General features: G+C 64.9%; 49 protein-coding genes (1 of these 49 only partly in view). 29 read left to right on the top strand and 20 right to left on the bottom strand.

What is annotated here, in order from left to right; translation table 11 throughout:
• A protein-coding gene (locus ABH922_RS03245; protein ID WP_424805559.1) for an ROK family transcriptional regulator crosses the window boundary here: on the bottom strand, window positions 1-649 show its 5' portion. 539 nt of this gene lie to the left of the window's left edge; the window shows 649 of its 1,188 coding nt (coding positions 1-649); the start codon lies at window positions 647-649; its stop codon lies off the left edge, out of view.
• 233 nt (window positions 650-882) lie between these two features.
• Between ABH922_RS03245 and ABH922_RS03250 the strand changes: the two genes are divergently transcribed.
• The 3 genes from ABH922_RS03250 (at window position 883) to xylB (ending at window position 2,924) form a co-directional block, all read left to right on the top strand.
• The gene (locus ABH922_RS03250; RefSeq protein WP_424805560.1) at window positions 883-1,113 is read left to right on the top strand and encodes a DUF3263 domain-containing protein; all 231 of its coding nucleotides are present in this window, start codon (window positions 883-885) and stop codon (window positions 1,111-1,113) included.
• 72 nt (window positions 1,114-1,185) lie between these two features.
• Window positions 1,186-1,503, top strand: a complete 318-nt coding sequence (locus tag ABH922_RS03255; RefSeq protein WP_424805561.1) for a WhiB family transcriptional regulator — start codon at window positions 1,186-1,188, stop codon at window positions 1,501-1,503.
• Window positions 1,504-1,526: 23 nt separating this feature from the next.
• Window positions 1,527-2,924, top strand: a complete 1,398-nt coding sequence (gene xylB, locus ABH922_RS03260) for a xylulokinase (protein ID WP_424805562.1) — start codon at window positions 1,527-1,529, stop codon at window positions 2,922-2,924.
• A 6-nt stretch (window positions 2,925-2,930) separates the two neighbouring features.
• Here xylB and ABH922_RS03265 read toward each other — a convergent pair whose 3' ends face one another.
• Window positions 2,931-3,599, bottom strand: coding sequence for an HAD family hydrolase (locus ABH922_RS03265; protein WP_424809543.1), 669 nt, complete (start codon window positions 3,597-3,599; stop codon window positions 2,931-2,933).
• 191 nt (window positions 3,600-3,790) lie between these two features.
• Here ABH922_RS03265 and cycA point away from each other — a divergent pair, with 191 nt between their 5' ends.
• The 7 genes from cycA to ABH922_RS03300 all read left to right on the top strand — a co-directional run bounded on the left by cycA (window position 3,791) and on the right by ABH922_RS03300 (window position 11,875).
• On the top strand, window positions 3,791-5,254 hold the full coding sequence (gene cycA, locus ABH922_RS03270; RefSeq protein WP_424809544.1) for a D-serine/D-alanine/glycine transporter: 1,464 nt from the start codon (window positions 3,791-3,793) through the stop codon (window positions 5,252-5,254).
• A gap of 128 nt (window positions 5,255-5,382) precedes the next feature.
• Window positions 5,383-6,135: a M23 family metallopeptidase gene (locus ABH922_RS03275; RefSeq protein ID WP_424805563.1), complete on the top strand. Its 753-nt coding sequence runs from the start codon at window positions 5,383-5,385 to the stop codon at window positions 6,133-6,135.
• A gap of 131 nt (window positions 6,136-6,266) precedes the next feature.
• Window positions 6,267-7,772, top strand: coding sequence for a glutamate-cysteine ligase family protein (locus tag ABH922_RS03280; protein ID WP_424805564.1), 1,506 nt, complete (start codon window positions 6,267-6,269; stop codon window positions 7,770-7,772).
• Window positions 7,773-7,913: 141 nt separating this feature from the next.
• Entirely contained in the window at window positions 7,914-8,807 is an 894-nt protein-coding gene (locus tag ABH922_RS03285; protein WP_424805565.1) for a universal stress protein, read from the top strand.
• Between the two features lie 156 nt (window positions 8,808-8,963).
• Window positions 8,964-10,004: an LLM class F420-dependent oxidoreductase gene (locus tag ABH922_RS03290; protein ID WP_424809545.1), complete on the top strand. Its 1,041-nt coding sequence runs from the start codon at window positions 8,964-8,966 to the stop codon at window positions 10,002-10,004.
• A gap of 289 nt (window positions 10,005-10,293) precedes the next feature.
• Window positions 10,294-11,172: a universal stress protein gene (locus ABH922_RS03295; RefSeq protein WP_424805566.1), complete on the top strand. Its 879-nt coding sequence runs from the start codon at window positions 10,294-10,296 to the stop codon at window positions 11,170-11,172.
• Between the two features lie 67 nt (window positions 11,173-11,239).
• Window positions 11,240-11,875: a response regulator transcription factor gene (locus tag ABH922_RS03300; RefSeq protein WP_424805567.1), complete on the top strand. Its 636-nt coding sequence runs from the start codon at window positions 11,240-11,242 to the stop codon at window positions 11,873-11,875.
• Between the two features lie 34 nt (window positions 11,876-11,909).
• On the opposite strand, the gene ABH922_RS03305 is transcribed toward ABH922_RS03300, so the two are convergent.
• The 3 genes from ABH922_RS03305 to ABH922_RS03315 all read right to left on the bottom strand — a co-directional run bounded on the left by ABH922_RS03305 (window position 11,910) and on the right by ABH922_RS03315 (window position 14,945).
• Window positions 11,910-13,571, bottom strand: a complete 1,662-nt coding sequence (locus ABH922_RS03305) for a GAF domain-containing protein (RefSeq protein ID WP_424805568.1) — start codon at window positions 13,569-13,571, stop codon at window positions 11,910-11,912.
• 80 nt (window positions 13,572-13,651) lie between these two features.
• Window positions 13,652-14,143, bottom strand: a complete 492-nt coding sequence (locus ABH922_RS03310) for a dihydrofolate reductase (protein WP_424805569.1) — start codon at window positions 14,141-14,143, stop codon at window positions 13,652-13,654.
• 1 nt (window position 14,144) lies between these two features.
• The gene (locus ABH922_RS03315; protein ID WP_424805570.1) at window positions 14,145-14,945 is read right to left on the bottom strand and encodes a thymidylate synthase; all 801 of its coding nucleotides are present in this window, start codon (window positions 14,943-14,945) and stop codon (window positions 14,145-14,147) included.
• An 86-nt stretch (window positions 14,946-15,031) separates the two neighbouring features.
• On the opposite strand from ABH922_RS03315, the gene cobF reads away from it, so the two are divergent.
• Both cobF and ABH922_RS03325 read left to right on the top strand, forming a co-directional pair.
• Window positions 15,032-15,772 (top strand): precorrin-6A synthase (deacetylating), encoded by a 741-nt coding sequence (gene cobF, locus ABH922_RS03320; protein WP_424805571.1) that lies wholly within the window; start codon window positions 15,032-15,034, stop codon window positions 15,770-15,772.
• A gap of 47 nt (window positions 15,773-15,819) precedes the next feature.
• On the top strand, window positions 15,820-16,686 hold the full coding sequence (locus tag ABH922_RS03325) for an Fpg/Nei family DNA glycosylase (protein WP_424805572.1): 867 nt from the start codon (window positions 15,820-15,822) through the stop codon (window positions 16,684-16,686).
• Here the strand turns inward: ABH922_RS03325 and ABH922_RS03330 are convergent.
• Entirely contained in the window at window positions 16,679-17,554 is an 876-nt protein-coding gene (locus ABH922_RS03330; protein WP_424805573.1) for a LysR family transcriptional regulator, read from the bottom strand. The genes ABH922_RS03325 and ABH922_RS03330 overlap by 8 nt on opposite strands.
• Before the next feature lie 83 nt (window positions 17,555-17,637).
• Here ABH922_RS03330 and ABH922_RS03335 point away from each other — a divergent pair, with 83 nt between their 5' ends.
• On the top strand, window positions 17,638-18,876 hold the full coding sequence (locus ABH922_RS03335; RefSeq protein WP_424805574.1) for an MFS transporter: 1,239 nt from the start codon (window positions 17,638-17,640) through the stop codon (window positions 18,874-18,876).
• On the opposite strand, the gene ABH922_RS03340 is transcribed toward ABH922_RS03335, so the two are convergent.
• Genes ABH922_RS03340 through ABH922_RS03355 form a run of 4 tightly spaced genes read right to left on the bottom strand, consistent with a single transcriptional unit; the run spans window position 18,826 to window position 25,041 of the window.
• Complete coding sequence (locus ABH922_RS03340; protein WP_424805575.1) at window positions 18,826-20,556, bottom strand: DEAD/DEAH box helicase family protein; 1,731 nt, start codon at window positions 20,554-20,556, stop codon at window positions 18,826-18,828. The two genes, ABH922_RS03335 and ABH922_RS03340, sit on opposite strands and share 51 nt — an antisense overlap.
• Window positions 20,557-20,583: 27 nt before the next feature.
• Entirely contained in the window at window positions 20,584-22,056 is a 1,473-nt protein-coding gene (locus tag ABH922_RS03345) for a carboxylesterase/lipase family protein (protein WP_424809546.1), read from the bottom strand.
• Between the two features lie 14 nt (window positions 22,057-22,070).
• Window positions 22,071-23,600, bottom strand: a complete 1,530-nt coding sequence (locus ABH922_RS03350; RefSeq protein WP_424805576.1) for a carboxylesterase/lipase family protein — start codon at window positions 23,598-23,600, stop codon at window positions 22,071-22,073.
• 31 nt (window positions 23,601-23,631) lie between these two features.
• Window positions 23,632-25,041, bottom strand: a complete 1,410-nt coding sequence (locus tag ABH922_RS03355) for a dihydrolipoyl dehydrogenase family protein (RefSeq protein WP_424805577.1) — start codon at window positions 25,039-25,041, stop codon at window positions 23,632-23,634.
• 82 nt (window positions 25,042-25,123) lie between these two features.
• On the opposite strand from ABH922_RS03355, the gene ABH922_RS03360 reads away from it, so the two are divergent.
• From ABH922_RS03360 to ABH922_RS03370, 3 genes are all read left to right on the top strand, one after another.
• Window positions 25,124-25,876, top strand: a complete 753-nt coding sequence (locus ABH922_RS03360) for an SDR family oxidoreductase (RefSeq protein ID WP_424805578.1) — start codon at window positions 25,124-25,126, stop codon at window positions 25,874-25,876.
• Window positions 25,876-27,198, top strand: coding sequence for an NAD(P)/FAD-dependent oxidoreductase (locus tag ABH922_RS03365; protein ID WP_424805580.1), 1,323 nt, complete (start codon window positions 25,876-25,878; stop codon window positions 27,196-27,198). Before ABH922_RS03360 ends, ABH922_RS03365 begins: the two co-directional genes overlap by 1 nt.
• A gap of 122 nt (window positions 27,199-27,320) precedes the next feature.
• Window positions 27,321-29,357, top strand: coding sequence for an ArnT family glycosyltransferase (locus ABH922_RS03370; protein ID WP_424805581.1), 2,037 nt, complete (start codon window positions 27,321-27,323; stop codon window positions 29,355-29,357).
• 49 nt (window positions 29,358-29,406) lie between these two features.
• Here the strand turns inward: ABH922_RS03370 and ABH922_RS03375 are convergent, their stop codons facing one another.
• Together ABH922_RS03375 and ABH922_RS03380 are read right to left on the bottom strand one after the other, a co-directional pair.
• Window positions 29,407-29,850: a helix-turn-helix domain-containing protein gene (locus ABH922_RS03375; RefSeq protein ID WP_424805582.1), complete on the bottom strand. Its 444-nt coding sequence runs from the start codon at window positions 29,848-29,850 to the stop codon at window positions 29,407-29,409.
• A 545-nt stretch (window positions 29,851-30,395) separates the two neighbouring features.
• Window positions 30,396-31,658, bottom strand: a complete 1,263-nt coding sequence (locus ABH922_RS03380) for a hypothetical protein (RefSeq protein ID WP_424805583.1) — start codon at window positions 31,656-31,658, stop codon at window positions 30,396-30,398.
• A gap of 85 nt (window positions 31,659-31,743) precedes the next feature.
• Between ABH922_RS03380 and ABH922_RS03385 the strand changes: the two genes are divergently transcribed.
• Complete coding sequence (locus ABH922_RS03385; RefSeq protein ID WP_424805584.1) at window positions 31,744-32,574, top strand: FAD:protein FMN transferase; 831 nt, start codon at window positions 31,744-31,746, stop codon at window positions 32,572-32,574.
• Window positions 32,575-32,576: 2 nt separating this feature from the next.
• On the opposite strand, the gene pgi is transcribed toward ABH922_RS03385, so the two are convergent.
• On the bottom strand, window positions 32,577-34,232 hold the full coding sequence (gene pgi / locus ABH922_RS03390; RefSeq protein WP_424805585.1) for a glucose-6-phosphate isomerase: 1,656 nt from the start codon (window positions 34,230-34,232) through the stop codon (window positions 32,577-32,579).
• A 75-nt stretch (window positions 34,233-34,307) separates the two neighbouring features.
• Complete coding sequence (locus ABH922_RS03395; protein ID WP_424805586.1) at window positions 34,308-34,619, bottom strand: chorismate mutase; 312 nt, start codon at window positions 34,617-34,619, stop codon at window positions 34,308-34,310.
• A 354-nt stretch (window positions 34,620-34,973) separates the two neighbouring features.
• Between ABH922_RS03395 and pcrA the strand changes: the two genes are divergently transcribed.
• Window positions 34,974-37,445, top strand: coding sequence for a DNA helicase PcrA (pcrA, locus tag ABH922_RS03400; RefSeq protein ID WP_424805587.1), 2,472 nt, complete (start codon window positions 34,974-34,976; stop codon window positions 37,443-37,445).
• A 76-nt stretch (window positions 37,446-37,521) separates the two neighbouring features.
• On the opposite strand, the gene ABH922_RS03405 is transcribed toward pcrA, so the two are convergent.
• The gene (locus tag ABH922_RS03405; RefSeq protein ID WP_424805588.1) at window positions 37,522-38,520 is read right to left on the bottom strand and encodes a M23 family metallopeptidase; all 999 of its coding nucleotides are present in this window, start codon (window positions 38,518-38,520) and stop codon (window positions 37,522-37,524) included.
• 391 nt (window positions 38,521-38,911) lie between these two features.
• Between ABH922_RS03405 and ABH922_RS03410 the strand changes: the two genes are divergently transcribed.
• From ABH922_RS03410 to sucD, 3 genes are all read left to right on the top strand, one after another.
• Complete coding sequence (locus ABH922_RS03410; protein WP_424805589.1) at window positions 38,912-40,762, top strand: hypothetical protein; 1,851 nt, start codon at window positions 38,912-38,914, stop codon at window positions 40,760-40,762.
• A 178-nt stretch (window positions 40,763-40,940) separates the two neighbouring features.
• Window positions 40,941-42,110 (top strand): ADP-forming succinate--CoA ligase subunit beta, encoded by a 1,170-nt coding sequence (gene sucC, locus ABH922_RS03415; RefSeq protein WP_424805590.1) that lies wholly within the window; start codon window positions 40,941-40,943, stop codon window positions 42,108-42,110.
• A gap of 15 nt (window positions 42,111-42,125) precedes the next feature.
• Complete coding sequence (gene sucD / locus ABH922_RS03420; protein ID WP_424805591.1) at window positions 42,126-43,028, top strand: succinate--CoA ligase subunit alpha; 903 nt, start codon at window positions 42,126-42,128, stop codon at window positions 43,026-43,028.
• A 36-nt stretch (window positions 43,029-43,064) separates the two neighbouring features.
• Here the strand turns inward: sucD and ABH922_RS03425 are convergent, their stop codons facing one another.
• On the bottom strand, window positions 43,065-43,706 hold the full coding sequence (locus ABH922_RS03425) for a YigZ family protein (protein ID WP_424805592.1): 642 nt from the start codon (window positions 43,704-43,706) through the stop codon (window positions 43,065-43,067).
• Window positions 43,707-43,792: 86 nt separating this feature from the next.
• On the opposite strand from ABH922_RS03425, the gene ABH922_RS03430 reads away from it, so the two are divergent.
• The 4 genes from ABH922_RS03430 (at window position 43,793) to purH (ending at window position 49,037) form a co-directional block, all read left to right on the top strand.
• Complete coding sequence (locus ABH922_RS03430) at window positions 43,793-45,151, top strand: DUF5336 domain-containing protein (RefSeq protein WP_424805593.1); 1,359 nt, start codon at window positions 43,793-43,795, stop codon at window positions 45,149-45,151.
• A gap of 239 nt (window positions 45,152-45,390) precedes the next feature.
• Window positions 45,391-46,758 (top strand): DUF6350 family protein, encoded by a 1,368-nt coding sequence (locus tag ABH922_RS03435; RefSeq protein WP_424805594.1) that lies wholly within the window; start codon window positions 45,391-45,393, stop codon window positions 46,756-46,758.
• A gap of 79 nt (window positions 46,759-46,837) precedes the next feature.
• Window positions 46,838-47,485 (top strand): phosphoribosylglycinamide formyltransferase, encoded by a 648-nt coding sequence (gene purN, locus ABH922_RS03440; RefSeq protein ID WP_424805595.1) that lies wholly within the window; start codon window positions 46,838-46,840, stop codon window positions 47,483-47,485.
• Window positions 47,478-49,037, top strand: a complete 1,560-nt coding sequence (gene purH / locus ABH922_RS03445; RefSeq protein WP_424805597.1) for a bifunctional phosphoribosylaminoimidazolecarboxamide formyltransferase/IMP cyclohydrolase — start codon at window positions 47,478-47,480, stop codon at window positions 49,035-49,037. Before purN ends, purH begins: the two co-directional genes overlap by 8 nt.
• Before the next feature lie 86 nt (window positions 49,038-49,123).
• Here the strand turns inward: purH and ABH922_RS03450 are convergent, their stop codons facing one another.
• Both ABH922_RS03450 and ABH922_RS03455 read right to left on the bottom strand, forming a co-directional pair.
• The gene (locus tag ABH922_RS03450) at window positions 49,124-49,345 is read right to left on the bottom strand and encodes a hypothetical protein (protein WP_424805598.1); all 222 of its coding nucleotides are present in this window, start codon (window positions 49,343-49,345) and stop codon (window positions 49,124-49,126) included.
• Window positions 49,346-49,795: 450 nt separating this feature from the next.
• A complete protein-coding gene (locus ABH922_RS03455) occupies window positions 49,796-50,764 on the bottom strand; it encodes an alpha/beta fold hydrolase (RefSeq protein ID WP_424805599.1) in 969 nt (322 codons plus the stop codon).
• Between the two features lie 195 nt (window positions 50,765-50,959).
• Between ABH922_RS03455 and ABH922_RS03460 the strand changes: the two genes are divergently transcribed.
• The 4 genes from ABH922_RS03460 to ABH922_RS03475 are packed head-to-tail and all read left to right on the top strand — an operon-like array spanning window position 50,960 to window position 55,577.
• Complete coding sequence (locus ABH922_RS03460) at window positions 50,960-51,364, top strand: VOC family protein (protein WP_424805600.1); 405 nt, start codon at window positions 50,960-50,962, stop codon at window positions 51,362-51,364.
• Window positions 51,365-51,418: 54 nt separating this feature from the next.
• Window positions 51,419-52,795, top strand: coding sequence for an ATP-binding protein (locus ABH922_RS03465; RefSeq protein ID WP_424805601.1), 1,377 nt, complete (start codon window positions 51,419-51,421; stop codon window positions 52,793-52,795).
• Between the two features lie 9 nt (window positions 52,796-52,804).
• Window positions 52,805-54,742: a VWA domain-containing protein gene (locus ABH922_RS03470; RefSeq protein WP_424805602.1), complete on the top strand. Its 1,938-nt coding sequence runs from the start codon at window positions 52,805-52,807 to the stop codon at window positions 54,740-54,742.
• Between the two features lie 37 nt (window positions 54,743-54,779).
• The gene (locus tag ABH922_RS03475; protein WP_424805603.1) at window positions 54,780-55,577 is read left to right on the top strand and encodes an SGNH/GDSL hydrolase family protein; all 798 of its coding nucleotides are present in this window, start codon (window positions 54,780-54,782) and stop codon (window positions 55,575-55,577) included.
• A gap of 4 nt (window positions 55,578-55,581) precedes the next feature.
• Here ABH922_RS03475 and ABH922_RS03480 read toward each other — a convergent pair whose 3' ends face one another.
• Both ABH922_RS03480 and ABH922_RS03485 read right to left on the bottom strand, forming a co-directional pair.
• A complete protein-coding gene (locus ABH922_RS03480; protein WP_424805604.1) occupies window positions 55,582-56,607 on the bottom strand; it encodes an agmatine deiminase family protein in 1,026 nt (341 codons plus the stop codon).
• The gene (locus tag ABH922_RS03485; protein WP_424805605.1) at window positions 56,604-57,560 is read right to left on the bottom strand and encodes a nitrilase-related carbon-nitrogen hydrolase; all 957 of its coding nucleotides are present in this window, start codon (window positions 57,558-57,560) and stop codon (window positions 56,604-56,606) included. Before ABH922_RS03485 ends, ABH922_RS03480 begins: the two co-directional genes overlap by 4 nt.
• Window positions 57,561-57,671 lie beyond the last annotated feature (111 nt).

The following is a 57,671-nucleotide window of genomic DNA, read 5'->3' on the forward strand; positions in this document are numbered from 1 at the left end:
CGAGTCCGGTGGACGCCTTGATCATCAGTAGATTGGGTGCGCTTTCCCGGCGTTCACTCAACTCGGCCAACGCCATGACGTTGGCATCGTTGTCGACGAACAGCGGCGCGTCGGTGACCGAGGTGAGATACGGCGCGAGAGCCACGCCGTCCCAGCCGGCCATCATCGGTGAATCCAGACTTGCGCCGGCGGTCATGTCGACGGTTCCGGGAATGCTCAGCCCGACGCCGATGACGTCGTCGCCCTTGCGGTCGACGCGGTCGAGCAGCGAAGTCAGATGGGTGGCGATGTCCGGCATGAGATCGTCTGGACCGACGTTGACCGGCTTGTCGACATCCTCGGCGGCCAGGATCGCCCCGGCAAGATCGGTGACGGCCAACTGGGCCCGAGAACGTCCGATGGCCACTACCAGCACCACGCCGGCCGAATCGGCGAACGCCAGCGTCGCAGGCGGGCGACCGCCGGTGGAGGGGCCCTCTTCGTCGTCGGCGATCAGACCGAGCGATTGCAGAGCGGCGACGCGGGCGGACACTGCTGTGCGGGACAGTCCGGTGAGTTTGCCGATCTCACTGCGGGTGGTGGCCGCGCCGCCTCGAATCAGCGTGAATACCTCTCCCGCTGTGGCCGGAGTCATGGACGGTCGAGTCATTGCTCTATTCAAGCATCCCAATGGGTGATCTTCAGTGTGCGAAAGATCCCTCACTTAAGTCTTAGAAAAGCATAAGTACGTATTGTCAAAATGCAGAAGTGCGTTTATGCTGTGTCTTGACTCACTCCTACGGCGTCCCGGGTCCGAGTCGAATACCAGTCCGCTGAAGCGTCGTCGGTTCGATCACGGTTTCAGCGGCTACCCGCCAGCGGGCGCGCAGACAGGAGAACCTGATGAGCCGCACCGACACACAAGAGATCGTGGAGTTCGCCAGGAAGTGGCGGCAATTCGACGGTGGACCGGACGAGGAGATCTTCGTGACCTTCGGTTTGGCTCCAGCCGAGTATTTCCGCAGGTTGCAGTCGATCCTCGAGGCTGACGTCGCGCCGTTGACGCCGCCGGACAAGTCCGAGCTGTCCTCGATCTGCGCTCACCGTTTGAATCGGGGCGTCCGGACACGTTGATCGGGCCGCATTGCACGACCGGCCTTCCGCCCGCCGATCGTGCACCATTTGTCAGGAATTGAGGTAATCAGCATGCACAAGCATCTTCCGATGCCCTACCCGACGACCGAAGTGTGGGACTGGCAGCTGCAGGGAGCGTGCCGTGGGCACGATTCCGCGGTGTACTTCCACCCGGACGGCGAACGCGGACACGCCCGCGAGAACCGCGAATCGAATGCCAAGAAGGTATGCGCGAGCTGCCCCGTCCTTCAGCAGTGCCGAGAGCACGCGCTGTCCGTGCACGAACCGTACGGTATCTGGGGTGGAATGACCGAGACCGAACGGGCAGAATACGTACGATCGCTGCGTAAGCGCAGTAACCGGATACGGGCAGTCGCAACCGCCAGCTGACGACGCGCCGGAGAGGACACCGAGTGGCGCTCGTAGCAGGAATCGACTCGTCCACGCAGTCGTGCAAGGTCATTGTCCGAGACGCGGATACGGGGCAGCTGATTCGTCAGGGTCGGGCGCCGCATCCGGCCGGCACGGAGATCGACCCCGAATTCTGGCTCGAAGCCATGGACATCGCGGTCGCGTCGGCCGGTGGTCTCGACGACGTCGATGCCGTCTCGGTCGGAGCTCAACAGCACGGCATGGTCTGTCTGGACGGTGACGGCGCGGTGGTCCGGCCCGCACTGCTCTGGAACGACACCCGCTCGGCGCGCGCCGCATCGGACCTGGTCGCCGAACTCGGCGGCGCGCAGGCCTGGGCGGAAGCGGTGGGGGTGGTACCGCTGGCCGCAGTGACGGCCGCGAAGGTGCGCTGGCTCGCCGACCACGAACCCGAGAACGCCGATCGAACTGCCGCAGTGTGCCTTCCGCACGATTGGCTGTCCTGGAAATTGGGCGGCAGCGGATCACTCGATCAGTTGGCCACCGACGCCGGCGACGCCAGTGGAACCGGATATTTTTCGGCGGCGACGCGCGAGTACCGCCTCGATCTGCTGGAGTTGGCTTTTCGCGGCAGAGTTCCACTGGTTCCACGGCTCGCGGCACCGAACGAGAAAACCGGCATCACGTCCTTCGGTGGATTGATCGGACCGGGTACCGGCGACAATGCCGCTGCTGCACTGGGATTGGACGCCGCACCCGGCGACGTCGTGATCTCGATCGGAACTTCGGGCGTGGTGTCGGCCGTCTCGGTTTCGCCGACCCATGATCCCAGCGGGAACGTGGCTGGTTTCGCCGACGCCACCGGACTGCACCTACCGCTGGTGTGCACCCTCAACGGCGCGCGCATTCTCGATGCGACCGCCGCAATTCTCGGTGTCGATCACGACGAACTGTCCCAGCTCGCACTCTCCGCTCCGATGGGCAACGACGGCCTGGTGATGATTCCCTACTTCGAGGGGGAACGAACTCCCAACCGCCCCGACGCCACCGGTGCGATGCACGGATTCCGCTTGCAGAACTCCACTCCCGCGCACTTCGCCCGTGCCGCCGTCGAAGGACTGCTGTGCGGGTTGGCGGACGGTGTCGACGATCTGGTGCGTCAAGGTGTCGAGGTCAAGCGGGTGCTGCTGGTGGGAGGCGGCGCGAAATCACGTGCTCTCTGCGAGATCGCGCCCGCGATTCTCGGTGTCCCCGTCGTGATTCCGAGTCCGGGGGAGTACGTCGCGGAGGGCGCATGCCGGCAGGCTGCCTGGACGCTCTCCGGCGATGCGCGTCCCCCGAGCTGGGCGAAACCTGCAGAACAACGGTTCGAGGCGGAACCTGCGCCGCACGTTCGCGAGCGCTACGCCTCGCTGCGGGACCTCACCGAAGGGCTCTGACGCCGATCAGAGCAGATCGAACTTCCGCACCGCGTCCAGGAGTGCGTGCGGGCGTTCGGTGGTCGGAAGCGGCTGCACGAGTGCGAACGCGCAACCGACGTCGCGTGCTGCGCCGTCGGCGACGTCGCTGTCGCCCACCATCAGTGTTCGGTCGGCATCGACGTCCAACTGGGCCAGGGCGTACTCGAAGATCGCGGCCTCCGGCTTGACCGCGCCGACCTCGAACGAGAGCACGAATTCGTCCACCCAGGTGTCCCAGCCGCGGTCGGCGAACGCCGGACGGATGTCGAAGGCGATGTTGCTGAGTACCGCAGTGCGGATTCCGTTCTCCGACAATGTCTTCAGTACCTCACCTGTGTCCGGGTACGGAACCCACTGATTCGGGTCGATCAGCAAGTCGTAGAGCGCGGTGGCACGCACCGGATCCGGGACACCGGACTTGCTCAGTACGTCCAGGTACGCGCGACGGTGCAGTGCGGGGTCGCGATCACGGTTTTCCCAGGCATGGATTCCGGCTTCGTCCATCTCCACGGTTCGACCGACCGGTGCCGTCATGCGGCGCATCAACTCTGCTTGCGCGTGTACGTCCAACGGCGCTCCGGTGTGATCGACGAGGTGCTCGCTCCAGCTGTCGTTCTCCTCGAGCCGGAACAAGGTGCCGGAGAAGTCGAACATCGTGGCGGAAATACGTCCGTCGTTACGTGCAGCGCTGGGAGTGTTCACCCCGCAACATTATCGGTGCGACGATTCCGGCGCGCGATGCGCTCGTGGGCGCGCGTACCTTGATACAACATATTTCCACCGGCACGGCGGTGGTCGCCGTCGTGGCGGCCGTCGACGAACCGAACGAACGAGGGGGATCCACCGTGTCAGACGACGTGAACGCCACCGACCGGACCGTAGTGTCCGGCGCCGACCCCCACCTGTCCCGCCAGCTCTCCAATCGCCACATCCAGCTGATCGCCATCGGCGGAGCGATCGGTACCGGACTGTTCATGGGATCGGGCAAGACGATTTCCCTGGCCGGTCCGTCCGTGCTGTTCGTGTACATGATCATCGGCTTCATGCTGTTCTTCGTCATGCGTGCCATGGGAGAACTGCTGCTCTCCAACAGCACGTACAAGTCGTTCTCCGACTTCGCCGCTGATCTCCTCGGTCCCTGGGCGGGTTTCTTCACCGGCTGGACGTACTGGTTCTGTTGGATCGTGACCGGTATTGCCGACGTGATCGCGATATCCGGCTATTTCAAGTACTGGTGGCCGGGGCTGGCCGCGTGGATTCCCGCACTCCTGACCATCGCGGCGCTGCTGCTGCTGAACCTGCCGACAGTCAGGGCGTTCGGTGAGACCGAGTTCTGGTTCGCACTCATCAAGATCATCGCCATCGTCGCCCTGATCATCGTCGGCATCGTCATGGTGGTCGCCGGATTCACCGCGCCGAACGGCTCCACCGCCGGCGTGTCGAACCTCTGGAACGACGGCGGCATGTTCCCCACCGGATTCATGGGCTTCGTCGCCGGCTTCCAGATCGCGGTCTTCGCGTTCGTCGGGATCGAATTGGTGGGAACCACGGCGGCCGAGGCGAAGGACCCGGAGAAGAACCTGCCGAAGGCGATCAACTCCATCCCGATTCGTATCCTGCTCTTCTACGTCGTCGCACTCGCGGTGATCATCATGGTGACCCCGTGGCGTGAGATCAGCGCGGAGAACAGCCCGTTCGTGGCGATGTTCACCCTCGCCGGGCTGGGGATCGCGGCCTCGGTGATCAACTTCGTGGTTCTCACCTCGGCGGCGTCGTCGGCGAACTCGGGAATCTACTCCACTTCTCGGATGGTGTTCGGCCTCGCTCAGGAAGGTGATGCGCCCAAGAAGCTGGGCCGGCTGAACTCTCGCAAGGTACCCGCAAACGCGCTGATGTTCTCGTGCATCTTCCTGCTCGCGTCGCTGATTCTGCTGGCGTCCGGGGATTCGGTGATCAACGCGTTCACCGTGGTGACCACCATCTCGGCGCTGTGCTTCATGTTCGTGTGGACGATCATTCTGGCCAGCTACCTGGTGTACCGGAAGCGTCGCCCGCACCTGCACGAGGCGTCGAAGTTCAAGATGCCGGGTGGCGTCGTGATGTGCTGGGTGGTGCTGGCGTTCTTCGTGTTCATCGTGTGGGCGTTGACAACCAAGGACGACACTCGGCAGGCACTTCTCGTCACGCCGATCTGGTTCCTCGTGCTCGCGGTCGCGTGGGCTGTGATTCGTCGACGACCCGCGCACCGGGCCCGCTACGAGGCCTTCAAGGCGGATCTCGACGCCAGTCGGTCGACCGAGGAGAAATAGATTCGGTCAACATTTGGTAACGGTAGCGGCGGCCTTGACCAAACTGTTACATTCTTCGTCAGACAGATACAGAGGGGCGAGCTTCACCGGAAGCACGCTGCAGGCCGACGACTGACGGAGTGAACACTGTGGGAGACCACCACCGCACGGGCAATACGACTGCCGCATTCGAGATCGATCCCGAAGCGGCAACCGGTCGCCACCGCGTTCCGTCCACCGGCCCGGGAGCCGGGGTGAAGGCGGGCGTCGTGGCCGCCGCTACCGGTGCACTCCTGGTCGGCGCAGGCCAGATGGGTGCAGGCACTGCCGCTGCTGCACCCGCGACTCAGACGATTGCCGGATTCGAGATCCCACAAGGCTTGTTGCCCGAGGGAGTGGTCGTTCCCACCGAACTGGCAGTACTGCCGGAGCTGTCCAATATCGCCGGCCTGAATACCCAGGTGCAACAGTTCTTGGGAAGTTTTGCACCCAACTCGGCGGCGCCGACCGTTCAACCCGTCGCCGGGACCTTGACGTCCACGTTCGGTGCTCGATGGGGAGCGCATCACGGTGGGTTGGACATCGCCGCACCGATCGGTACCCCGATCCTTGCCGCAGCCGCCGGCCAGGTCATCGATGCCGGACCCGCTTCGGGTTTCGGACTCTGGGTTCGAGTGCAGCACGACGACGGCGCCGTGACCACCTACGGCCACGTCAACGACTATCAGGTGGCAGTCGGGCAGCGGGTTGCGGCCGGTCAACAGATCGCCACCGTCGGCAATCGCGGCCAGTCCACCGGCCCGCACCTGCACTTCGAGGTCGCGGAGAACGGCGCCAAGGTCGACCCGGCCGCGTGGCTGAAGTCGCGCGGTGTCGCCGTCACGTGGGTCGACAACAGCTAGTCCTTCGAGGAACATCCCGCCGATCGCGGCGCTCTCCGGCTTCATCGCCGGCGAGCGCCGCGTTTGTCGTTGCGGTCCGCGTCTCGCCCGATAGCCTCGATGTGACCGGTAGATCGGCGAAGGGAGTATCGATGGGTGCGCAGGTTCGATCCCGAGAGTTCACCCGAGCAGACCGTCGTAGATTTCGGGACAAGGTTCACGCGAGCATCACCGCGTTGAATCGCATGCTCGCCGACGGACATTTCCACGATGCGTCGGTCGAGCCGGAACCCTTGATCGGGATGGAAATCGAGTTCAACCTCGTGGCAGCCGACATGTCACCGGCGATGAGCAGCCGGGAGGTGCTGGAGTCCATCGACGATTCGGCGGTGTTCCAGACGGAACTGGGGCAGTTCAACGTCGAGATGAACGTCGAGCCATCGCCGCTGCGCGGTGACGCCATGGTCGATCTGGAGAACACGGTGCGCTGTTCACTCGACATCGCCGACGCGCGCATTCGCACGCACGACGCAGACCTGGTGATGATCGGCATGCTCCCGACGCTGCAGCTCGAACATCTGGATCGGAAGTGGCTCACCGAGAACCCGCGCTACCGATTGCTCAACGATCAGATATTCGCAGCCAGGGGTGAAGACATCGAACTCGACGTCGTCGGGCAGGCGTTATTAGGGGGCGAACAGGAGGCACTTCGAGCCGACACCGACTCGGTGGTGCCCGAAGCCGCGTGCACGTCGCTCCAACTTCACCTCAGGGTGGCTCCGGAAGCATTTGCCGCACACTGGAATGCGGCGCAGGCGATAGCGGGAGTGCAGGTGGCGCTCGCTGCGAACTCGCCCTTCTTCGCGGGCCGAGCGCTGTGGCACGAGACTCGGGTGCCGATTTTCGAACAGGCCACCGACACCCGCACCGTCGAACTGAAGAATCAGGGAGTACGCCCGCGCGTCTGGTTCGGTGAGCGGTGGATCGATTCGGCGCTCGATCTCTTCGAAGAGAACTCGCGATATTTCCCGCCGTTGCTGCCGGAACTGGACGACGCCGATCCACTCGCCGTCCTCGAAGCGGGCGGTGTACCGGAGTTGGCGGAACTGCGGATGCACAACGGAACCGTCTACCGATGGAACCGGCCGGTGTACGACTGCGTCGACGGCACACCGCATTTGCGCATCGAGAATCGAGTGCTGCCGGCCGGTCCGACCGTCGTGGACATGCTGGCGAATTCCGCGTTCTACTACGGAGTGGTGCGGGCTCTGGTCGACGCGGACCGGCCGCTGTGGTCGCAGATGTCCTTCGATACGGCGCGCGAGAACCTGCGTCTGGGTGCCAGGTGTGGACTCGACGCCACGCTGCACTGGCCGGAAACGGGGCGTGTGGATGCGGCCGACTTGATTCTGCACACGCTGCTACCACTGGCCGACCAAGGATTGACGGCGCTCGGGGTCTCGGCTGCGGCACGCGGACGGTACCTGACTGTCGTCGAGGAACGGTGTGCGAACCGTCGGACCGGGGCGCATTGGCAGCGCCGCAGGGTAGCGGACCTCGAAGCGAGGGGCCGCGACCGGCCGACGGCCCTCGCCGACATGTTGCGTGACTACGTGGAGAACATGCGCGAAGGTAACCCCGTCCATACCTGGGTGTGAAATTTGTCGTAGTTCCTTTGCCCGTCAACAGCTCTCGTCGCCCGGCTGGTGTTCGTGCAGAGGGTAGCCGACCACCGGAAACGGACAAGTGCCATGATGTCAGTGGTAGTGGCTCGATAACTTCTTCAGGAAGGTGAGCACGTGAGTACACGCGAGAACAACAATGTCGTTGTCGGAGTCGAAGGCTCGGATGCTGCGTCCACGGCGCTGCGAGAGGCCGCCCGCATCGCCGGGCAGCGCGGACTGAGACTGGACATCCTGCACGCCCTGGATTTCGCACCGTACGGCTTCGGTGGCCCGTACATCGATGTCGGCGGCGTCTACGAAGGTGTCGAGGACGCAGGCAAGGCGATCATCGACGAGGCGAGGCGGTTCGCCCTCGGAATCGACCCGAATCTCGACATCCACACCGAGATCTCCATCGGCTCTGCCACGCAATGGCTGATCGACAGTTCCGAACACGCCCGGCTTGTGGTGGTCGGTGCCTCGGCATCGGGGAAGGCCGCAACCGCAGTGCTCGGCAACACCGCAGTGGGCGTGGCGAGCCACGGTAGATGCCCGGTCGTGGTCGTGCGCGAGCGTGACGGTGCCGTCCCGACCGACGGCCCCGTCGTCGTCGGGGTGGACGGCAGTGAGCTGAGCGCGGCAGCGGTGGGAGTGGCGTTCGAGGAGGCCTCGCTGCGCGGTGCGGAACTGGTAGCGGTGCACGTGTGGAGCGACCTGGGCAGCGCGGTGTTCGAGGACGTCAGGACAGCGGCACTGGTACCGCAGTCACTCGAGGACAGCGAACACGCTGTGCTCGGCGAGAGTCTGGCGGGCTGGTCCGAGCAGTATCCCGACGTGACCGTCACTCGCGAGGTGTACCTGGACAATCCGCGTGGACGGTTACTCGAATGGTCGGCGAAAGCGCAGCTGGTGGTCGTCGGTACCCGAGGCCGCGGTGGGTTCCGCGGAATGCTGCTCGGATCGACGAGCAATTCGCTGATCGCCGCCGCCGCATGCCCGGTCATGGTCGTTCGACCGGATCAGGCCTGACTCCAAGCCGGTACGTACCCCCTCGCTCGTTTCGGTCATCGAACTCGAGCGGGGCAGTCACTTGAATGTGATCTCATGTTCCGTAGTGTTCGATGAGATACCAGGACTCGTGTGCGCGGAGCATGCGGGCACGATCGTGAGGATTGGGGTAACTACGTGCGTATCGGTATGAGTTTGAACTACAGCGGTGGATTCGCGGAAACCGTTGCGGAGGTCGGCGATCTCGAGAAGGCGGGCCTGGACATCGCGTTCGTTCCCGAGGCGTACTCGTTCGACGCGGTCAGTCAACTGGGTTACCTCGCCGCCAAGACGACCACCATCGAGTTGGCGTCGGGAATCTTCCAGATCTACACCCGCACCCCGTCACTGACGGCCATGACGGCCGCCGGACTGGACTTCGTCTCGAACGGGCGTTTCGTGATGGGTATCGGTGCGTCCGGCCCGCAGGTGATCGAGGGGTTTCACGGCGTCAAGTACGACGCCCCGCTCGGACGCACCCGCGAAGTAGTCGAGATCTGTCGTCAGGTGTGGCGCCGCGAGAAGGTCGAGCACCAGGGAAAGTACTACCAGGTTCCGCTGCCCGCCGAGAAGGGAACCGGGCTGGGCAAACCGCTCAAGCTGATCAATCATCCTGTGCGTGAGCGCATCCCGATTCTCATCGCCTCACTCGGCCCCAAGAACGTCGAATTGACGGCGGAGATCGCCGAAGGCTGGGAGCCGATCTTCTTCCACCCGGAAAAGGCAGCGAGTGTCTGGGGCGAGCCGATTGCCAAAGGCAAGGCGAAGCGTGATCCGAGCCTCGGTGAACTTCAGGTGTACGCGTCCCCGGCTCTGGCCATCGGTGACGACGTCGACCAACTACTCGACTGGGTACGGCCCACTCTCGCCCTGTACATCGGCGGTATGGGCGCCAAGGGCAAGAACTTCTACAACGACCTCGCGGTGCGCTACGGCTACGAGGAAGCTGCCGAAAAGATCCAGGATCTGTACCTGGAAGGAAAGAAGGCCGAAGCCGCTGCAGCGGTGCCCGACGAATTGGTCCGTGCCGTCTCGCTGATCGGGCCCGAGAGTTACGTGCGCGAGCGCGTTGCCGCGTTCGCCGAAGCGGGTGTCACCACTCTCAACGTCATGCCGCTGGCCGCTGACCGGGCCGGCCGCGTTGCCTTGATCGAGAAGTTCCGCGCGATCTGCGACTGAGTGATCGCGTGATCCGACGCGCCACGTCTTGTGGTCTCTGGTCGGAGAGAATGGGGACCTAACGCACTTATGAGCGGCAGAGGCGCCCCCTATCGTGTGAGTAGGTTACCGAGCTTCGAGTAAGTATTCGGTGCCGACGGCCTCGTTGACGCCCGAGAGGGATGTTGGCGGGGCCGTACTCCGTATGTTGTCCGATTCGGGACTCGCCGTGGCGGTACACACATTGCCGCGACCGGTGGGCAATAGTAAGGAGGCTCGAACATCACCGGCAAGGAGTGAAGGGACGAACATGAGTGCAGGCAAGCCCGTCGTCGTGGCTGTGGACGGATCGGAATCTGCATCCACTGCAGTGCAGTGGGCGGCGCGCACCGCGGCCGCACTGGGGCGGTCGCTGCTCATCGTCACCGTCGTTCACGTACCACCGGTGTATTTCGCGGAACCGTTCATCGCGTCCGGCTTCGAGGACGAATTGCGGAGCACGGCGAACTCGCGGCTCGAGAGCGCTCGCCTTCTCGCCCTCGAGAGTGTGGACCACGAGCTCGAGATCGCCACCGAAGTCCACAGCGGCACCGTCGCCGAGCAGCTGATCGGCATCTCCGCTCGCGCCCACATTCTCGTGGTGGGGCCACGCGGTCACGGCGAACTCGCCGGATTGATCGTCGGGTCGGTGACGGTGGCAACCGTCTCGCACGCTCTGGCACCGGTTGCGGTTGTTCGTGGGCGAGAGCTGCCGGACGGGCCGGTCGTGGTGGGTGTCGACGGATCGGAAACCAGTATCGAAGCCGTGGAGCTGGCCTTCGAGCAGGCATCGGCGCGTGGCGCCGAGCTGGTCGCCGTCAACGTGTGGAGCGATGCCGATGTCCAACCGTCCCTCGGAGTCACTGCCGACGATCCACAATGGAACAGCATTCACACCGGCGAGGAAATAGTTCTGGCCGAGCGCCTGGCCGGATTCGCCGAGCGTTATCCCGACGTACCGGTGCGGCGCGTCGTCGCTCGGGACCGGCCGGTCCGGGTGCTGGGCACCTACTCGGAAACCGCCCAGCTGATCGTCGTCGGAAGTCGCGGACGCGGCGGCTTCACCGGAATGCTCTTGGGTTCGACCAGTCGCGCGTTGTTGCACACCGCCGATTGCCCGGTCCTGGTAGTTCGCCACAACGCCGACTGACAGGAAACCTACGACCGACAGTTCTTGGCGGTACCGTTTCGGAACGAAAACTTTTTTGGAGGGTTCGATGACTACGCGAATTTTTTTGGTCGATGATCACGAGATCGTCCGACGTGGCCTGTTCGATCTCCTCGGCGGTGTGGAAGATTTCGCCGTCGTCGGCGAGGCCGCATCTGTCGGTGAGGCCTTGGCAGCGGTACCGCAGAGCAATGCCGATGTGGCGGTGCTCGATGTGCGACTACCGGACGGAAACGGTGTCGAGTTGTGTCGTGAACTCAGGTCCATGCTTCCGGACCTGCGGTGCCTGATGTTGACGTCCTTCGCCGACGACGAAGCGCTTCTCGACGCGATCATGGCCGGTGCGTCCGGGTTCGTTCTCAAACAGATCCTCGGCACCGATCTCGTCGCGGCGGTACGCACTGTCGGCAACGGTGGATCGCTGCTCGACAGCCGGGCCACCGCGGCCTTGATGCAGCGGATTCGTAGCGATCGCACCGCGGACCCGCTGGCCGAGCTGTCCGATCAGGAACGAGCGGTCTTCGACCTCATCGGTGAGGGACTGACGAACCGAGAAATCGGTGCGCGCCTGTTCCTGGCGGAGAAGACCGTGAAGAACTACGTGACTCGGCTGCTCTCCAAGTTGGGGATGCAGCGGCGGACGCAGGCTGCGGTGTTGGCGACCGAATTGCGTAGTAGCCGCTAAGGCGCGTCCACTGCGACGCGGTGGACGCGGCAGGCTACATGCCGAGCGGTACCCGCCACAGAAGTCGGGTGCCGGTGGGCGTTCGGGGGCTGACCGAGCACACGCCACCACAGTGTTCAGCGCGTCGCTCGAGGTTGTGCAGGCCGCTCTTGTCGATGTTGTCCGGAACGCCGACTCCGTCGTCGTCGATGGTGATGGTGAATGCGGAATCGGCCGTGATCGAGATGGTGATCGATTCGGCTTGTGCGTGCCGAAGCACATTGCTCAGACCTTCGCGCAGAACGGCCTGAGCGTGTTTGTGGATGCGAGGATTCACGAGAACATCTATGGCGCCGGAGAATTGAACGCTCGGAGTGACCTCGGACTGCGCGGTACTCTCACCTATCACGTCGAGCAACCGTCGGCGCAGGCTCGTCGATTCGGTTGCAGTTGGTGACTGCAAGTCGAAAATCGTCGTGCGAATTTCGCGAATCGTCTTGTCCAACTGCTCGAGAGCTCGCGTGACGATCGTCTGCGCCGACTCGGAGAGGGCGCCGTCGGGCAACGTGCTCTGTAGACTCATACCGCTGGCGAACAATCGCTGGATGACGTTGTCGTGGAGGTCGCGGGCGATCCGGTCGCGGTCGGCCAGGACCGAGATGAGCCGCTGAGCTTTCTGCTTCTCGTCGAATTCGATTGCAACGGAACCTAGTTCGGCCATCGATTCGATACGCGTCAACTCGTCGAGATCCCAGTGCGTATTGGTCGAGTTCGATGCCACCACCACAGCGCCCGCCACGCCGGACGCGATGCTCATCGGTGCGACTACCGCGCTGCCTGCGTGCGGAACCAGTTCGGCCAGAGCGCCGAGTTCGGTGAAGACCTGCAGTCGTCTGGTGTTGCGGACCACGCTGAACGGGTAGGCGGTTTCCGGGATTCGAACCCCTCGAGACGTCGGCCGAGAGCTTGCCGCGGCGTGGACCTGGGCAAAACCGTCCTCACAGATCGCCACGATGACGTCGTCGGCCCCGGTGAGATCTCGCAACCCCCCGGCGAGAAGCTGCAGGCCGTCCTCGAGTGAGTCGCCGGCCAAGAGCCTGGACCGAATGGCGGACGTGGCCGTGAGCCATTTTTCGCGGGTGAGGGACTGCTCGAACAAGCGGGCGTTCTCCACCGCGATGCCCGCAGCCATGGCCAACGCCTCCAGGATGACTTCGTCCTCCGCGGTGAACTCTGCCGTGTGCCGCTTCTCGGTGAGATAGATGCTGCCGAAAACCTTCCCCCGCATCATGATCGGAGCCCCAAGAAAGCTCTCCATCGGCGGGTGGTTCGCCGGGAAGCCGACGGACTCCGGGTGGTCTCCCAGATGTGGCACCCGCAGGGTCTTAGGATGGTTCATGAGGACGCCGAGGACGCCGTGACCTTCGGGGAAGTGCCCCATCGTCGCGACCTGTTCGCTACCGATGCCCTCGTAGACGAACTCCGCCAGCCCACCTCCGGGGGCGGCCACTCCGAGCGCGCCGTACCGGCAGTCCAAAACTGTTGTGGCAGAAGTGATGATTCGTTGCAGCGTGAGGTCGAGATCGAGTCCGGATCCGACCACCAGAACAGCTTCGAGCAGTCGATTCAACGTGGGAACGTCGGCATTGGCGCTACTGAGTCGATCGAGCACCTCGCTGAAGTTGTCTGTCGGATTGTTCCCCGCTGAATCGACCATGCCGGCAAGCATATCGCCTGCACGTCGGACTGCTCCGACGGTGACGGCAATTCGCTCGCATTGTCAGCGCGGTGAGGCGGTCAGCGTGTGTACTCGAGCCAACGGAATCGAAGTCCGTTGTTCTCCGAGGTCTGCCACGGCTCGTCGACGGCCAGGTTCCAACCGGGCCCGATGGTGGGTGCGACCGCGTCGCCGTCCACGTCGAGGTCGATCTCGGTCACCAGCAATCGCGTCGCAACATCCATCGTGGCGGAGTAGATCTGGGCGCCGCCGACGACGACCGTATCGCCGTCCGGCAGTGCCAGGGCGGCGTCGACGGTGTGGACTACCTCGGCCCCATCCGCCGTCCAGGCCGGATCCCGGGTGATCACTATGTTGCGTCGACCGCTGAAAGGCCGGAATTTGGGCGGAATGGAATCCCACGTCCGTCGGCCCATGATCACCGGATACCCCATGGTGACGCGCTTGAAGTACGCCATGTCCTCGGGCACCCGCCACGGAATCGTGTTGTCCGCGCCGATGACCCCGCCGTGCGCCTGCGCCCAGACGAGAGTGATCGATCTGTCTCTCATGTCAGACTGCCACCGGGGCCTTGATGGCCGGGTGGTGCTGGTAGCCGATGATCTCGACGTCCTCGAAGGTGTACGCGAAGATGGAGTCACGGTGTGCGAGTTTCAATGTCGGCAAGGCGAAAGGTTCGCGGCCAAGCTGCTCGGTGACTTGATCGACGTGGTTGTCGTAGATGTGGCAGTCGCCGCCGGTCCAGACGAATTCACCGACCTCGAGGCCCGTCTGCTGAGCCATCATGTGGGTGAGGAGCGCATAGCTGGCGATGTTGAACGGAACGCCCAAGAACATGTCCGCACTGCGCTGATACAGCTGGCAGGACAGCTTGCCGTCGGCGACGTAGAACTGGAAGAAGGCATGACACGGAGCCAGAGCCATCTGCGGGATCTCGGCCACGTTCCAGGCCGAGACGATGATCCGCCGCGAATCGGGGTTGGAGCGCAGAGTCTGCACCGTCTGCGTGATCTGGTCGATATGCTCGCCCGACGGGGTGGGCCAGCTACGCCACTGGACGCCGTAGACGGGGCCGAGTTCACCGTTCTCGTCAGCCCACTCGTCCCAGATGGAGACGCCGTGCTCGTGCAACCAGGCCACGTTCGAATCGCCCCGCAGGAACCACAGCAGCTCGTTCACGATCGATCTGAGATGCACCTTCTTGGTGGTGATCAACGGAAATCCCTCGGCCAGGTCGAAGCGCATCTGATGACCGAAGATGCTCCGGGTTCCGGTGCCGGTGCGATCGGATTTGGCGGTACCCGTCTCCATGACGAGGCGGAGGAGGTCTTCGTACGCGGTGGAGACAGTCACGGCAACCAGTCTAGGGCCTCCTTCGCTGTGCGCCTTTATCAACCTCCGGCGGTTGATAAAGGCGCACAGCGAGATAGCCTCGGCGCATGCGCGAACTCTTGGTGATCGGTATCGGTGCGGGTGATCCCGACCAGGTGACCGTTCAGGCGATCAAGGCCATGAACAGGGCCGATACGTTCTTCGTCATCGGGAAAGGTGACGAGAAGCAGTCTCTGGTGGACTTACGCACCGGTATCCTCGCCGAGCACGTGCGCGGCGAATACACGGTGGTCGACATCACCGATCCGCCGCGCGACCGCACGCCCGACGACTACGAGGGCGTGGTCGAGGACTGGCACGAGCGCCGGGCGGCGAAGTTCGAGGCGGAGTTCGCGTCGGAACCCGGGGTGGGCGCAATTCTCGTGTGGGGCGACCCGTCGCTCTACGACAGCACACTGCGGATCGTCGAACGTGTACTGGCGCGCGGAAACGTCTCGTTCGACTATTCGGTGATCCCCGGAATCACGAGTGTGCAGTCGTTGGCGGCGCAGCATCGGATGGTTCTCAACCGGATCGGCGAACCGATTCACATCACCACCGGTCGCCGACTCGCCGACGGGCTGCCGGACGGCGTCGACAACGCCGTGGTGATGCTCGACGCACACTGCACGTTCACTCAGGTGACCGAGGACGACGCGGAAATCTGGTGGGGCGCCTACCTCGGGACACCGGACGAGGTGTTGATCTCGGGGCGCCTGCGCGAGGTGGAGGACCGGATCGTCACCGAGCGCGCCGAACTTCGGACGCGGCACGGTTGGATCATGGACACCTATCTGATCAGGCGCTGAATCGACCGGCCCTTCTCGGGCGTCGTTCCCGGCGTTAGGCTGGCCCGGTGCCTGAACTACCCGAGGTGGAAGCGCTGGCAGGATTCCTTCGCACGCATGCGACGGGGGCGGTGGTCGGCCGTGTCGACGTGGCTGCGCTCAGTGCGGTCAAGACGTTCGATCCGCCCGTCACCGCCCTGTCCGGGCGGGAGGTCACGGGCGCTGCACGGTTCGGCAAACACCTCGGACTCGACTGCTCCGGGTTGTGGTTGATCACCCACCTGTCGCTGGGCGGCTGGATGCGGTGGATCGACAAACCTGCCGCGACACCACCGAAACCGGGCAAGGGGCCGTTGGCATTACGCGTGCACTTCTTCACTCCGCAGGCGCTGACGCCGGCCTTCGATCTCACCGAAGCCGGCACCAAGAAGCGCCTCGCGGTGTGGGTGGTTCACGATCCGGTGAACGTGCCGGCAATAGCGCGGCTCGGCCCGGACGCGTCGGCCGTCACCGAACCGGAGTTCGCGCAGATCCTCGCCGGCAGCACGGCGCGGATCAAGAATGCGATGGTGGACCAGTCGCTCCTGGCCGGGATCGGGAACGCGTACTCCGACGAGATACTGCACACCGCGAAGCTTTCGCCGTTCGCCACGTCCGCCCGGCTGACAGCGGAGCAGACATCGGATCTGTACGCGGTGATGCGATCGGTATTGACCGACGCCGTCGAACGGTCCGCCGGTCAGGACGCTGCCCGACTCAAAGGCGAGAAACGATCCGGACTTCGGGTGCACGGACGCACTGGACTACCGTGCCCGGTGTGCGGTGACGTGGTACGCGAGGTGTCGTTCGCGGAGCGGTCCTTCCAATACTGCGCGACCTGCCAGACCGGGGGTAAACCGTTGGCGGACAGGCGGATGTCCAAACTGCTCAAGTAGCGAACTGGCCTGCGAGTACGGCCACGAACTCGCGGGCCAGTGCCGACGAGTGCGCCGGGTCCGTCACCGCGTGTACGACGCGGTAGGGCGCGTCGGCTATCGGAACGCAGATCAGCTCCGGGTGATCCTCGCGCACCGATCGTGGGAGCAGCCCGACACCGAGTCCGTGAGTGACCAGCGAACAGATGAGCTCCACGGAGTTCGCCTCGAAGGTCCGTCCGCGTGGGATCGCGGATTCGGTGAACGCCTGATCGGTTTGGATTCGGGCTTCGCTGCCGGTGGAGAAGTCGACGAGGTCGAGTCCGCGCAGATCCTCGAGCCTGATCGACGACGCTTCACGCAGCGGATGCCCCGGCGGGACGAAGGCGGCGGTGGGTTCGGTCCACAATCTGGTGGCCGCGAACGTTCGGGGCAGCCGACCCGGGGCGAGCCCGACGATCCCGACATCGACGGCGCCGGAGCGCACACCGTCGACGATCACTTCGCTCCCGTACGGCCGAACCGTGGCGTTGACGGCCGGGTGACGACGCGTCAGCTCGGCGAGCGCCTGCCCGATATCCGCGCGGCCGGTGGAGGTGATAGTCGCCACGGTCAGCCGCACCTGCTCGCCTGCGCCATCGGATACGTCACTGACCAGACGCGAGACCGATCCGAGTACGTCCTGGGCCCGTCCGACGAAGATCTCGCCTGCGGCAGTCAGGGTGACGTTGCGGCTGTTCCGGCTGAACAACTCGACGCCCAGTTCCCGCTCCAGATCCTTGATCTGGGCGCTCAGGGCGGACTGGGAGACGTGAACTCTCGCGGCGGCGCGCGAGAAGTGGCGCTCTTCGGCCACGGCCAGCGCGTAGCGGATGTGACGCAGCTCCATGAGATCAATCTATCTGTTTCAACGATCGATAGTGCGGAACGATCTATTGGACATATAGGGGCGTTTCGGTCCAGGCTTGGCGGATGACCGGCGATACGCGCCCGACACTTCGACTTCCGATCGTGCTGCTCATGGCAGCGGCGACCGGACTTTGTGCAGGCGGAAACTACTTCAATCAACCGCTCTTGGATTCGATCTCCCAGCACCTCGGCGTGTCCGCGCCCACGGCCGCGGCGACGGTGACCATCGCACAGGTCGCGTACGCCGTGGGGCTGGTGTTCCTGGTGCCGGTCGGAGACATGGTCGATCGCCGTAAACTGGCCGTCGGTCTGCTGCTGCTCGCGGCTGCCGGTCAGGCCGTCAGCGGGTTCGCCGTCAACTTCGCCATGCTGGCCGCCGGTATCGCGGTGGCGGGAGTGTTCTCGGTGGCCGCGCAAATCCTCATTCCGTTTGCGGCGTCACTCGCCGACCCGGAACGCTCGGGTCGGGTGGTGGGAACGATCATGAGCGGGCTGCTGCTCGGAATCCTGTTGGCACGCAGCGTTGCCGGACTGCTTTCCGGTATCGGCGGCTGGTCGACGGTGTACAAGGTGGCAGCAGCCCTGATGCTGCTGATGGCGCTTGCGCTGTGGCGATCGCTACCGGCAGATGCGGGCAACCGGTCGACGGTCGGTTACCGCGCCACTCTCGCATCCGCGGGGAAGCTGGCGGCGACCATTCCCCGCCTGCGTACCCGTTCGGCGATAGGCGGACTCTCTTTCGCTGCGGTCAGTACCGTCTTCACGACCATGGCCTTCCTGCTCTCGTCCGAGTTCGGGTACGACGACGTACAGATCGGACTCGTGGGCCTGCTCGGTGTTGCCGGCGCGTTGGCGGCGACGGTCGCCGGACGCCTCGCCGATCGTGGTCTCGGTCAGATGGCGACGGGCGGCGCTCTGCTGGTCCTGTTGGCGTGCTGGCTGCCGTTCGTGATCGGCGGCACCCACATCCTGTGGTTTCTTCTCGCCTTCGTGCTCGCCGACCTGGCACTGCAAGGGGTGCACGTCAGCAACCAGAACGTCATCTACGGACTCGCACCCGAAGCCCGGTCGCGGGTCACATCGGTGTACATGACCACGTATTTCGTCGGCGCCGCTGTCGGTTCAGCGGTGGGGTCGGTGATGTGGGACCGCTACGGCTGGACCGGGGTGTGCATCGCGGGAGCCACGTTCTCGCTGGCGACTGCTGCCGTGTGGTGGCTCGATCTGCGCGCCGACGACACGGTACGGGTGTCAGGACGAGGACGTGAGGACGTCGGGGTCGAGCCATTGGGCGCCGAGTAGCTCGGCGAGTGAGCGCAGACCCGACAGATCACCGCCCTTCAGTTCGGTGACCGAGTTCAGATTGCGGAGCATCGTCTCCGCCACCTGCTCCTCCGTGGTGCCGACACCGTAGGGGACGAGCCACGGGCAGACCTGGTAGTCACGGTGCGAGCGGCCGAACGTCTGGACCGCTGCGATTCCCGAATACCTTGGTTGGTGCAGGATTCCGACGCGGGGAGTCGGGCTGGCATGGGAGCCGTCCGGTAGCGCCTCGTTCGCGTGCAGTGAGATCGACGTCGTGACGTTGAAGACGATCACCGGTGCGTGCCCGCGCTGAAACCTCAACCGCTGTGCTGCTTTGTCGGTGCTCGCACCGAAGATGCCGGCCACGGAAATGCCGTAGCCCTCGATCATCTCGACCAGCGGGGTGCCTGCCGTCCCGACGAACTCGACGGCGATCAACACCTGCTCACCGGCCTCGACGCGAGCACGCGCCCACTGCGCGGTGGATTCGGCCCGGATCATGCCCGCCTTCTGGCGGTAGCGCAACACCAGTGCCCGACCGCGCGCGATGTTGCGGCTCTTGCGAGCGAGACCCATTTCGTAGGCGTACTCCGCCCATTCGGTCTCGTACTGCCTGCGCTGCTGCGCCGTGAGATCGATCGGCATCGCGTCCAGCGGAACCGGTCCCCACGGCATCGGCCGGTGAATCATCACCGGCGGATCGACGTCCGTAAGCCACCCCCGCACCGTCGCCGCGGCGTCACGGCGCAACTCCGGGGAATCCTTCGCCTCGGCGCTCCACGTCCACTTGCCGTAGGACCGCTCGAGTGGCAGCCCTGAATCAGCCAGGCGTGCACCCAGATTCGACCAGGTGGCGGGCGATTCGCCGTGAAGTTGAGCGAAGAGCGGAGCCAGATAACGCTGATCCGCCGGGGTGTGACCGGGGGTCGCGGTGAGGGCGAGGACGAACGGTGCGCGCTCGTGTGGGGCACTGAACCGGGCGACTTTCTCGAACGCCGCGGTGCGCTGCGTGTCGTTACTGTACAGCTGGGCTTCGTCGGCGATCACGATCGAGAACGTGTACGTGGGTCGACCGTTGCGGGAGACGAGCTTCTTGACCTGATCGGGGGAGATGATCAGCCAACGAAGACCACCGTCACCGACCGAGGCGATCGAGTACCGCCAGTGTGCCGTCGTGATCTGTGCCGGGCGGTCGACCAGGACGAGAACGGTGTTCACGCCGCGCTCCCCGGCAATCGATTTTGCCGCCACTATCGCCGTGAGGGTCTTGCCCAGGCCCGCGTCGTCGGCGAGAAGGAAACCACGACGACCGGCCAGCGCCGCGTCCACGATCGCCTGTGCTCCCGACAGCTGTTCTGGACGAGGGATTTTCGGTGCCGACATCGCGCCGTCTCCCGGGATGTCGTTGACCTCGTCTTCGAGCCATCGCTGATAGGAATAGGGTAGTGCCTGAAACGGGGCGAGCTCCGCAGGTAGTGCAGTGCCGACCCATGCGTAGCACTTCCACTTCTTCACGTATCGTGCGCCGGGAGCCGACGTGCGAAACGGGACATCGAGCACCCAGACTCGTTCTCCGGCCGCAGCACACGGTATCTCGTCCGTCACCGAGCGTGTGATGTTGCGTGCTGGGGTCTTGCGTGTTGAGGTGGTGCGGATGCTGCGTTTACGTGGTGGCATGTGGTGCAACTCGTCTCGGGCGATGTTTCAGCGGCGGTGCTCGTAGCCGAGCCAGGCCCGTCGACGATCCCCCAGCGGGTCGCTTGCCACCTTACTGTCGCTGTCGAAGATCATGGTCCGGCGCTCCGGAACCGTGTACAGGGGCCAGTCCCGGCCCGGGGTCCCGCCGTGAGCGAATTCTATCCAGTGGCCCTGCATCGACGCGGTGACGTCCGCCAGGCCACGACGTCCACCGAGGGCTGTCAGCACGGAGGTGAACACGTCCGATCGCCCGAACACCGCGTACAGTTCGGTGGCATGGGTGGCGCCGACTCCGGCCAACTTCAGTAGCCGAGGTGCAAAATCGTATCGGTACGAGTAGGTGGGCGCGATCTGTGAATGCCCTTGCGCGCACAGGATCGACGGTTCCCAGAAGGTGACGTCGCCGCCCAGGTCGGCCGCGGCACGTCGATGTGGGTACCTGGGATACGCCGCGAGCACGCGTGCTTTCACCGACGGCGGCGTGCGGTCGAACATCTTCTCGATCCGCCGATGCTCGGTGGGCAGGATGTCCAGGAGACGGGGAAAGATCCTGCCCTCGTGCAGGTTCGATCCGACGATCAACGGCACCGGGTGGCTTCGTCCGGCGGCGAATACGTCCAGTGGATGCTCGGGCAGGATGTCGTCGCCGACAACGGGGGCGAAGATGCGTGTCCCCGGTTCGTCCTCGACGCCCCTCTTCGCGACCTCGTCGGCTGTGGTCACCAGAGTGTGTGCGTCCACCGATCGTAGCCAGTGTCCCGCCTGATCGTCGGTGATCCCCGCCGCCTGCACAACGTCGCGGGCCCAGCCCTGTGCCCGCGGAGCCCCGTATGCCGATGCGGCAGGAGGGCTCTGGGCGATTGCGCGGGCGAAAAGACCCTCGGCTGCGGGGGAGGCCATCAGCGTGGTGACCGCGTTGGCCCCCGACGATTCCCCGAACAGAGTGACGTTGTCCGGATCGCCACCGAAAGCCTCGATGTTGCGTTTGATCCAATTCAGCGCTGCGATCTGGTCGCGAAGGCCGAGATTGGATTCGAAAGAACTGTCAGGGGTGGAGAACTCGCGAAAATCGAGGTAACCGAGGGCGCCCAGACGATACTGGATCGACACGTACACCACCTCGCCGCGTTCGACCAGGGAAGTCCCGTGGTATTTCGGGGCTGACGGGCTGCCGCCGTTGTACGCGCCGCCGTGGACGAAGACCATTACCGGGCGTAGCTGATCCGCATTATTCTTCGGTGCAACGATGTTGACGAACAGCGCGTCTTCGTCACCCTTGCCATTCCCCTGCGGAGCTACGGCACCGAACGTCTCGGCGGGGCGGGTTCCGATCCACGGCGTCACCGGAGTGGGAGCGCGCAACCGCAGCGGCCCCACCGGCGGCGCCGCATACGGAACACCGCGCCAGACCCGCACATCGCCGTCGTGGCGGCCGCGAATGAGACCTGACTCGATCTCGATCTCGAGTGGACGCTTCAGCACTCTGCCGTCGGTCACGGCGCCACGACATCGTCCTGGCGGGTGCGGTATCCCGCATATCCCGCCCACGCCTGTCGTTGAAGGCGCCGCGGATCGTCCTCGACGCGGATCACCTCGTCGAAGATCATGGTGCTGCGCTCGTCCACGTCGTAACTCGGCCAGGAACCACGTGGCACACCGTTTTTCGCGAAGTGCAGCCAATGGCCCTGCATGGATTCGGTGACGGCGCGCAGTCCCGACCGGCCGCCGGGAAGGGTGAGGCCACGACCGATCAGGGTGTCGCCGACGCCGAAGACGGCGAGCATCTCGAGTCCGTGCGTGGCGTCGAGGCCGAGCCAACGCAGCAGAGTCGGCGCAAAATCGAAGCGGTAGGCGTACGTGGGGGCACGTCGTGAATGACCCTCGGTGATCTCGACCGCCGGATGCCAGAACGTCACGTCGCCGCCGACGTCGACAGCCGCGTCCGCTCCCGGATATCCCGGATAGGTTGCCAGAATACGTTTCCCGGCTTCCGGGTCGGTGAGGGCGAACATGGTCTCGATGCGTGCCGGATTGGTGGGCAGACCGTCGAGAATCTTGGGAAAGAGCGTGCCCTCGCGTCGGTTGGTTCCGATGATCAACGGCACCGGATGTGCGAGACCGTCCGCGAAGACGTCCAGCGGATTCCGGGGTAGGAAGTTACCGTCGATCACCGGTCCGAACGGATGCAGACCCGGAGTGTTCTGGAGAACCTCGGAGCCGAGTCTGCTGCCTGCGCGACCGAGTTCGACGGCAGAAACGTCGGTGAGCGCCTGTGCCGGTGGTGCATCGGAATGGAGAATCTCCATGAATCGAGCACCCCAGGCGTGGGAGAGGGTCGAGGTGGACACCAGATCCGGTGCCGGACTTTCCGCGATCGCACCGGCGAAAAGGCCGGCTGCCGAAGGCGTTGCCATCAAAGTCGTCACTGCGGTGGCACCGGCCGATTCGCCGAAGACGGTGACACGATCGGGATCTCCGCCGAAAGCCGCGATGTTCCGCTGTACCCATTCGAGGGCGGCCACCTGGTCTCGAAGCCCGAGATTGGAATCGAAAGACCGTTCAGGTGTGGAGAACTGGGTGAAATCGAGAAATCCCAGAGCTCCCAGGCGGTAGTTGACCGAGACGTAGACGACGTTGCCGCGCCGCACCAATGACGACCCCGCGTACAGGCCGGTGGCCGAGGTGCCGATGGTGTTGGCCCCGCCGTGGATGAACACCATGACTGGCAGCGGTTCTCGGGCGGATTCGGCCGGGGCGAGGACATTGAGTGTCAGGCAGTTTTCACTACTCGGCTGATATTTGCCGGGGGCGAGTATCAAACCCTTCTTGTGCTGGACCGAGGCATCACCGAAACGGCCGGCGTCACGTTCCCCGGTCCACGAGGTCACCGGTTGCGGAGCACGTAGGCGCAGATCGCCGGTCGGCGGCTGAGCGTACGGGATACCGCGCCACGCCCGAAGTGACCCCACTCGGCGCCCGCGCAGAGTCCCCTCCGCCGTACTCACCACAATGTCGGATGCCATGGTCGCGACTATACGTAATCTCCGGGCACGGTCATCGGCGTGCTTCCAGGAGTCGAAGCCACACTTCGCCGACCGTCGGATACGACGGCACCGCATGCCAGAGCGTCTCGAGTGGTACCGCGCCCACAACCGCGACGGTGGCCGCGTGCACCAGTTCGGAGACGTCGGGACCGACGAACGTGGCGCCCAGAACGACGTCGGCGCTGCGGTCGATCACGAGCTTCGCGCGGCCCGAATAGTCCTCACGCAGCAGCGACGACCCGGCGACGGCGAGTTCGATGTCCACGACTTCGACGTCGTAGCCGTCGGTGCGCGCCTGCTTCTCGGTCCGTCCCACCCACGCGACCTCGGGTGTGGTGAACACGACCTGCGGCACTGCGCCGTGATCCGACGACGCGGTGAACCTGGTCCCGTTCAGCAGGCGGTGTTCGGCACGAGCGGCAATGACGTCCCCGCACACCCTGGCCTGATACTTACCCATGTGGGTGAGCGGGGCACGGCCGTTGGCGTCACCGACGACGTACAGCCAGTCGCCGAGTGCACACAGATGATCGTCGGTGCCTACGTACTCCCCGTCCGTCAGACCCACCGACGACAGTCCGAGGTCGGTCGAGGACGGCCTGCGTCCGGCCGCGACCACCACTTCGTCCACCTCGAGGACGCCCGCCGAGGTGGACAGTGTCACCGGGCCGCCGTGCACGTTACCCTCGCCGGTTGCGCGCGCATCCGGCCGCGACACGGACGTGACGGCGGTGTCGAACCTGACGTCGATGCCGCGAGCGCGCAATGATTCGGCCACCATGACGCCGGCGAACGGTTCGGCCGTCGTCAACAGCGCGGGCCCACGCACCAACAGCGTCACCGCGGAGCCGAGCGAGGACAACCACGTTGCCGATTCCGTGGCCACCACACCGCCGCCCACGACGGCGACCCGGGCAGGTACCTCGTGCAGGTTGGTCACATCTCGCGACGTCCAGGGCAGCGCTTCGCGAAGACCAGGCGTTGCAGGCACGGCGGCGCTGGTTCCGGTGGCGATCACCACCGCATGCCTCGCCCGAAGCCTGCGCTTGCCGTCGACGACGACAGTGCGTTCACCATCGAGCGCGCCGTGCCCCCGGATCACCTCGATGCCGGCCGACGTGGCCCAGTCGACCTGCGACGAGTCGTCGTGGTGGTGAGTGAAGGAGTCGCGGCGGGCGAGGACGGCGTCGACATCCAGCGGACCGGCGGTGATGCCGGGCAACGCCGCCACGGCGTCGAGTACCTGCCCAGGTCGGAGCAGCGCCTTGCTGGGCATACACGCCCAGTACGAACACTCACCGCCGACCAATTCGTGTTCCACGATCACCGCGGTGCGATCACTTCCGGCGACGGCGTAGGCCGCGGCGTTCTCGCCTGCAGGCCCACCACCGACAACTATGACGTCGAATTCGTCGGTCATCGCACCACGGTAAGCCGATTCGGTCGAACTTCGCTTGGTTACCGACCGGTAGAGCGAGCCGGGCCTCGCTACAGTTGCACTCATGACGCGGCAGAGAATATTGATCACCGGCGCCAGTTCCGGTCTCGGCGAGGAGATGGCCAGGAGGTTTGCCGCAGCGGGACGCGATCTCGCGCTGTGTGCCCGACGCGTCGACCGACTCGATGCGCTGCGGGCCGAACTCGTCGCCGAGAATCCGTCGATCTCGGTGGCGGTACGTGCCCTCGACGTCACCGAACACGAGAGCGTGGTTCGGGTGTTCGGTGAACTGCGTGACGAACTGGGCGGGCTCGATCGGGTGATCGTCAACGCCGGTCTGGGCAAGGGCGCCAAGATCGGGACCGGAAAGGCCCGCGCCAACCTCGCTACCGCGCAGACGAACTTCGTCGGAGCGCTGTCCCAGTGCGAGGCTGCCCTCGAGATCTTTCGGGACGGCAACTCCGGGCATCTGGTGTTGGTGTCGTCCATCAGTGCGGACCGAGGACTACCCGGACCGAAAGCCGCCTACTCGGCCAGCAAGGCCGCTCTCGCGTCGCTGGGCGAATCATTGACGATCGAGTTGGCGCGCACACCCATTCGAGTCACCACCCTGCTGCCGGGATTCGTCGAAACAGACATGTCCGCGCGTTCAGGTGATGCGAGCCGGCTGACTGCAAGCCTCGACTCCGGCGTCAGCGCCATGGTCGATGCCATCGAGAAGGAGAAAATCCGCGTGGCACTGCCCGGCCCGACGTGGAAGGTGATCGACACCGCCCTGCGCTTCCTGCCCAACTCCGTCACAGCGAGGTTCCTCTGATGAGTATGCACATCTCCAACGGCAAGCCCCGTGTCGTCATCGTCGGTGGCGGATTCGGTGGCCTCTACGCAGCCAGGCGACTGAAGAACACCGACGTCGAGGTGGTGCTGATAGACCGGGGGACCAGTCACGTCTTCCAGCCGCTGCTCTACCAGTGTGCCACCGGACTTCTCTCCGAGGGGCAGATAGCCAGCCCGATCCGTCATCTACTCGAGGGCAACAAGAACACGAATGTCATTCTCGGTGAGGCCAAGTCGGTGGACGCAGAGGCCGCAATACTGACGGCCAGCCGTTTCGACGGATCGAGCATCGAGCTGAAGTACGACTATCTCGTCGTCGCCGCCGGAATGCGACAGTCCTATCACGGGCAGGAGGACTTCGCGAAGTGGGCGGTGGGAATGAAAACCCTCGACGACGCACTCGCCATCAGGCGCAAACTGATCGCGGCTTTCGAGATGGCGGAATCTCTGCCCACCCCGCAGGAGCGGGCTCCGTGGCTGACCTTCGCGGTGGCGGGAGGAGGTCCGACCGGAGTCGAATTGGCCGGACAGATACGTGAATTGGCGATGTATGCCCTCACGCACGAGTTCCGGGCGATCGACCCGGACGAGGCCAGAGTGCTCTTGTTTCACGGCGACGATCGGGTGCTTCCCTCGTTCAGCGCCAAACTGTCCCGCGCGGCCAAACGAACCCTGGACGGAATCGGGGTGGAAACGCATCTCGGCGTTCACGTCACCGGGGTCGACGAAACCGGTGTCGAGACCACCGACAAGAAGACCAAGGAGAAGCGGCGATACGAAACCCGTACCGTTCTGTGGACAGCCGGGGTCGAGGCGGTCCCGTTCGTCACGCAACTCGCCGGCGCACTGGGCGTCGAGCAGGTGGGCGGTGGGCGGATAGCCGTCGAAGCAGACCTGACCGTGCCTGGACATCCGAATATCTGGGTAGTCGGCGACATCATGTCGCGTGACAAACTCGCCGGCGTCGCAGAAGTGGCCATGCAGGGCGGTCGCCATGCCGGGGACCGGATCGCAGCTACCGTGCGCGACGGAGTTCCGAGCCGAGCACCGTTCAAGTATCGAGACCTCGGAACTGCGGCGTACATCTCCCGTCGACACGCGTTGCTGCAAGCCGGACCGATACAGCTCTCGGGTTTCCTGGGATGGGTGGCATGGGGATTGATCCACATCGCGTTCCTCGCCGGGTTCCGAAATCGCGTCAGCACCGTACTCAACTGGGGGGCCACTCTGGCATCGCGAACACGTCGCGAACGGGCAATCACCTACGGCGATCCCGAAACAGCTCGCCAGCCGTACCTCTGAGTAATCAGCCGTACCTCTGAGTAACACCGTGTACGAGTACTACCGCGCGTGGGCCTGTTCCCTTGCAGGAAACTGTCAGGATCGTGCCGGCCTGCGGTCAGGTAGTCGTCCGACAGTATGGTGTGACCCAGACCAGTGAACGCCCGATCCTCGAACCCGAATCACCGGGGCCGCGGCGATCGGTGTCCGTGCGAACGTGGCAGCGCATCGCACTCGGCGTGCTTCTCGTCGGTACGGCGATCGCCTACATCTGGAACATCTCGATCAACGGCAACGCCAACGAGTTCTACGCCGCCGCAGCGCAGGCCGGTTCGCAGAACTGGAAAGCTCTGCTGTTCGGATCACTCGACCCGGCCAATTTCATCACCGTCGACAAACCACCGCTCTCGCAATGGGTGATGGGACTCTCCGGACAGATCTTCGGCTTCAGTAGCGCGAGCATGCTGATTCCCGAGGCACTGATGGCAGTGGCCGCGGTGGCGTTGGTCTACGGCGCGATCTCCCGACTCGGCGGTGTCTGGGCCGGGCTGCTCGCCGGATCGGTATTGGCACTGACTCCTGTCGCGGCGTTGATGTTTCGCTTCGACAATCCGGACGCGGTGATGGTCCTGTTGATGACGGCAGCGGCATACTGCACCATCCGTGCGCTCGAACATGCCAGTGCCCGTTGGTTGGCTCTGGCCGGAGCGGCACTGGGATCGGCCTTCCTCGCCAAGATGCTCGAAGGCTTGATGGTGATGCCCGCGCTGGTGATCGCCTACCTCGTCGTCGCCCCCACATCACTGCCGAAGCGGCTTCTTCACCTGGTGGGTGCGTTGGTCTCGATGGTGATCACCTCGGGATGGTATGTGGTTCTCACACTGCTCTGGCCTGCAGGCTCCCGCCCGTACCTTGCGGGATCGACGGACGACAACTTCATGAACCTGGTGTTGGGTTACAACGGGATCGCCCGAGTTCTGGGACGAAATCACGGCGGGGCACCGCAAGGTACAGGAGCGGCAGGGCAGGCGGGAGCACTGAACGGCGGCTTCGGTGGGCGCGGTGGCGCGATGCCGGGTAGCACGCCTGCCGGCATCGGACGGCTGTTCAGCGGCGAATTCGGATACGAGATCTCCTGGCTGATCCCAGCCGCTCTCGTCGCATCGGTTCTGATTTTCGTGGCCCGCGGACGACGGCCTCGTACGGACGTGATCCGCGGTGGCGCACTGGTGTTCGGTGGTTGGCTGATCGTCGACAGTCTGGTGTTCAGCTACATGAGCGGAACGATCCACGCCTACTACACGCTTGCGGTAGCCCCTGCGATTGCCGGACTGATCGGCCTCGGGATCGGCGAGATGTGGCGAATACGTGATCGCCTGCTCGGTCGCATCGGTCTGGCAGCGATCACGATGTCCGCCGGAATCTGGGGGTTTGTTCTTCTTCAACGTAATTCGCACTGGATACCGGATCTCCGATGGCTGCTCCTGGCATTGGTGGTAGTGGGGTCGGTGGGATTCGTATTCACCTCGACCTCTCGCAGAGGACTACTGATGGCGACGGCATTGGCCTGCGCGCTGGTAGGCGGGCTCGGGGCGGGTTCCGCCTACGCCGTGGCGACATTCGAGCAGCCACACACCGGCGGAAGTCCGTCGGTGGGACCGGCATCGTCCGGCAGCAGCGCCAGGGCTGGTCAATTCGGTCCAGATGCAGGCGGTCGAGGTGCCGACAGTGCCGAGAGCCCCAGCGGTGCAGGAGGTGGCGGCGGCGGGTTCGGCACCACAGCGGACAGTCCAGCGCTGGATGCTCTGCTTCGGGCCACGAACACCACCTGGTCGGCGGCGATCGACAGGTCCTCGGCGGCGGCCACATTGGAACTCGGAAGCAACACGCCGGTGATGGCCATCGGCGGTTTCAGTAACGATCCGGTGCCCACCCTCGACGAATTCGTTTCCGATGTGGCGGACCACCGAGTCACCTACTTCGTCCAGCCGACACCAGTCCAGACGCAGGGAAATGCGACGGGCCGGGGCCAGGTCAGCGGTCCAGACGGTAGGGGACAGGAAGACGGCGGTGCACGAGCGGGAAGTCACGCGGACATCACCGCCTGGGTCACATCCCATTTCACCGCCACTACCGTCGACGGCTACACCGTCTACGACATGAGTGCGTATGCCGGGTGAGCCGATCGCGCCGACACCACCGTCTCCGTGCTGGTCGTAGGTGACCGAACTAGTCGCGCACGACCGGAGCGGTGTAGGTGCTGCAATCGGGTGGCACCGGTGGTAGCCCTTCCGATGCCCGCAGCTTCTCGGCGATGGAGGAGAGGAGATCCTGGGATTCGGTGGACAGATCAGCTGCCTTGCGGGTCAGTGACCTCAATTCCGCGTCGTGGAATTCCTCTACCACCGAACGGTCTTCCGCACTGGCCAGTTCCGGATCCTGGCGTGGCGTCGGGCCGAAGAAGTAGTCCGGGCCCACCTTGAAGTACTCGGCGAGTGCCAAAATCACCTGTTCCGATGGATTGGTCCGGACTCCGCTCCGCAACTGTGACAAATAGGGGGTGGAAATCCGGCAGCCCATCCGCGAAAGCGATTCCACCACTTGTGCGTTGGTAAGGCGAGGAGGCGCCGTCGGGTACAGCGCGTTCAAGCGGTCCTTGAATGAATCGACCACGGTTCCTCCTCTCGAGCGTGACTTGACGTCACAGCTACTTTGCAGTTTCACATAGTAGACGACGCTCTCGGTGACGGTACTGCTGTTGGATGTCTCCACCTGCGGTTATGGGGAAATTCGGTTCCCAAAGCCTGTGTAAAGTATGTGATTTACGCCTCGAACTGACCGTTCGGGTTCGCGACCGGGCGTAGGTGTGCGTTGGGGAGCTTCTTGTTTCAATAGCATTGTGGTGCAATTTATCTCGTCAAACGTGCGGCGTCGAAGCCGATATTGTCGTCCGGAAAACTGTGTCCGATATGTGCGCGACGGATGCTCGGAAGCTCTCAATAACGGACTTGTTGGGCATCGGTGCAGTGTGCGCGATATGCGCTACATCCGCATGTAGGTAGAAAAGTCTTAAATGACCGAACTGTCAATTCTGGTGCTGTCACCCTGATGTGGCGACCGGAAAGCCGAACGCGAGGCGATGTTCGCCGTCCCGGCTGCGTCGGCCGACTGGCACGACTGTCCAGGTTTGGTCATGGGCATCCGACGTCGCCCGCGACCTACCAGTACGCCGCCGAGAGCCCGAACTTCGAGAGCACGTGCAGGCCGCGGGTGCGTAACTCCTGGTTGTCGGAGGACTCGAAACTCACCAGCGACAACGTGTACACACCTTCCCGCAGGCACAGGTAGCCGGAAATTCGGGTGGGTGTCGCGTTCAACTGGGCCGTGGTGACGCCGGGATGAACGGCACGCACCGCCAGGCCGGCCGTTCGGTGGCTTCCGAAGCCGGTGACAGGAACGTCGCCGATGTTGGAGCCCAGAGCATCTCGCTGCCCTGGGCCCTCCACGAGGCGGCGCGCCAGCCGATCGGGTAACACCTGTAGAAGCTCCTCCGGAAAATTCGCCGGGCTCGACATCGGTGGAGCGGCGAACGCGTCACGACACAAGCGCCGTATTTCGGTGACACTCGTGTCCGGCCGAAGCGGCACCGCGACCATGGCGACCGCGTTCTCGACGCCGGCGGTGTTCATCCGGACATTCATCGGTACGCTCAGCGTCACCTCGCCTGATTCTTCTGCGCGGCGGGCAAGTTCGCCGACACACGCCAGAAACAGGCTGTTGGGCGTACCCCCGGCACAGGTCGCCGCGGTGTCCCACTGCTTCGCGTCGATTTCGAAGATCGCGCTGGTGATGCCGGCACGGCCTGGTCGCTCGGTGGCGGGCCGGGTCGGTGCGGTGAACCGTCGGAGCTCTGCGCGGCGGGCTCGACTGCCGATCAACCCGGCGACGGCTCGGGTGAGTCCGAAGCCGACCCGGGCAAGTGTTCCCACCGCATCTCGCAGATCGGACCCCGCACGAGCAGCCGTCGTCTCAGGACTGCGACCGTGCATCGCGTCGTCGAGCGCGTGGATCAGGCCACGGGCGTCGGCAATGACATGTGAACACGTCACCGAGACGATCGTGCCGCCGTCCACGACCCGGACGGCCGAAATCCGCCAGCCGGGACCACGCCGGGGGTCCACCGACACGAGTGCCTGCGCATCGGCCCAGTCGACGACACCCGATCGTTCGACGGGACCGCCGTCGATGTCGACTCGGTAACGGCGTCGATCGGCGACGAACGCCGGGCGCGCCCCCGGGACACTCGATCGACGCACCCGCCGCCCGAGCCGGCCGGCCGCCACCTTCTCGCACAGCTGTTCCAACTCCACCTCGGTGACGGCAGTGTCGGTGCGCCACACACCTTGCATGACGACGGGGAGCCCGAGCCCGTCGTGAGTCCACAGGAACAGTTCGTCGACGACGCTCAATCGGGTTCTCACGCCCGAAGTCTAAGGGGCCGACAGCGCCTGGCACCCGGCTCCTGACCGGCGCATACTCGATATCACGGCGAAGGGTAGAACTGTCATGGTCAGTGTCGAGAAGTGGACGATGTGGGATTCGGCTGTGGAAGTGGACGTCACCGAGGGGGCTGCGTCACCCGCAGCTCGTGCGCTGACCGCAGCCGTCGTCGCGGACACCGAGGCAGTATGCGACCTTGGACGTGGTGCCGCCGAGATTCACGCGGTGAACCTCGCACAGGGCACCCCGGTCAAGGTGACACACCGTATGGGGGACCTGCTGCGCTCGGCGCTGTGGGCAGCCCGCATGACCAACGGTGTCGTCAACCCACTTGCCGACAACTTCTCCGAGGACGAGTCGATTCCTCCGATTCACGCCGCTGTCACGTTCGAGGACGTACAACTCGACGGGGACGTGGTGTTCGCGCCCTGGGGTGCGTCGTTCGACATCGCGGGAATTGCGAAGGCGAACACCGTCGATCGAGCGGCTCGAAGTGTTGCGGCGACGCTGCAGTGTGGCGCCGCGGTGCGAATCGGTGACGTGATCGCGACAGCCGGACACGCACCGGCAGGTGGCTGGCAGATGTCGGTGCCCGCCGGCGGTGCCGCCCGACTATCTGGTGGCGGTGTTGTCGAACTGGTCAACGGAACCGCGATGGCGACAGCCCGCGAACCCGCCGGATCGTCCTGGGCGCCGAGGTCGGACCGGTCGTCCGGGCAGTGGGTGCAGGTTTCGGTGATTGCCGCCGACGCGGTGTGGGCATACGCGGCAGCGGAAGCGGCCCGGCTGAGCGGCGGCCTCGAATGGCTGGAGCAGCAGCGGCTTCGAGCACGCCTGGTGGATCGCTTCGGGCGGGTTCACACCACCGGAGACTGGTTCACCCCGCAGGCGCGGTGATGTCAGGACCGGCCGCGCTCTCGGCGGTACCAGTGCACCAACGCATCGGTGGAGGTGTCACCCAGATCGGTGGGGGCGGTCTCCGACGACAGTGCCGGACCTAGTTCGAGGGCCTGCGTCTTGCCCAGCTCGACACCCCACTGATCGAACGGATTGACGCCCCACACGGCACCCTCGACGAACACCTGATGCTCGTAGAGCGCGATCAATTGGCCGACCACCGACGGCGTCAAGGCCTTCGCCAGGATGGTCGTGCTGGGCCGGTTGCCCGGCATCACCTTGTGCGGCACCAACTCCAGCGCGGTTCCCTCGGCGGTGATCTCCTCGGCGGTCTTTCCGAATGCGAGCACCTTCGTCTGCGCGAAGAAGTTGCTCATGAGCAGATCGTGCATCGAACCCGTACCGTCGGCGGTCGGGAGGTCGTCGGTGGATTCCGCGAACCCGATGAAATCGGCGGGTATCAGCCACGTTCCCTGGTGCAAGAGCTGATAGAACGCGTGCTGACCGTTGGTGCCCGGCTCACCCCAGAAGATCTCGCCGGTGGAGGTGGACACGGGGGAGCCGTCGGCGCGGACCGACTTGCCGTTCGATTCCATCGTCAACTGCTGCAGGTAGGCCGGGAACCGGAGTAGATCGTTGGAGTACGGCAGCACGGCACGGGACTGCGCACCGAAGAAATTGGAGTACCAGAGCCCGACGAGACCGAGCAGGACCGGGGCGTTCTGTTCGAGCGGCTGGTTGCGGAAATGGGTGTCGATCTGATGGAAACCGTCGAGGAACTCGGCAAATCGAACCGGCCCGACGGCGCACATGACGGAAAGGCCGATCGCCGAGTCGACGGAGTACCGCCCGCCTACCCAGTCCCAGAACCCGAACATGTTGGCAGTGTCGATGCCGAACTCGGTGACGCGGTCGGCATTGGTGGATACGGCGACGAAATGCTTCGCCACGGCGGCGACGTCGTCGCTGCCCAGACCGGCGAACAGCCAACGCTTCGCGGCGGTGGCATTGGTGAGTGTCTCGAGTGTGGAGAACGTCTTCGACGCAACGACGAACAGCGTCGTTTCGGCATCGAGGTCCGCGAGTTGACCGACGAGATCGACCGGATCGATGTTCGAGACGAAGCGGACACCGATCCCCGCGTCGGCGTAGTGCCGCAGCGCGCGATAGACCATCACCGGGCCCAGGTCGGATCCGCCGATACCGATGTTGACGATCGTGCGGATCTGCCGGCCGGTCGCCCCGGTCCACTCACCGCTGCGTACCCGATCGGCGAATGCGCCCATCGCGTCCAGAACGCCGTGTACGTCGGCGACGACGTCCTGACCGTCCACCGAGAGTTCGGCGTCCCGTGGAAGACGGAGCGCCGTATGGAGCACCGCACGATCTTCGGAGCTGTTGATGTGATCCCCGGCGAACATCGCGTCGCGGCGCTCCTCCACCCCGGCCTGCCTGGCCAGATCGAGCAACAACTCGAGAGTCTTCCGGTCGACCCGATGCTTGCTGTAGTCGATGTGGAGGTCGCCGGCGTCGACGGTCAACTCTCGCCCGCGCGCCGGGTCGTCGTCGAAAAGCGTCCGCAGGTGAACGCTCTCGATCTTCGCGTGATGTGCACGAAGTTCCTGCCAGGCCGAGGTTTCGGTGATGTCGATGCTCACAAGAATCGACTGTAACGGCCCGGCCGGGAAACTTCTGGGTGTATCTCGGCGGCAGCTGCGGTGCGACGGGATCGGTTAGTGACCCAGGCGTCCGCGGCCGAGACGCAGAAGCAGCATGGCCAGCGTGTGGCCCTCCTGGCCCAGATCGTTGAATCGCTCGATGACTTTCATTTCGCGGCTGTGCACCAGGCGCGTGCCACCCGAAGCCATGCGGGTGCGGCCGATGATCTGGGAGACTTCGGACCGGCGCTTGATCGCGGCGAGGATCTCGGCGTCGAGGCGGTCGATTTCCTTGCGGAGCTCGTCGATCTCCGCTTCGCTCGGCGGAACACTCTCGACGGCGGAAGCGGAGGAGTTGCCTTCGGGGGCCGGTGCTTGCGTGCTCATGATGATTCGTCTCTTCTTTCTTTTCGCGTGGATGGTGCTGTCGGGCTCGGTTCGACATCCGATCCAGGCGCACTGACGAAAAAACCCCGGATCCGATGCGGACCAGGGGCACGTGAGCAGCTGACTTTCACGGGCACCGAGGTCCGGTGCCCGTAAAGTATCGCCATCGCAGACCGGTGGAGCCGGTCGTATCGGTGACGGAAGTGCTGAACATGGGTTCCAGTTTGCCACGGGGCAGGTAGGTAGTCCAAGTGCGTCCAGATGTCGGGAGAGGTTGTCGATACCGGACGGACCAGCCGCACGCACGGGACTGTGCGCGTCGGTGTCGGTGCGCGACGGTAGCGTGGACAGACGATGAACACGTATCCAGCACTCGGTGAGCACGACGGGCAACCCCACGACGTCCACGGGGGTGGTTCGGACGCGGAGTCGCTGCTGGAAGGCCTCAATCCCCAACAGCGGGAGGCGGTCGTCCATACCGGAGCGCCACTGCTGATCGTGGCGGGCGCGGGTTCGGGCAAGACGGCAGTGCTGACTCGCCGAATCGCCTATCTACTGGCCGAGCGAGGTGTCACCCCCGGCCAGATCCTGGCCATCACGTTCACCAACAAAGCCGCCGCGGAGATGCGGGAACGAGTCGCGGCCCTGGTCGGCCCGCGGGCCAACAGCATGTGGGTCTCGACATTCCACTCGAGTTGCGTGCGGATCCTCCGCGCGCAGGCCGCGCTCCTTCCCGGCCTGAACTCGAATTTCTCCATCTACGACGCCGACGACTCGCGGCGGCTGCTGACGATGATCTCGAAAGACCTCGAGATCGACACCAAACGCTATTCGGCTCGACTGCTCTCGACGCACATCTCCAACCTCAAGAACGAGCTCGTCGATCCGGAGGAAGCCGTCGCCGCCGCGGACAAGGACCCGTCCGAACTGCCACGCCTGGTCGCCAAGGTCTACGGCCACTACCAGCAGCGCCTGCGAGCCTCCAACGCACTCGACTTCGACGACCTGATCGGGGAGACCGTCGCCCTGCTGCAGGCATTTCCGCAGATCGCCGAGTACTACCGCCGGCGCTTTCGGCAGGTGTTGGTCGACGAGTACCAGGACACCAACCACGCCCAGTACATGCTGGTGCGGGAATTGGTGGGTGGTGCGGGCGACTCCGATCACGGTGTGGCTCCGGCCGAGCTGTGCGTCGTCGGTGACGCCGACCAGTCCATCTACGCTTTCCGTGGTGCCACCATCCGGAACATCGAGGAATTCGAGCGGGACTACCCCGACGCGCGCACCATTTTGCTCGAGCAGAACTACCGATCCACCCAGAACATCCTCTCCGCGGCAAACTCCGTGATCTCCAAGAACACCGGCAGGCGTGAGAAGCGGCTGTGGACCGATTCCGGTGAGGGTGACCTGATCGTCGGATACGTCGCGGACAACGAGCACGACGAGGCGTCGTTCGTCGCCTCCGAAATAGACCGCCTGGTGGACTCCGGCGACACCAAGTTCGCGGACATCGCAGTCTTCTACCGCACCAACAACTCTTCCCGTGCACTCGAAGAGATCTTCATTCGCCTCGGTGTCCCGTACAAAGTGGTCGGTGGTGTCCGCTTCTACGAGCGCAAGGAAGTCCGCGACATCGTGGCGTATCTGCGGGTGCTCGCCAACGAAGACGACACGGTCAGCTTGCGCCGCATACTCAACACGCCGCGCCGAGGCATCGGTGATCGGGCCGAAGCCTGCGTTGCCGTGCACTCCGAGCATCGCAACATCAGCTTCGCGGCAGCTTTACGGGACGGCGCGGAAGGTAAAGTCGCACTTCTGAATACGCGTTCACAGAAGGCGATAGCCGCATTCGTCGACATGATGGACGGACTGCGCACACTCCTGCCCGCCGTTTCGGTGGACGGGGACCGAGCATCCGAACTCGGCGACATCGGCGAGGTGGCCGAGGCCGTGCTCGAGCGCACCGGATACCGTGCCGAACTTGCCGCGAGCAGCGATCCCCAAGATGGCGCCAGGCTCGACAATCTGAACGAACTGGTAAGTGTGGCAAGGGAATTCAGTTCCGATGCCAGAAATGCCGCCGGCCTGGTGGACGAGGACGACGGCGAGATCGCGGCCATGCGTGAGGGTGAACCCGATCCGGGTTCACTGGCCGCCTTCCTCGAGCGGGTCTCGCTGGTAGCCGACGCAGACCAGTTGCCGGACAACGACGACGGCGTCGTCACGATGATGACGCTGCACACCGCCAAGGGTTTGGAGTTCCCGGTCGTGTTCGTCACCGGCTGGGAAGACGGACAGTTTCCGCACATGCGCGCGCTCGGCGACCCGGCGGAACTCTCCGAAGAGCGCCGTCTCGCCTACGTCGGTATCACGCGCGCTCGCCGGCGTCTCTATCTCACCCGGGCGATCATGCGGTCGGCGTGGGGTCAACCCATCCAGAACCCGGCGTCACGGTTCATCCAGGAAATCCCGCCGGACTTGATCGACTGGCGTCGTGAAGACCCGGGCGTCGGAGCTGGTGGCTTCGGTAGCGGCCGGCCGGGATACGGCGGTGGGTCCGGGGGCAGCGGTCGGTACGGAAACCAGGGTGGGCAGGCATACGGTGGACGGAACGACACGCCTGCACCGAGTTTCGGTGCTTCGCGTGGCCGTAACAACAGTCTGGTCCTGGCGGTCGGTGATCGCGTCAGTCACGACAAGTACGGACTGGGCACAGTGCTCGAGACGAAAGGCGCCGGCCCCACCGCTACGGTGACCATCGATTTCGGCAGCGCGGGCAAGGTGCGGCTGATGTTGATCGGCGGCGTGCCGATGGTAAAACTCTGACTTGCGAGCTTCGGTGACCTGAAACGACTTTCGGCCCGCACCTTCAGGTGCGGGCCGAAAGTGACGGGTAGGAAAATCAGTCCTGCTCGACCCCGAGGCTGATACCGCGCGATGCGAGCCAGGGGAGCGGATCGATCTTGTTCTCGCCGGCTAGATGGACTTCGAAGTGCAGGTGCGGGCCGGTGGAGAAGCCGCGGTTTCCGACCGTTGCGATCTGATCGCCCGCCATGACCTGCTGACCGACGGTCACGGTCGAGGTGTCGATGTGGCCGTACACGGTGATGGTTCCATCGGCGTGCTGTAGTCGAACCCACATTCCGAAGCCGGATGCCGGGCCGGAATCGATGACCTTGCCGTCCGCGACGGCGACGATGGGCGTCCCGATGGGGGCTGCGATGTCCACGCCGGCATGGAGCGTGCCCCAGCGGGTCCCGAAGTTGGATGTGAACGTACCGACGGCGGGCAGGACGAACAGCGGGCGCCGCGCGGCAGCCTCACGCGCAGCGCGTTCGTCACTGAATCGCTGGCCTTTGGCAAGTAGATTGCTGAACTGAGAGAGATCGGTGGGAGCGGCGACGTTGAGGACCTGTGGTGCGTCGGCCTCGGTGGTGGACGACGTCGATGCCGCGGGCGCGAACTGAGCTGCCTGTGGTTCGGCCGTCGTGCCGATCGGGGAGGATTCGTTGGCCAGCGCCACATCCGAATGGCTCGCCGAACCGGGGGAGTTGTCGACAACCGCTTGACCTGCGGCCACTACTGCGCCTGCGGCGACAGCCAGAACGGCGGCCCGGCCCTTGAGCGCGGACGGTGGGGTCGGCAGGCGGTGAGCGCCACCGCGTCGAGTCGGAGCGTCGACGTCGTCGGTCCGAATGTCGTCGTGGTGCATGGGCGCGGACTCGACCGTCTCGGTGGAGAGGGAATCCGGAATTGAAATTCGGGACAAGGTTTCGTGCTCGAATTCTTCGTCCCCGGATTCGATGTAACGCGGGGCGTCGAAGGTCGGATAAGCAGTGGTGACCTGGTCGTCGGCAGATTTGACGAACCTACTGCTGGTGAACTGGCTGCGGTGTGGCATATGCCGGTTCTCTCCTCAGGTTCGTGACCACTTCGTGACTCAGACCGATTGACGGTAACGAAATGGTTGCGACGGGCGCAACCTGTGCCGGAAACCCGTCCAATATTGTGATGTGGCTCACACTCTGACCTGGGCTTATGTCGATTCGGTCAAAGTGGACGCGGGTTTCGCGCGGGTATTCGGAGCCTGGCGCGCAGGCGTCGAAACGGTGAACGAGAGCGATTCGGGAGTCCGAATTGTCACCAAGAGGTCACGATCTGGGTAAAGCGCATGTAACGGATAATTCCCCGTCGACTCGGGGCCAGGCGTCCGAGGGTACCGGTCCCCGGCGTGTACAGATCGTGCGTGTCACAACCCCGCCTCCCGTGGGTGCAGGCACTACCGTCGGAGGGTGTCGAGAACCTCGGTCGAGAACCTTCCAGCGCCGCCGAACCGACAGCAACCGCGCCGGCTCGTCACCTCGGCCGTCGTCGTCGCGTCGATCGGAGCGCTCTGCGTGGCGCTCGCTCCGATCGTCGGGGTAGGACGAACCGGCCGCGGAACCGAGATGACCGGCCCGCTGTGGTCGGCCGCGCTCGTCAGTGCGCTCTGCGTCCTCGCCGTGCCGCTCGTCGCGGCACTGAACACCAGGCGGCGACCGGAGTTCTCGGCTGCCCTGCTTGCCGGACTCGGGGCAAGCGCGATCGGCGCCCTCGTGCTCGACCTCCAACTGTTCGTCGGCGCGATCGACGCCAATCGGCTCGAACTGTTCCGACCCGCCTCGACGGCAGCGATCGAGCCGGGCGTCGGCGCCTACATGACCGTGCTCGGGCACGGCCTCCTCGTCCTGAGTGGGGCGCTGGGACTGGCGCAGGTGTATCGCGAATCGGAACGTGACGGATACGGCGACGCCCGCGTGCCGGAATTCGTCGGACGCTCGGTCGGCGCCCGAATCGGAGGCTGGGCGGGATCAGCGGCCGCTCTGGCCGCGATCGGTTTCGTGCTCGCCCTGTTCGGTCCGGCATTCACGTCTTCGGATCCGATTTTCCTGGCCCGACCGTTGGTCGACTCGCCGGTATCGATGGCGGTGGGCGCAGCGCTGCTCGGGGCGGCAGTGCTCGTCGTGACCGCGTCGGCACTGACCGCTGTGTCCGCCCTCGCCGGATCCGGAGCGCTGATCGGCGTCGGTGTCGGAGCCCTGAACCTCGGCGGCACACGCGCGGCCGCGGGACTGACCGCCGGTGATCGCATCGGAGTCGGTACGGGTTCGACGGTGGCAGCAGCTTGCGCGGTGATCATCGTCGTCGTCGGCATCGCCGTTCCGGCCCTGGCGATTGCGCGCGAAAGTCGGGTGCTCGCAGCGAAGGCGCCGATCCGATCGAATCCCCCCACGTCCAAGCGGGCGGTCCGGGACGCGTTGGCGGCCGAGTCCGCAGCAGCGCGAGCGCGCGGGCGCAGTCGGCATCGGATCGCCGGTGTCGGCGGCGTCACGACGGCGGCGCTGGCGGTGCTGGGAACAGTACTGCCGTTGCTGACTCTTCCCGACGGGATCTCCAGTCCGTCCATCTCGACCGTGCGCATCGTGATCCTGGCGGCCGTCGTTCTGATGATCCCCTCGGTCGGTCTGTTCGTTTCCCGCCTCGCTCCGACGGTCCGGCCCGTCGTGGGAGTGGTCTGGACTGCCGTCGCGATGGGGATCGGGGCGGTACTGCAGTCCGTGGCCGTCGCCACCGATGTTCCGGGCGTCGGTGTCGGTGCCGGAGCCCTCGTTCTCGGTGTGGCCGCGGTGTGCTCTGCGCTGACCGGTCTGGCCGTGGCGAGTGCCGGAAGTGCCGAACGCGACGACGTCGACACATCTTCCGCCGCTGCCGTACGTCTACCCGTCCTGATCGTCGGCGGGGCGGGTGCGGCGGCAGTTCTGATCGGCACCGCACTGCCGCTCTACCGAGGAGTCGACTACACGGCGCCGTCGGTACTGGGATGGCCGTGGGGGCTGGACACCTGGGGTCAGCTGACGATCGGGATCGCCGCCGTCGGTGCCGCTGTCGTCGCCGCGTACGCCCGGCCGGTCCGGGCAGCCGCGCTACTGTGCGGATCCGCGCTGGCCGCAGCCGTGTACGTGGCCGGATGGCCGCTCCTGTCGGCTCGCGTGGTAGATCCGACCGTGGGCGTGGGCGCGATCACAGCCGGGGCGGGCATAGTGTTGTCGATCGTTGCGGCGGTGCTCTCGATCCGGGCCCGGCACCAGCAAAACTGGTCCTGACCCACTCGGCGCGTCGCCCCTGCTGCCCGGTGAGACTAATCTCATCGTCCCAGGTGCGTGACTTGGACCACATACCATGTGTGTGGTCGTAAAAGGCACGTGGCGACTGGTTAAAGTCCTGAAAAGACCCGCTCCTATCCCCTCGAGCGGGTGTCAACGCAGACGAGACGGTGAGCAGATGGATCTCTTCGAATACCAGGCGAAGGAACTCTTCGCCAAGCATGGAGTGCCGACTTCAGCTGGACGTGTAACCGACACGGTGGCCGGCGCCCGCGAGATTGCCGAAGAAATCGGCAAGCCCGTGATGGTCAAGGCGCAGGTCAAGGTCGGTGGCCGCGGCAAGGCCGGCGGCGTCAAGTACTCTCCCGACGTCGACGCCGCAGTGGCGAACGCCGAGGCAATCCTGGGCCTGGACATCAAGGGCCACGTCGTCAAGAAGCTGCTGGTCGCCGAGGCAAGTGACATTGCCGAGGAGTACTACATCTCCTTCCTGCTCGACCGCACCAACCGCACCTACCTGGCCATGTGTTCGGTCGAGGGCGGCGTCGAGATCGAGGTCACCGCCGAGGAGAACCCCGACGCTCTCGCCAAGATCCCCGTCGACGCGGTCAAGGGTGTCGACCTCGCGTTCGCGCGCAGCATCGCCGAGGCAGGCAAGCTCCCCGCCGAGGTGCTCGATGCAGCGGCCGTGACGATCCAGAAGCTGTGGGAGGTCTTCATCGGCGAAGACGCACTCCTCGTCGAGGTCAACCCCCTCGTCCGCACGCCCGACGACCAGATCCTCGCCCTCGACGGCAAGGTCACCCTGGACGAGAACGCGGCATTCCGTCAGCCCGGCCACGAGGCCTTCGAAGATCGTGACGCCACCGATCCCCTCGAGCTCAAGGCCAAGGAAAACGATCTCAACTACGTCAAGCTCGACGGTGAGGTCGGAATCATCGGTAACGGCGCAGGCCTGGTCATGTCCACCCTGGACGTCGTCGCCTACGCCGGCGAGAACCACGGCGGCGTCAAGCCCGCCAACTTCCTCGACATCGGCGGCGGAGCCTCCGCAGCCGTCATGGCCGCCGGCCTCGACGTCATCCTGAACGACGCACAGGTCAAGAGCGTCTTCGTGAACGTCTTCGGCGGCATCACCGCCTGTGACGCGGTTGCCAACGGCATCGTGGGCGCGCTGCAGACCCTGGGCGACGAGGCCAACAAGCCGCTCGTCGTGCGCCTGGACGGAAACAACGTCGAAGAGGGTCGCCGCATCCTCGCCGAGGCCAACCACCCGCTGGTCACGGTCGTCGCAACCATGGACGAGGCTGCCGACAAGGCTGCCGAACTCGCTCACGCAGCGAAGTAAGGGACTCACAGAACAATGGCAATCTTCCTCACCAAGGATTCAAAGGTCATCGTCCAGGGCATCACCGGCGGCGAGGGCACCAAGCACACCGCCCTGATGCTCAAGGCAGGCACCCAGGTCGTCGGCGGCGTGAACGCACGCAAGGCCGGCACCACGGTTTCGCACGTCGCCGCTGACGGTTCCCCCGTCGAGCTCCCCGTCTTCGCGACCGTCGAAGAGGCCATCAAGGCAACCGGCGCCGACGTCTCCATCGCGTTCGTTCCGCCGGCATTCTCCAAGGACGCCATCGTCGAGGCCATCGACGCCGAGATCCCGCTCCTCGTGGTCATCACCGAGGGCATCCCGGTTCAGGACTCCGCCTACGCCTGGGCGTACAACGAGTCCAAGGGCAAGAAGACCCGCATCATCGGACCCAACTGCCCCGGCATCATCACCCCGGGTGAGGCGCTCGTCGGCATCACGCCCGCCAACATCGCCGGCACCGGCCCCATCGGCCTCGTCTCCAAGTCGGGCACCCTGACCTACCAGATGATGTACGAACTCCGTGACTTCGGCTTCTCCACCGCCATCGGCATCGGCGGCGACCCGGTCATCGGCACCACGCACATCGACGCCATCGAGGCATTCGAGAACGACCCCGACACCAAGGTCATCGTGATGATCGGTGAGATCGGTGGCGACGCCGAAGAGCGTGCAGCCGACTACATCAAGGCCAACGTCACCAAGCCGGTCGTCGGCTACGTGGCAGGTTTCACCGCCCCCGAAGGCAAGACCATGGGCCACGCCGGCGCCATCGTCTCCGGTTCCTCGGGAACGGCTCAGGCCAAGCAGGAAGCCCTCGAAGCCGCAGGCGTGAAGGTCGGCAAGACGCCGTCCGCCACCGCTGCACTCGCTCGCGAGATCCTGCAGTCGCTGTAGGGGCTTCGCCCCTGTGCGCCTTTTCGGTAGTTCCCACTACCGGAAAGGCGCACAGGGGGTATCTACCCACATCGTCCCGGCCGGCTCCATCTGCCCGGCCCCGGACGTGACGGAAGCAACGATCGATTCGAGATCGTCGGCGTCGTCTGTAGCGAGAGTCATGACCGCTTTCGATCCGTATGTAGTCCCGAGCACCGAAACACCTCGCGCACGCAACTCGGCTTCCACCCGACCCGCTTCGGAGTGCCGAATCCCCAAGGTGCGTAGAACTCTCTCTTTCCGCACCACCAATTCAGCCGAATCCAGTGCCGCCGACACCGCGCCCGAATACGCGCGCACCAATCCGCCCGCACCGAGTTTGACTCCGCCGAAGTATCTGGTGACCACGACGATCACATCGACCAGATCGCGACTCTTGAGTACCTGAAGCATCGGCACCCCGGCAGTACCGCCGGGTTCGCCGTCGTCAGTGGACCGCTCGACACGCGAATTCGCGTCGTACCCGATCACGAAAGCCGAACAATGGTGCCGGGCATCGGGATACGACGATTTCTGGGAGGCGAGGAAACTCTGAGCGGCTTCGGTGCCGTCGATTCTGGCGAGCGACGCAATGAACCTCGAGTGCTTGACCTCCGTCTCCACAGTGTGTTCGGTGCCGGGAACGAGAGTCAGCATCATCTGCCTATTGTGTCCTGTCGGTGTTAGCGTCCCCAGTGGACACACCTAGGCTGACAGCTACCGAAGACCGTCTACGAGGAGAAGTCATGACGTTCACGCCGCAAGGGCCCAATTTCGGGCCGCCGCCGCAGCCGGCATCCGGCAGTGGCATCAAGAATCTCGGATCTCTCCTGCTCATCGCCGTGGCGGTGCTCGGCCTGATCACCTTCCTACTCGGATTCGCGCCCTTCCGCTCCTTCGGCGGCGGAACCGTCTACCAAGCCAGTTTCAGCGGCTTCGACGCCGGCTTCAAGGGCCTCGGGTTCGTGCTGGCCGCCGGCATCGTCGCGGCGGTTTCCCTTCTCCCCAAGCAGGCATTCGTCGGGATAGCGGCAGCATTGTCGTTGACCGGCTTCGTGGTTCTCCTGTTCGAGGCGTTCACCGGCCAATTCGGGGCCGGGCAAGACGTAGACCTCGGGATCGGATGGGGTGCGATCGTCGCCCTGCTACTCGGCTTCGTCCAGGCCGCCGCCGCTGTGGCCGCACTACTGTTCGACATCGGGATAGTGAAAGCACCAGCGCCTCGCCCCGTTGCAGCCCAGCAGCCTTTCGGTGCGCCTGCACAGGGATTCGGCCAGAACCAGTACGGTCGCCCGCAGCCCCCGCAGGGCTACACGCCAGGGCAGCAGCAGTACGGACAGCAACCGCAGCAACAGGGCTACGCCGCTGGGACGTCGGCGCACGCTGCACCGGCCGAAGGCGCAGGCGGGCAGCAGTACGGCCAGTCGACCCCGAGCTACGGGCAGAGTGCGCCGTACGGTTCGCCGGATCAGAGCGCGCCGTACGGTTCACCGGATCAGAGTGCGCCGTACGGTTCGCCGGATCAGAGCGCCCAGTACGCTTCGCCCGCGTCGAGTACACAGTCCTCGACGCCGGCCGAGCCGCCCACCCAGGCATATCAACAATCGAGCTACCAGCCGACCGGTTACGCACCCGACAATCCGGCCGGAGGACAGTCGACTGCGACCGGGCAGTCAGCCCCCTACGGCGGTTACGCGCCTCAAACGCCCGGCTACCCGACGCAACAGACACCGAGCTATTCGTCCGAACAGTTCACTGCGCCCCGAAGCTACAGCCAGCAGTCATCGCCCCAGAATGCGCCGCAGCATCAGGCACCTGGTCAGCATCAGGCACCTGGACAACAGCAAGGAACCGCGCAGCATCAGAGTGCGCCGCAGACCTCGGCCTACGAGGCCCCGTCCGGGTTCGAGCCACCCACAGCGTTCGAGCCGCCGGCATCGGCTGGTTACGAGCCTTCGGCATCGGCTGGTTACGAGCCTTCGGCATCAGCTGGTTACGAGCCTTCGGCATCGGTGGACCCTCAGCCCGCGGAGTCCGCTCCCAGCGATGACCGGCCCGCCGACACCACGGCATTCGACGCACAGAACCCTGATCGTCACCCCTGACCTCGTACCGACCCGTACCTGACAAAACTGTGGCCTCCGACTCGCGATACTGGTCGGAGGCCACAGTTCCGCCGTCACTGCGGCGCGCCTGAACACGTGCCGCAGTGGTGAGTGAAACCCTGAAAGGGATGACTTCCTTGACTGACCGGAGCCGGTCCCGCCGAACTCCACCGCGACCCGGGCGCATACGTGGAAGTGGCCGAGCACCGGACGGTGAAGTGGCACGCCGCCTACTAACCGTGGCATTTCGGACATCCGGGCTGACGTTGCTGGTGATTTCGGCTGTGGTCGTGTTCACTCTCATCTCCGTGAGCAGCGACCTCGCTGGCCTGCTGGGCGCGATCGGTGCGGTATGGCTGGCCGTACATCAGGTTCCGGTCACCGTCGACGGAGTCGACCTCGGAGTGCTCCCGATGCTGCCCACCGCCGTGTTGATGTGGACAGTGGCGCGCCGGTGTGCGTCATCGGCATCGGCCGCTGACACGCGTCAGGATTCACTTCGGCTGATCGGTGCCGCCATTGCCGGCCCTCTGACCGTCACGGCCATTGCCCTGGCCGTGATCGCGGATATCTCGGGTGCGATCCCGCTGTCGAGTCCGGACGCGCTGCTCGCGCTGGGTTGGGTGATCGGTATACACCTGGTGTCGGCCACCGTGGGCGTACTCGCCGCGCACTGGGACGGCGTCGTCGCAGTCGTACCCCCGTGGGTTGCAGCCGCCGTGCGCCCCGGCGCTGCCATTTCGGCCGCATTGCTGGCCGCCGGAGCCGTAACGGTAGCGGTGTCGCTGGTGTACTCGTACTCGACCGTCGGAGAGCTGCTCGAACGCGGCAACGGATTCGTCGGCGGTCTCGGATTGACCGTTCTCTCGGTGCTGTACCTGCCGAATCTGGTGGTGGGTGCGGCCGCCGTATTGACCGGGGCCAGCGCAGACCTCGGCGCGGTGTCGATCAACGTGTTCGGCAACATCGGGGGAGATCTTCCGCCGCTTCCGCTCCTCGGCGCTGTTCCGGCCGGAGTCGGCGGTGGCGTGTGGCCGATTCTGCTGCTTGTTCCCGCCGCGATCGGTGTGTGGCTCGGCCGGTACTGTGCGCGGGCGGTCGGTGGGCAGGATTCGGTGCTGACGGTCCTGGCCGCGTCCGCCGGTGCCGGAATAGTCATGGCCGCCTTGGCCCTGACGAGTGGGGGAGATCTGGGCCGGTTCGGGGCGGTCGAGGTGCCGTGGTGGGCATTCGGTCTCCTCACGTTCGCGTGGCTCGGCCTGTTCGGCGCCGCCACCGCCGTCATCGTGGCCTGGATCGCGCATCGCGACGAGCACGCAGCGGAGGACGAACCCGCAGAGGAAATCGAGCCGGAGGACGAGCCGACCGCAACTCAGCCGACAGCAACTCAGCCGACCGCAGCTCTGGAAGAGCGGCGCGACGAGACCCGGGAGCGTGTTGCACTCGAGGCCGAGATCGTCGACGACACGCCGGAGACTCCGGTGCAGGAACCCACCGCCGTCGTCGACGACGTGGAGGTCGTCGACGCAGAGGTGATCGACCCGTCGACGACGGAGGGCACGGACGAGGGTGACCTGCCCTCGCACGCCGAGAAGCCCAGCGACTAGGCTGTGGTGCGGCCGATACTCCGGCCACATCGAATTTCTAGTTCTCAGGAGTAGAGCGCTGACTGCCTCGGCCGACAACTTGCAGCCGACGACACCCGGTCGGGTCGATGTTCGCGATACCCGCACCAAGGTGGTGGTCCTCGCATCCGGCGCCGGAACCCTCCTGAAATCACTGGCCGACGCAGCCCGGGCGGTCGACTATCCCGCCCAGATCGTTGCCGTCGGACTCGATCGTCAGTGCGCTGCCGGCGAGCATGCCGCCGCACTGTCCATCCCCTCGTTCACCGTCCAGGTCAAGGACTTCGCCGACCGCGCCGCGTGGGACGAGGCGCTGGCCGACGCGGTGACGGCCCACAACCCCGACCTCGTGGTCAGCGCCGGCTTCATGAAGATCCTCGGGCCGGCGTTCCTCGACCGGTTCGGCGGCCGAATCATCAACACGCATCCCGCGCTGCTGCCTGCCTTCCCCGGCGCGCACGCGGTTCCCGACGCGTTGGCGTACGGCGTGAAGGTCACCGGATCGACGGTGCACCTGGTCGACAGCGGCGTGGACACCGGCCCGATCCTGGCGCAAGAGTCGGTACCGGTACTCGACGGCGACACCGAGTCGACGTTGCACGAACGCATCAAAATTGTGGAGCGACGGTTGTTGGCGGACGTCATCGCCGCTGTTGCTACGCGCGGAGTGGTTTCCGATGGACGAAAGGCCGTGATCCCCAGTGAGTGAACGCAAGGCTGTGCGCCGTGCACTTGTCAGCGTCTACGACAAGAGTGGTCTGATCGAGCTGGCCACCGGCCTGCACGAGGCCGGTGTCGAGTTGGTCTCGACCGGCTCGACCGCGTCGAAGATCGCCGACGCCGGCATCCCCGTGACCCCGGTAGAAGCACTGACCGGATTCCCGGAATGCCTCGAAGGGCGAGTGAAGACCCTGCATCCGCGTGTTCACGCGGGCGTACTGGCCGATACTCGCAAGCCGGATCACCTCGCCCAGCTCGAAGAACTCGGTATCGAGACCTTCGAACTGGTGGTCGTGAACCTGTACCCGTTCACCGAGACCGTCGCCTCCGGCGCGACGCCGGACGAGTGCGTCGAGCAGATCGACATCGGTGGCCCGTCGATGGTGCGCGCTGCCGCGAAGAACCATCCGTCCGTGGCGGTCGTGGTCGATCCGGCTCGGTACGCGGACGTTCTGACTGCTGTTGCCGGTGGCGGCTTCACATTGCGTGAACGCACAGTTCTGGCCGCGCAGGCGTTTCAGCACACCGCCTCGTACGATGTGGCCGTGGCGAGCTGGATGACCAGCACCATCGCCGCCGACGAGGACGGCTCCCAGTTCCCGGCGTGGGTCGGCGCAACGTGGAACCGTAGCGCAGTCCTGCGCTACGGCGAAAACCCGCACCAGGGCGCCGCACTGTACGAAAACCCTTCTGCGCCTGCAGGTTTGGCTCAGGCCGAGCAGTTGCACGGCAAGGAGATGTCGTACAACAACTACACGGACTCCGACGCCGCGTGGCGTGCGGCATACGACTTCGACAAGCCGGCGGTGGCCGTCGTCAAGCATGCCAACCCGTGTGGCATCGCCGTCGGAGCGGATATCGCCGAAGCGCATCGCAAAGCCCACGCCTGCGATCCGGTCAGTGCGTTCGGCGGTGTGATCGCGGCCAACCGTGAGGTCACCGTCGAACTCGCCGAGCAGATTGCCGACATCTTCACCGAGGTAGTCATCGCGCCGTCCTACGCGGCCGGCGCCGTGGAGGTTCTGCAACGCAAGAAGAACGTTCGAGTTCTCAAGGCGGCCGCCCCGACGGCGACCGGAATCGAGCTGCGACCGATCTCGGGCGGCACTCTCCTCCAGCAGCGCGACGTTCTGGACGCCGACGGTGACAACCCGGCGAACTGGACCCTCGCCAACGGTGAAGCGGCCGATGCCGAGACCCTCGAGGATCTCGAGTTCGCTTGGCGGGCCAGCCGTTCGGTGAAATCCAACGCGATCCTGCTCGCTTCAGGTGGCGCTTCCGTCGGTATCGGCATGGGCCAGGTCAACCGAGTGGACGCCGCGCACCTGGCCGTACAGCGTGCCGGTGACCGCGTCGTCGGTTCCGTAGCGGCGTCGGACGCGTACTTCCCGTTCCCCGACGGTTTGCAGGTTCTGCTCAACGCCGGCGTCAAGGCCGTCGTCCAGCCCGGCGGTTCGGTACGTGACAACGAGGTCATCGCAGCAGCCAAGGAAGCCGGCGTCACGCTGTACCTGACCGGAGCGCGCCACTTCGCGCACTGATTTCCTGCTCGATCAGCGGGCCTCGATCACTTTCTCTGCAGAGAGTGACGGGGCCCGTTCGTGTTGAACGGGAAAGGTCACCGCGATCACGCAGCGGCGGAGTGTGTGCCTTGCGTCGTACGCGGTGATCCGGTGATGACGACGCGGGACGCGCCACGATTGCGGATCTCGGTGATGAGCGCCCCGATGGTGGCGTCGTGCTCCGCTACGGAGTGCGAAAGATCCAGTGTCACAGCGTAACCGGTGAGATCACTGGGGAGGTCCACATACGGGGGCGCTATGGACAGTTGGTTGACTCGAAGTTTCACGAGATGCTCCTGCAGATGAATGGTAAAAGAAAAGGCACCCGAGGCGTTTGCCCTGGGTGCCCGAGAACGAATCCGGTCGGTCTGTGGATCATTCTCGGGGTACACCGCGCTTGGCGCCCATGTGCTCGGCCACCGGTGCGACCGAAAAAATGTGCTTGCCTGCGGTGCAGCAACGCCAGGAAACCGCGGATGTGCAAATCGGGTAGAGCGACATTACGTCCGTTTCCTTTCCGGGTGGTGTTGCTGGTTAATCGATGACCGTACAGCACTGATCGAGGGTGTGCATCGACAATTCGCGACGGGTGAGTGAACGATGGACGACGTCTCGAGGTGGACGCGAGGCGCCGAGGGCGTGACGTTGCAGGTCAGAAGGTCGGTAGAAAGTTCCTTCCCGGTATCGAACGGAGGGAACTTTCTACCGAAAGAAGAGGACGTTCGGTCTTGACGGTCTCAGCGGAGGGAACGGACCCAGGCCGTGAACGGTTCCGAGAACTCGGTCGAATACGGCAAGTCGGCGACGTAGTCGGCTCCGGTCGACTGTTCGGTGCCCACGTCCTTGAGGACGAAGTTCGCGTTGCGCATGCGCACCGAGGTCAACGAACTGTGCGAGAGCGCGGCCTCCAGCGCTGCGACGTCAGCCGGGATCACCTGAATGTCCTTGTCGGAGCAACTGGTGAGAACCGGAATGCCCGCCGGAAGCTGTGCCACCAGCGCCACCGGATCCAGCGCGTCTTCCTCGGCGAGGGCTTTGGCATTGGCGTGCACGAGGCCGGCGTTCTGCAACGGCTCCGGTAGATCGTCGGGAACCGTGCCGTCGGTGCGGAGCGATTCGACCGCGTCGGCGAGCGCCACCCGCAATTCGTCCGCCAGCTCGACGGGGAGCCGGCCCGCACCCACGACGGCGTCCAGTTGGCCGTGAATCTGCGTCGTCAACAGATCGAGAAGTCGGACACTGAGCGGTTCGAGTAGAGCGAGTGCGCTCACCCGTGCGCCGGCGCCGGCGGTAGCGAGTGCCAGCGCGACCACGGCGCCGTCGCTGTGACCGACCACGAACAATCGCTCCGGGTCGACGCCGGGCTGCTGCGCGAGGAAGTCCAGTCCGTCGGAGGCGGCATCGACGAACGTGGTGAAACCCAACTCGGCGATGTCCTCGATCTCGTACGGGCCGAGGCCGGTGTCGCCGCTGCCGAGCTTGTCGTAACGCAGACTCGAAATGCCCTGCTCTTCAAGCAGTTCCGCGATGAAGCGCAGCGTGCCGATGTCGCCGTCGAGAAGAGCGCTGTCCCCGTCCCGATCGGTGGGGCCGCTGCCGGCGAGGATGAGGGCGGCCGGGGCCGGAGAATCAGGTGACGCGGCGAGGCGAAGACTCCCGTACAGGGTGACGTCGCCCGATTGAAACGAAATCTCGGTGTCGGACATGAGAATGTGTCTACCAGGTTCCGATCCTCGGACGGTGCGCAGACTCCGCACGCCCGCCGGCCACGTCACTCGAACCGCACGAGCCTCACCGGTAACACCCAGGTATCCACGGGTGGGGTTTAGGTCTACTGTGCGCCTTTATCAACCCGCCGCGGTTGATAAAGGCGCACAGCAGAGAACTCGAAAGGGACTTCCATGTCGACCATGTTCTTCCTCAACCTGCCTGTCAAAGACCTGAGCACAGCCACCGCCTTCTACGAAGGGCTGGGGTATTCCAAGAATCCTCAGTTTTCCGACGAGAACGCGACGTCGATCGTCATCAGCGACACCATCGTCGTGATGTTGTTGGTCGAGCCGTTCTTCAAGACGTTCACCACCAAGGAGATTTCCGACACCGCCACCTCTACCGAAGCGCTCCTGGGGTTGTCGGCAGAATCTCGGGAAGCCGTCGACACCATCGTCGACAAAGCTCTTGCCACCGGCGGTTCCGAGGGGAACGCGCTCCAAGATCACGGATTCATGTACAGCCGCAGCTTCCAGGATCCGGACGGTCACATCTGGGAAATCATCTGGATGGACGAGTCTCAGATAGCCGGCTGATTCGCCGATCTCGAGCCGAGAGCGGCGAAATAGGTAAAACACTCGTAGCGTGGAGTGGTGACTGTCGCAAAAACCCTCGGTGAGCTTCGCGCCTCCGGACACGTGCAGCGAAGTGTCAAAGACGAAATACGAGAAAACCTCCTCGCCGCGTTGCGGGACGGCAGAGATCCCTGGCCCGGCATCGTCGGGTTCGAGGACACTGTCGCCCCGCAACTCGAGCGGGCGCTGATCGCCGGCCACGACGTGGTTCTCCTGGGCGAACGAGGTCAGGGAAAGACCAGGTTGCTGCGCACTCTCGGGCTGTTGCTCGACGAGTGGACGCCGGTTATCGACGGCTCCGAACTCGGGGAGCATCCCTACGAGCCGATCACCCCCGCATCCATCCGCCGGGCCGCCGAGCTCGGCGACGAACTGCCCGTCCTCTGGCGTCACCGCAGTGAGCGCTACTCCGAGAAACTGGCCACCCCGGACACTTCCGTGGCGGATCTGATCGGCGATGTCGACCCCGTGAAGGTTGCCCAAGGGCGAAGCCTGGGCGATCCCGAAACCATCCACTTCGGTCTGGTACCCCGTGCGCATCGCGGCATCGTCGCGATCAACGAACTTCCGGACCTCGCCGAACGTATCCAGGTGTCGTTGCTCAACGTGATGGAGGAGCGCGACATCCAGGTACGCGGATACACCCTCCGCCTGCCGCTCGACGTCCTGCTCGTCGCCAGCGCCAACCCCGAGGACTACACCAACCGCGGACGCATCATCACCCCGCTCAAGGACCGGTTCGGAGCGGAGATCCGCACCCACTACCCGGTGGAGTTGGAGGCCGAGATCGCGGTGATCGAGCAGGAAGCGCATCTGGCTGCCGAAGTCCCCGACTACCTGCTCGAGATTCTCGCCAGGTTCACCCGTCTGCTTCGTGAATCGACGTCCGTCGATCAACGTTCCGGTGTCTCGGCGCGATTCGCCGTTGCCGGAGCAGAGACGGTCAGTGCAGCGGCGGTACGGCGCGCCGCCATCCTGGGCGAAGCCGAACCTGTTGCGAGGCCGGTGGACCTGGAATCGGTGGTGGAGGTTCTGCGCGGCAAAGTCGAGTTCGAATCCGGTGAAGAAGGTCGCGAATTCGAAGTACTCGAACACCTGTTGCGCCGAGCGACGGCCGACACCGTGCGGACCAGACTCGGTGGCATCGACCTGGCGACGCTGGTCCTGGCCGTCGAGCAGGGCAACACCATCGTCACCGGCGAATCCGTCACCGCCAAGGCATTTCTCGACGAACTTCCCGAAATCGACGTTCTCGACGAGATCGCGGAGCGGTTGGCGGCACGCTCGGACGGTGAGCGAGCCGCAGCCGCCGAACTGGCGCTCGAAGGGCTCTACCTGGCGCGTCGGATCTCCAAAGACGAAGGCCCGGGCGGCCGCTCGGTGTATTCCTAGGACACGTTCATGACACGTAACCCGCGTTACCGACCGTACGACGGCGGGCCGGACCCGCTGGCGCCACCCGTGGATCTGCGGGAAGCACTCGCAGCTATCGGCGACGACGTTCTGTCCGGAACCTCGCCGCGACAAGCGCTACGAGAGTTACTTCGTCGAGGCAACCGCGACATGCGGGGCCTCGACGACCTGGCCGCGCAGGCGAACCGGCGTCGACGGGAATTGCTGAGCCGAAACAACTTGGACGGCACTCTCGACGAGGTTCGGAAGCTGTTGGACAAGGCGGTACTCGACGAGCGTAAGGCGTTGGCACGCGCACTCGACGACGATGCGCGGTTCAACGAGATGCGGATCGCCGAGCTGTCGCCGTCGACAGCGCAGGCCGTGCAAGACCTTGCCGACTACAACTGGCGCAGTGATCAGGCGCGCGAGGACTACGAGAAGATCCGGGACCTGCTCGGTCGTGAAGTTCTCGATCAGCGCTTCGCGGGGATGAAGCAGGCCCTCGAGGGTGCCACCGACGAGGACCGTGAGCAGATTCGGCAGATGTTGGCCGATCTGAACGAACTGCTGGATGCGCACAGCCGGGGGGAGGACACCCGGGAGCAGTTCGAGAAGTTCATGAACGAGCACGGGCAGTACTTCCCGGACAACCCGAGCACTGTCGACGAGTTGCTCGACTCGCTGGCGCAGCGGGCGGCCGCCGCACAGCGGCTGCGGAACTCGTTGTCCCCGGAGCAACGGGAGGAGCTGGACGCCTTGGCGCAGCAGGCGTTCGGTGATCCCAGCCTCGTGAACGAACTCGGCAAACTCGATCAGTACCTGCAGGCCGCCCGGCCTGGCGAGGACTGGGAAGGCTCGCAGGAGTTCCGGGGCGAGAACGGGATGGGGCTCGGTGAAGGTACCGGCGCTTTGCAGGACATCGCCGAACTGGAATCGCTGGCCGATCAACTCTCGCAGCAGTATGCCGGAGCGGGGCTCGACGACATCGACCCCGAAGCGCTGGCCCGGCAACTCGGCGACGAGGCCGCGGCGGATGCACGTATTCTCGCCGAACTGGAAAAAGCGTTACAGGAACAGGGTTTCTTCGATCGGGCAGCGGACGGGCAGTGGCGCCTGTCGCCGAAGGCGATGCGTCAACTGGGTCAGACTGCGCTTCGGGACGTGGCCGGGCAGCTTTCGTCACGAACCGGCGAACGGGACACGCGCCGGGCCGGGGCGACAGGTGAGCCGACCGGAGCAAGTCGGGAATGGCAGTTCGGCGACACCGAACCGTGGGACGTCACCAGGACCATCACCAACGCGGTGCTTCGCGATCCGGGACAAGTGCCGGTGCGGCTCAGCGTCGTCGACGTGGAGGTGACGGAGACCGAACAACGCAGCCAGGCCGCGGTGGCGTTGCTGGTGGATACGTCGTTCTCCATGGTGATGGAGGATCGCTGGGTGCCGATGAAGCGCACAGCCCTTGCCTTGAATCATCTGGTCAGCACCAGGTTCCGTAGCGACGAACTGCAACTCATCGCCTTCGGACGGCACGCGCACGTGCTGAGCCCGGCGGAACTGGCCGGGCTCGACGGGGCGTGGGATCAGGGAACGAATCTGCACCACGGGCTGCTGTTGGCGGCCAGGCATCTTCGACGCCACCCCAATGCGCAGCCGGTGGTGTTGATCGTGACCGACGGTGAACCGACTGCGCATCTGGAAGCCGACGGTGAGGCGAGGTTCGATTATCCGCCGAGTGCCCGCACGCTCGCAATGACGGTTCGCGCGCTCGATGCCGTGGCCAGGCTGGGTGCCAAGGTGACCTTCTTTCGGCTCGGCGAGGACCCCGGGTTGGCTCGCGTGGTGGATCGATTGGCGCACCGGGTCGGCGGTCGCGTCATCGCTCCCGACGTCGACGGTCTCGGCGCAGCAGTGGTGAGTGACTACATGCGCGGCCGCCGATAGCCCTCGGTCGTCGACGGCTTGCGTAGCATGGCGATCCATGACGTCGTACGGTCATCTTCTCGCCCTGGGTAGTTCGTTCGCTGCGGGTCCGGGCATCGAACCGCTTTCGCATGCGCCGGCGGGACGCTCCACCCGGAACTACCCGAGCATTCTCGCGGAGTTGTCGGGGGCGAGACTGACCGACCGCACGGCTTCGGGCGCCACTACCGACAATGTGCTCGACACTGCGCAGCGTGCCCGGACAACGACGCTGCCGCCTCAGCTTTCGGATTTCCCTTCAGACGTCGATCTGATCACCGTCACTGTCGGCGGAAACGACGTGCAGTATCTCGCCACGCTGATCAGACTCATGGTTGCGGGGCGGCTTCGGAAGAATCCGTTGACCCGGGTGGTGGCAGGTGCGGTGTCGGGCGACCTGACGGGTGGCCCGACACCTGCTGTCGGGATTCGAGTGGCCGAGTCGCTGGTGCGGGTGGTTTCTCGCGCGCGGGAACTCGCGCCCGGCGCCCGCGTGGTGTTGGTCGACTATCTGACGATCGTCGGCCCGGACACCCGGCACTCGGACGAGGTGCCGCTCACCGCGTCCGAGATCGCGGCGATCAAGGACTTCGGGGATGCGATCAGTGCGGGGTTTTCCTCGGCTGCGGCATCGGCCGGTACCGATCTGGTGGCGATGAGCGAAGTAGGTCGTGCCCACGGGCTCGGATCGCCTCAGCCGTGGGTGACCGGCATGAACAAGCGACTGACGGACGTACTGCGCCGACCGCCGTGTCATCCGAATGCAGAAGGCATGGCGGCCACCGCCCGTACGGTGGCCGCCATGCTGAACCGGTGAAAGCTCAGTGCTGCCGCGCCGGTTGATGTTGGGTAATGCAGTGGATGCCGCCGCCACGAGCGAAGAGCGGGCGCGCGTCCACGGTGGCCACGCGCCGACCCGGATAGGCGGCGGCGAGAATTTCGGCGGCGTCCTCGTCGGCGGGATCGTCGAAACTGCAGGCGATCACACCGCCGTTGACGACGAGATGGTTGATGTAGCTGTAGTCCACCCAACCTTCGTCGTCGCGCAGGATCTGCGGCGCCGGGACGCGGATGATCGTCCACGGACGACCGGCGGCATCGGTGGAACGTTCGAACAGTTCGACAATCGTCTCGCTGACCGCGTGATCGGGGTGCGTCGGATCACGCTGATCGTGGACGAGAACCACACCGGGAGAAGAGATGGCCGCCACGATGTCGACGTGGCCGCGAGTGCCGTATGTTTCCTGATCCCGCGTCAGGCCTCGAGGCAGCCACACGACATGAGTCGCGCCGATGGTGCGGGCGAACTCGGCCTCGATGTCGGCTTTCGTCAGATCCGGATTGCGGCCCGGATCGAGCTGGACGGTTTCGGTGACCAGTACGGTGCCCAGCCCGTCGACCTGTATTCCGCCGCCCTCGTTGACAATCGGTGAATCGATCCGCTCGGCTCCGGACTTCTCGGCGACGAATCGGCCGATCTTCGAGTCCTTGTCCCACCGGGCCCAGTCCTGGGCACCCCAGCCGTTGAACACCCAGTCGACGGCGCCGAGACGACCGTCGTCGGACACCACGAAGGTGGGGCCGATATCACGCATCCACGCGTCGTTCAGTGGGGCGATCACGGTCTCGATATTGTCGGACAGGTACTTTCGGGCTTCGTCGATCTCGTCGGGGTCCACGACGACGGTCACCGGCTCGAACTGCGCGATCGCGTGCGCAACGGCAGCCCACGTCGATCGGGCTTCGTGATGCTGCTCGGCGGTGTCGCCGAGTGAGTAACCGGCGCTGGGATACGCCATCCAGGTGCGTTGGTGCGGTTCGCCTTCCGCGGGCATGCGCCAGGTCATCTGCCCGCTCCGAACGGTGCGGCCGGGTTCACCGGTGCGGTGAGAGCGGCGTAGGTGTCGGGACGGCGGGTGGTCAGGAACGGGAACAGGGCGAGCCAGTCCTCGCGCTGCTGCAGATCGAGATCGGCTATCAGGACCGCGGATTCGTCGCGTGGAGCCTGGACGAGGATGCGCCCGTAGGGGTCGGAGATGAACGAGGAGCCGTAGAAGGTGATCAATCCCTCGCTACCGTGCCGGTTGGGGGCCACCATGAACGTGCCGTTCGCGATGCCGTTACCGACGATCACCTGCTGCCACAGCGGCTGGGTGTCGAAATCGGGGTGATCGGGTTCGGAGCCGATTGCGGTGGGGTACACCAGGATTTGTGCGCCTGCCAGGGAGTAGGCGCGTGCGACCTCGGGGAACCATTCGTCCCAGCACGTCGGCAGTCCGATCTTCGCTCCCAGCGCATCGTGGACCGGGTAAGCGTCGTCGGCGGGGCCGCCGCGGAAGTAGGTGTCCTCGTAGTATCCGGCCGTCACGGGGATGTGCAGCTTGCGAGTGCGAGCGAGGAGTTCGCCGGTGGGGGACACCAGGATCGCGGTGTTGAAGCCCAGACCGTCGTCGGCCTCGCTGCGCTCGTAGAGGGAGGCGTGGACGAGTACCTGGTTCTCGCCGGCGGCGCGGGCGGCGAATGCGAGCGTGGGGCCGGTGAGCAGATCCTCGGCGTCGCGACCGGGGTTGTCGCCGCCGGGTGTCGAGGCCGGGTAGCGGCTGAGGGTGAGTTCGGGCAGGAAGACGACGGCCGCACCGGACCGCGCGGCGGCGGTGATGCCCTCCGACAGTTCGGCCTGCAGGTCCTGCTCGTCGTCGTGCCACCGATGCTGGACGAGACCGACTCGCAGCGGAGCGGATCGCGACGGGGCCGTCGCAGCCAGGGAGTGTGGCGGGGTGAGCGCGGTGATCGTCTGCATGGTGAGTCCTCGCAGGTCGGTGTGGCGACATAAAACGAATGTGATTCGTTAAGTATGGTGGGTGAGCGCCGATTGATCAAGATCTCCTCGGGAATTGTTTTTTCGGGGCCG

The organism is Rhodococcus sp. 27YEA15 (assembly GCF_049739425.1).
In the GTDB taxonomy this organism is placed as follows: domain Bacteria; phylum Actinomycetota; class Actinomycetes; order Mycobacteriales; family Mycobacteriaceae; genus Rhodococcus_F.

Coding starts and splice junctions, on each gene's coding strand:
- ABH922_RS03295 (WP_424805566.1), top strand. CDS start 10,294: ATGAGTGCAGGCAAGCCCGTCGTCGTGGCTGTGGACGGATCGGAATCT.
- cobF (WP_424805571.1), top strand. CDS start 15,032: ATGCGCGAACTCTTGGTGATCGGTATCGGTGCGGGTGATCCCGACCAG.
- sucC (WP_424805590.1), top strand. CDS start 40,941: ATGGATCTCTTCGAATACCAGGCGAAGGAACTCTTCGCCAAGCATGGA.
- ABH922_RS03475 (WP_424805603.1), top strand. CDS start 54,780: ATGACGTCGTACGGTCATCTTCTCGCCCTGGGTAGTTCGTTCGCTGCG.
- ABH922_RS03310 (WP_424805569.1), bottom strand. CDS start 14,143: ATGAGAGACAGATCGATCACTCTCGTCTGGGCGCAGGCGCACGGCGGG.
- ABH922_RS03405 (WP_424805588.1), bottom strand. CDS start 38,520: ATGCCACACCGCAGCCAGTTCACCAGCAGTAGGTTCGTCAAATCTGCC.
- pcrA (WP_424805587.1), top strand. CDS start 34,974: ATGAACACGTATCCAGCACTCGGTGAGCACGACGGGCAACCCCACGAC.
- ABH922_RS03305 (WP_424805568.1), bottom strand. CDS start 13,571: ATGGTCGATTCAGCGGGGAACAATCCGACAGACAACTTCAGCGAGGTG.
- ABH922_RS03265 (WP_424809543.1), bottom strand. CDS start 3,599: ATGTTCGACTTCTCCGGCACCTTGTTCCGGCTCGAGGAGAACGACAGC.
- ABH922_RS03250 (WP_424805560.1), top strand. CDS start 883: ATGAGCCGCACCGACACACAAGAGATCGTGGAGTTCGCCAGGAAGTGG.
- ABH922_RS03350 (WP_424805576.1), bottom strand. CDS start 23,600: ATGGCATCCGACATTGTGGTGAGTACGGCGGAGGGGACTCTGCGCGGG.
- sucD (WP_424805591.1), top strand. CDS start 42,126: ATGGCAATCTTCCTCACCAAGGATTCAAAGGTCATCGTCCAGGGCATC.
- ABH922_RS03340 (WP_424805575.1), bottom strand. CDS start 20,556: ATGCCACCACGTAAACGCAGCATCCGCACCACCTCAACACGCAAGACC.
- ABH922_RS03300 (WP_424805567.1), top strand. CDS start 11,240: ATGACTACGCGAATTTTTTTGGTCGATGATCACGAGATCGTCCGACGT.
- ABH922_RS03485 (WP_424805605.1), bottom strand. CDS start 57,560: ATGCAGACGATCACCGCGCTCACCCCGCCACACTCCCTGGCTGCGACG.
- ABH922_RS03255 (WP_424805561.1), top strand. CDS start 1,186: ATGCACAAGCATCTTCCGATGCCCTACCCGACGACCGAAGTGTGGGAC.
- ABH922_RS03355 (WP_424805577.1), bottom strand. CDS start 25,041: ATGACCGACGAATTCGACGTCATAGTTGTCGGTGGTGGGCCTGCAGGC.
- ABH922_RS03360 (WP_424805578.1), top strand. CDS start 25,124: ATGACGCGGCAGAGAATATTGATCACCGGCGCCAGTTCCGGTCTCGGC.
- ABH922_RS03430 (WP_424805593.1), top strand. CDS start 43,793: ATGACGTTCACGCCGCAAGGGCCCAATTTCGGGCCGCCGCCGCAGCCG.
- ABH922_RS03480 (WP_424805604.1), bottom strand. CDS start 56,607: ATGACCTGGCGCATGCCCGCGGAAGGCGAACCGCACCAACGCACCTGG.
- ABH922_RS03460 (WP_424805600.1), top strand. CDS start 50,960: ATGTCGACCATGTTCTTCCTCAACCTGCCTGTCAAAGACCTGAGCACA.
- ABH922_RS03330 (WP_424805573.1), bottom strand. CDS start 17,554: ATGGAGCTGCGTCACATCCGCTACGCGCTGGCCGTGGCCGAAGAGCGC.
- ABH922_RS03425 (WP_424805592.1), bottom strand. CDS start 43,706: ATGATGCTGACTCTCGTTCCCGGCACCGAACACACTGTGGAGACGGAG.
- ABH922_RS03280 (WP_424805564.1), top strand. CDS start 6,267: ATGGGTGCGCAGGTTCGATCCCGAGAGTTCACCCGAGCAGACCGTCGT.
- ABH922_RS03395 (WP_424805586.1), bottom strand. CDS start 34,619: ATGAGCACGCAAGCACCGGCCCCCGAAGGCAACTCCTCCGCTTCCGCC.
- ABH922_RS03455 (WP_424805599.1), bottom strand. CDS start 50,764: ATGTCCGACACCGAGATTTCGTTTCAATCGGGCGACGTCACCCTGTAC.
- ABH922_RS03365 (WP_424805580.1), top strand. CDS start 25,876: ATGAGTATGCACATCTCCAACGGCAAGCCCCGTGTCGTCATCGTCGGT.
- ABH922_RS03385 (WP_424805584.1), top strand. CDS start 31,744: ATGGTCAGTGTCGAGAAGTGGACGATGTGGGATTCGGCTGTGGAAGTG.
- ABH922_RS03335 (WP_424805574.1), top strand. CDS start 17,638: ATGACCGGCGATACGCGCCCGACACTTCGACTTCCGATCGTGCTGCTC.
- ABH922_RS03470 (WP_424805602.1), top strand. CDS start 52,805: ATGACACGTAACCCGCGTTACCGACCGTACGACGGCGGGCCGGACCCG.